Consider the following 51577-nt stretch of genomic DNA (forward strand, 5'->3'; position numbering starts at 1 on the left):
CTTCGATACCGAACAGCACATAGTCCGGGTTCAGCGCGCGCAGCTGCGCCGGCGTGGCCAGCACGTTCTTCAGCGTGGTCTTCGTGTACGCATAGGTGCCGGTCAACAGCAGCTGGCCATCGCCCAGCGACTGGCGCCAGTTGCTCACCAGTTCGGCGCCGCGGGTGCGGGTGTCGGCGGCGTTGACGAAGAAACTGGCGCTCTGCAGGCCGCTGACGCCGTAGTTGGCCGCCACGTAGTCGGTCAATGCATCACCGGTGATGCTCTCCGACAGCGCGATGCGGTCGTCGATGTCGATCTGGAAGAAGTCCAGCGACAGGTCGAAGTGCTCGCCGATGCGGCTGGTGAAGCCCAGCGAGGTATTGATCGACTTTTCCGGCTTCAGGTTCTGCGCACCCAGGCCACGGGCGATCAGATTGTTGACCGACAACAGGCGGCCCTGCACCAGCTGTCCGCCGGCGTTGTAGCCGGTGGAGGTGGATTCGTAGCCGATCTGCGCCAGCGACGGCGCACGGAAGTTGTTGGAGATGGCGCCGCGCAGCGCGAACGCCGGGGTGAACTCATAGCGCAGGCCGAGCTTGCCGGTCAGTTCACCGCCGAAGTCGTCGTTGTGCTCGTAGCGTGCGGCTAGATCGGTGGAGAACTTCTCGCCGAACTGGCTGGACAGGCTGGCGTAGGCGCTGGCCACGTCGCGCGACAGGCGCGCCGCATCCTGCGGGGTCAGGCCGCCACCGGCCTGCGAGCCGGTTGGGCGATCGGTGTAAGGGCCGGCGGCGTAGCTGGCCGGGTCGCCGGGACGGGTCTGGTAGCGCTCGTGCCGTGCTTCCACGCCCAGGCCCAGGGTGTGGCTGATGCTGTCGCTCTGGGTGAACACACGACTCAGGTCGAGGTTGCCCACGGTCTGTGCGTATTCGTAGTCGGCGGTCTTGAAGCGGGTCGGGCTGGTCGGGCCCAGCGACGCGTTGAGCGAATCACGCAGGCGGTAGGTGAAGTCGTTCTGGCCGTAATCCAGGCTGCCGTCGTAGCTCCATTCACCCCACTGGCCGCGCACGCCGGCCACGGCCTGCACGTCGCGGTTCTCGCCTTCGGAGATCGGCCGGTAACCGTTCGGATAGACCTGCTTCCAGTTGGCATCGCCATCGGGGTAGCGGAAGTAGTTCGCGCCTTCGGTATCACGCTGGTTGAAGGTGCCGAACGCGTAGAACGTCGACGTCTGGCCCACCGGGATCTCAGTGTTCAGCCACAGGTTGATGTCCTTGCTCTTGCCATCGCCCAGCACGTAGTTGCGCTTGCCCTGCAGCGCCAGGTTGTCCGGCGTCTGGTCCCACGGCGGAATCTGGTCGAAGCCGGCGCGGTTGGTGCCGTTGCGGTGCTTGTACTCCAGGCCGACACGCAGGAAGCCGCCGTCCTCACCCAGCGAGGTGCCGACCTTGGCGCTGATGTTGCCGGTCTGGCCGTCGGTGAGGGTGCGGCCGATCGGCTTGAGGTCGGTGTGGTTGGCACCGTAGCTGGCCTCGATCTCGCCACCGTCGCCGCCGTTGTCGAGGATCACGTTGATCACGCCGGCCACGGCGTCCGAACCGTACAGCGCACCGGCGCCGTCGCGCAGCACTTCGATGCGCTTGATCGCGCTGACCGGGATCGAATTGAAGTCGACCGGCGTGGTGCCCTTGCCGATCTTGCTGTCGGTGTTCACCAGCGCGGTGTGGTGGCGGCGCTTGCCATTGACCAGCACCAGCACCTGGTCCGGCGACAGGCCACGCAGCTGTGCGGCGCGCACGTGGTCGGCGCCGCCGGAGTTGGACTGGCGCGGGAAGTTGAACGACGGCAGCAGGGCCTGCAGCGCACTGCCCAGCTCACCGTTGACCACGCCCGCCTTGCGGATGTCCTCGGCGGTGAGCACATCCACCGGCGAGGTGGATTCGAGCACGGTGCGGTCGGCGGCACGGGTGCCGGTGACGATCACGGTGTCGAGGTTGGTAGCGTCCTGGGCCAGGGCCGGGACGGCGGTGGAGGAAAGCGCGAGGGCGATGGCGAGGCCGAGCGGCGACGCGGGCAGGCGGATGGACATGGGGGCTCCAGCAACAACGACGACGGGGAAGGGGGAGATGGTTTCACTTACATCCATCCGGATGAAGCGATATATTATCTTCGCGTGATGGCCGGTGCCGATGCAAGTCCCTGCCGTCCCGGCATGAGCTGATGCCCTGCTGGCATCAGCACGCCGGGCCAGTGGCGCTGTACGCTGCCGGCTCGCCTTGCCCCCCTTCCCCGGAGCTGTACCGATGAAACACCTTGGCCTCGTCTTCGCCGTGCTGCTGGCCACCAGTGGCTGCGCCAGCCTGTCCTCTCAGGCGCCCAGCGCCTATGCCACGGCCACCACCGCCGAACTGAAGGGTGATGCCGCACGCCCGTCCGCCGGCCACGGCTGGGTGCGCAGTGAGCTGTACTTCGGCGTGGGCGAGGAGCAGGGCGCCGGCAACCGTCCGCAGGCCGACACCATCAGCGAGACGCAGTGGCGCGCTTTCCTGGACAAGGAAGTGACCCCGCGCTTCCCGGATGGCCTGACCGTGTTCGATGCCTATGGCCAGTGGCTGTTCCGCAGCGATGCCTCGCCCAACCGCCTGCGCACCAAGGTGCTGGTGGTGCTGCACGAGGACACCCCGCAGCGCCGTACCGATATCGAAGCCATCCGCCTGGCGTGGAAGCAGCAGACCAAGCATCAATCGGTGCTGTGGTCGCGGCAAGCGGTCGAGGTATCGTTCTGAGTTGAAGGTGCCGCCGCGGTGCCGCAGGGAGCGATGATGAACTACAGGGAATGCCTGCTGGGCCTGGTATTGGCAGGTGTGCTGGCACCGACGGCGCAGGCGCGTGGGGACGATAGCGAAACGCTACGCTTCCAGGTGGCCGCGCATGTGCAGGCGCATGCCGATCCCCAGCAGGACGGCAGCATCGCAGTGCAGCTGTCACCATCAGGCAAGCGCCAGACGCTGGCGGGTGCGGCGGATGCCGATGGCAATTCGCGATGGTCGCTGGAAGACGTCGATTTCGATGGATATCCGGAACTGGTCGCGCGTGCATCGGTGGGCATGGTCAACGAGGCGGTGGCGGTGTACCGCTTCGACCCGGCCAGTGCCGGGTTCCGCGCGCTGCAGGCCGACACCCATGGCAAGGACAGCTGCGGTGACCTGATGGGGTTGAGCGTGGATGCTGCCACTCGAACCCTGACCAGCAGCTGCCGCAGTGGCCCGATGTGGTACGCCGACCAGTACCGGTTTGCAGGTGCGAAGCTCTATCTCTACCGCAGCGAAAGCGTTCTGATGCTGGGCGACACGGTGAACGCCGCGTTGCAATGGGAACAGAGCGACGAGCAGGGCCCGTTGGCGGTCTGGCGTACCTATGATCCCGCCGGTCGTGTGCTGGAGACCGCCATCGCTGATGGCCTGGGCGCACCGCCGAATGGGCCGCTGCGTGGCCAGCAGGCCACCGTGGTGCCAGCGCGCCTGTTCCTGTTCGACCGACCCGGTGCATCCAGCACCAAGCGTTATCTGGTGCAGGGCGACCACGTGGAGATGCTGGATGAACAGGATGGCTGGATGAAGCTGCGCTACCGCAACCCGAAGCAGGGCGCGGTGGTGGGCTGGATCAACGTCAACGATTGAAGAAAAAAGGGGACGGAGGGAATTAAGTCGTTAACGGCACAAACGACTTAATTCCCTCCGTCCCCTTTTTTTGCGGTGGCATCACTTCATCGGGTCTAGCCTCGGATGTTCCCCCGTTCGAGGATGTATCCGATGAGCAAGCGCGTGGCCGAAATCGTGGTGGACGCCCTGCGGCAGGCTGGTGTCCGCCGTTGCTACGGCATCGTGGGCGATACGCTCAATCATGTGACCGATGCGATGCATGGCAGTGACATCGCCTGGGTGCACGTACGGCATGAGGAAGTGGCCGCATTCGCCGCCGGTGCCGATTCGCTGGTAAGTGGCGAACTGACCGCCTGCGCCGGTTCCTGTGGGCCCGGTGGCCTGCACTTCATCAATGGCATCTTCGAGAGCAATCGCAACCGCGCGCCGATGGTGCTGATCGCCAGCCAGATCGTCACCAGCGAGCTGGGCATGGAGTTCCCGCAGGAAGTGGACTTCAAGGCGGTGTATGGCAGCTGCACGGTGTTCTGCGAGCAGGTGCACAGTGCCGAACAGGCGCGACGCGTGGTGGCGCTGGCCTGCCAGGCCGCGATCAGCCGTCGCGGCGTCGCCGTAGTGATCCTGCCGGCTGACATCAGCGAGGCCGAGGTGAAGCACGATGTGCCGTTCTCGGTGCACTACACCCAGCCGGTGCTGCGCCCCTCCGACGCGGAACTGCAGCGTATTGCCGAGTTGTTGGGGCAGGGCAAGCGCATCGGCATCTATGCCGGCGCCGGCTGCCAGGGTGCACACGTGCAGTTGTTGGAACTGGCGCGCAGGTTGCAGGCGCCGGTGGCGCACACCTCGCGCGCCAAGGATTTCGTCGAGCCGGACAACCCGTACAACATGGGCATGACCGGCATCTTCGGTATCGAATCCGGCTTCCACACGCTGATGGAGTGCGACACGCTGCTGCTGCTCGGCGCCGACTTCGCCTGGGGCCAGTTCTACCCGGACAAGGCCACGATCATCCAGGTCGACCGCGATGGCAGCCATCTCGGCCGCCGCCACCCGGTGAACCTGGGCGTGGTCGGTGACATCGCACCGACGCTGGATGCCTTGCTGCCGATGTTGCCGCCGCGCGAGGACAGCAGTTTCCTGGACGAATGTATCGAACGTCGCGACAAGGCGCTGAAGAAGCGCGAGCAGGAAGAACAGCCGGGCGAGGGCGAGCTGATCCACCCGCAGCATCTGACCGCGCTGCTGTCGAAGTACGCCAGCGACGATGCGCTGTTCACCGCTGACGGCGGCTCGCCGATGGTCTGGGTGCTGCGGCATATCCGCGTCAACGGTCGCCGCCGCACGCTGACCAGCCTGCTGCACGGCACGATGGCCAATGCAATGCCGCAGGCACTGGGCCTGCAGAAGGCGTTCCCCGGCCGGCAGGTGATTTCGCTGTCCGGCGATGGCGGCCTGGCGATGCTGCTGGGCGACCTGCTGACGGCCGTGCAGGAGAACCTGCCGATCAAGGTGGTGGTGTTCAACAATGGCTCGCTGAACTTCGTCGAGCTGGAGCAGAAGGTGGAAGGCCTGCTGGACAACTACACCGACCTGAAGAACCCGGACTTCGGCCGCTTGGCCGAGGTGATCGGCTTCCACGGCCGCACGGTGACCCGCAGCGAGGATCTGGAGGAGGCGGTGCAGGACTTCCTGGCGCAGCGCGGCCCGGCGCTGCTGGACGTGCATACCAGCCGCGCCGAGCTGGTGATGCCGCCGCAGATCGAGGCCAAGCAGGTGGCCGGTACCGCGCTGTATGCGGCCAAGGCGGTGTTGAACGGCCGCTTCGACGACGTGAAGCATCTGCTGGTGGACAACTTCCTGAAGAAGTAACGGGGTGGGTTTGATGCAGGGCTGCGCCCTGCACCCGCTACGAGCCGGAGCCAGAGCAGAAGCGGGTTTCCTGAGGGATGGCGGGGTGGGTCCGGTTGCGGGGGACGCTGCAAGTACATCCATGTAAGCTCGGTCGCGCCATCCATGGCGCTCACGCCCCCGCAACCGGACCCACCCCGCCCTCGACAGTCTCCTGCGATCTGTCGGAACGGCATATTGCGCTGGTGGGTGTCGACCTTGGTCGACACGGTAGATCCACGCCATGCGTGGATAGCGTGGAAATGATCGAATTGTTCTCGTAGAGCCGAGCCATGCTCGGCTGAGAGGCTTCGCGTACAGCAGCCGAGCATGGGCTTGGCGCTACAACGAGAGCCTGCCTTTGCTTTTGATCTTTTGATTCTCTTCCGTGGCTGGCACGCGCAGGAAACTGTCAGGGGCCGTTCGGGATGGGCGCGCAGGACCGTTGGCGCCATGGATGGCGCCATCGAGCCCCCAGGGACGGGTTTACGGCGTGTCCTGCGCAGCCCATCCCGACCGGCCCTACCCAGAAATCGCTGTCCGCGACCAACCCAGCCACGAGGGGCCCCGCCGTTGACTGGAACCCATCATTCCACGACGGAATTGGCGCCCGGGCCCCGCTGGGCCTACCATCGGCGGTCCCCACCCCCACCGCCCCTTCCATGTCCGCTCCCGCTTCCGCCGCACCGCGTCGCTGGTTCGTCGCCGGCGACTTCAACGGCTTCTTCGGCCTGGTCGTCGACAACCTCTCCATCCTCGGTTTCATCGCCATGGCCCTGGTCGGGATCTTCCAGTTCCCCGCCGACGTGGTGTTCGGCCGCATGTTCCCCGGCACCGCCTTCGGCGTGCTGGTCGGCAACCTGCTGTACACCCTGATGGCCCGCCGGCTGGCCGCGCGTACCGGCCGCGATGATGTCACCGCCATGCCGCTGGGCCTGGATGCACCGACCAGCATCGGCATGGCGTTGCTGGTGCTCGGCCCAGCCTTCATCGCCTTCAAGCAGCAGGGCATGGACCCGCATGCCGCGGGTATCGCGACCTGGCAGCTGGGCATGGCCGCGCTGGTCATCATGGGCGTGCTCAAGTTCGTGCTGTCGTTCTTCGGCGAAGCGGTCACCCGCGCGCTGCCGCGGGCCGCGCTGCTGGGTTCCATCGCCGGCATCGCGCTGGTGCTGATGGGCCTGCTGCCGCTGCTGGAAACGCTGCGCTCGCCGCTGGTCGGCTTCACCACCCTGGGCCTGCTGCTGTATGTGCTGATCGCCAAGGGCAAGCTGCCGGTGCGTGGCCCGGGCGTGCTGCTGGCCTTCGTGTTCGGCACCGTGCTGTATTACGGGCTGGGCCTGGCCGGTCTGGGCGCGCCGGGCTTCCACGTGCCGGCGTGGGTGCCGCCGCAGGTGGTGCTGCCGCTGCCGACGCTGGGCTTCCTCGACGGCCTGCCCACCGCGATGACCTACCTGCCGCTGCTGCTGCCGTTCGGCCTGCTGATGGTGGTCGGTGGCATCAACGTGTCCGAAAGCGCACGCGCCGCTGGTGATGACTACCGCACCCGCGACATCCTGCTGGTGGAAGCGGTGGCTACGCTGGTGGCCGGTGTCTGCGGCGGCGTGGCGCAGACCACACCGTACATCGGCCAGCCGGCCTACAAGCACATGGGCGCGCGCAGCGGCTACACGCTGCTGACCGGACTGTTCGTCGGCATCGGCGGCATGCTCGGCATCATCTCCGGGCTGGTGCAGTGGCTGCCGCTGGCGGTGCTGGCACCGATCATCGTGTACGTGGCCATCGACATCACCACCCAGGCCTTCCAGGCCACGCCGCGCCACCATACCGGCGCGATGGTGTTCGGTTTCCTGCCGTCGGTAGCGTACCTGCTGGCGATCAAGGCGCCAGGCTGGATCGCACCGGACCAGCTGCCGCAGCTGCTGACCAAGCTCGATGGCCACGGATTGCCTGAGCTGGCGGTGATCTTCACCCTCGGCAATGGCTTCATCATCACCTCGATGCTGTGGATCTCTGCGGTGGCGGCCATGGTTGATGGCCGCCTGCGCCGCGCCTGCGGCTTCCTGCTGGTGGCGGCGGTGCTGACCCTGTTCGGCCTGATCCACTCGGTGGACCCGCGCGGTGGCATCTACCTGCCGTGGGATCTGGACGGCCTGGCGCGCATCATCAGCTGGCAGTTCGCCGGCGCCTACGTGGCATTGGCGCTGCTGCTGGGCCTGCTGTCACTGCAGAAGCAGGCGGTGAAGCCGCTGGGTGAAAACAGCTGACCCCAGAGTAGTGCCGGCCGCTGGCCGGCATCCTCATGGACCTCGGACGTAGCGTGCAGCTGCCGGCCAGCGGCCGGCACTACCGCTCTCCATCGAGTTCCGGGTAGTGGCGGAAGATGCCGTTGGTGTTGAACGGCAATCGCCGTTCCGAGTCCAGATAGGAGGCAATGTTGGGTCGTTTCGCCACCCGCTCCTGCAGCGCGCGCAGCAGGGGCAGGGTCGGTTCCAGTGCCTGCATGCGGCGTGGGAACATGTAGTTCAGCCCGCTCAGCAGCTGGAACAGCGACAGATCCACATACGAGTGCTCGCGCAGTGCATGGCGGCCACCGTTGGCCGCCAGCACCTGCTCGAAGTAGCTGAGGAACTTCGGTAGCCGTTCGCTGCGCAGCGACGCGGCACGTGCCTTGGCCTCGGTCTTCTGCTCTTCGTAGTACTTCGATGCAGCGATCGGATGGTGGGTGTCATGCACCTCGGCCACCAGGTCGGCGATGGTCAGCTGCAACTGCAGCGCCTGCATCCGCCGCGAGGCTGCCTGTGGCACCAGGTCCAGCGTCGGGCCCAGGAAATCCAGGATTGCCGCGACCTGCGCGATGACCTGGCGACCGGCCTTCAGGAACGGCGGCGCGAAGGGCTGCGCACCTTCACTGCTGCCATCGAGAAACGGCTGCATCACTGCATCGCCGTGCACCCGCGCCATGTCGATGTAGTCGGCACCGGCATCTTCCAGCGCCAGCCGCACGAACTCGCCACGGCCCTGGATGCCGGTCCAGTAATACAGCGCGTACTGCATGGCAGTGTCTCCACACGACAAGAGCAACAGCCTCGCGCGCGTCGTGCAAAGCAGGCGTGAGCATGGCTGCAGGTCCTGCCCAACCCAAACCGCAGCCGAACGAAGGGGGAACCCTCGCCGACACGGGGGGTCACACCTTCTCCATGCGTGTGAAAACGAGGTGCTGCATCATGCAGAGTGGAAAGGCGGTATGGCCCTGGGTGCTGGGCGTGGTGGTGATCGGTGGCGCGGGCGGTTGGCTGTTCCGCGACCAGCTGAAGAGCCTGGCGGACGGAGTCTCGGTGCCGGTGCAATCCACTCCCGCCAGCAGCGCCGCACCTCCACAGCCAATGACGGCCGAGCAACCGGCCCCGGCACCTCCACCGATCAGGCACCCGCTGGAGACAGAGGCGGCCGCTGATCCAGCACTGCCGAACTTGGCCGACAGCGATGCGGCGGCCTGGGGCGCGCTGAGCCAGTTGTTCCAGGGCGAAGGGCCGCTGACCCTGCTGCTGCGCGACCACCTGATCCAGCGCCTGGTCACCCAGGTCGACAACCTGGACAAGCCCAGCGTACCACCCACCGCTCTGGCCGCGCGGCCGCTGCCAGGCAGCCTGCAGGTCGAGCCCGGTGAGGGCGGCGAGCGGATCGCCGCCAGCAACGCGGCGCGCTATACGCCCTACGTGCAGGCCTTCACCGCGCTGGATCCGGCGGCGACGGCCACCGCGTACAAGCGTTTCTATCCGTTGATCCAGCAGGCCTATGTCGATCTTGGCCGGCCCGAGGGCTATTTCAACGACCGTCTGGTCACGGTGATCGACCACCTGCTGGAGACCCCGGAACTGGCCCAGGCGCCGCTGGTGCAGCGCGACGAACGGGGCCGCTATCGCTTCGTCGATCCCACCCTGCAGTCACGCTCGATCGGGCAGAAGGCCCTGCTGCGTATAGATCCGGCGCAGGCGCGGGCGGTCAAGCAGCAGCTGCGGGCGATCCGCAGCGCGATCACCCGTTGAACCCTTCCACCGCGCGGAACTGATCGGGATCAACGCGCCGACCACACCCGTTCCGGCATGCTGGCCGCAGGCTGACTGGCCTCGGGGTGCAGTCGCAGTCACCCTTGAAACGGGGTGGGGCAACCGCATCTTTCCAGCATCGCCGGCGCGGGCCGGCCCTGATGACCGATGAGGATTCGCAATGCGGATGGACAAGCTCACCTCGCGTTTCCAGCAGGCGCTGGCAGACGCACAGTCGCTGGCCGTTGGCCGCGACAACAGCATCATCGAACCGGTTCACCTGTTCAGCGCACTGCTGGACCAGCAGGGCGGCAGCACGCGCCCGCTGCTGGCCCAGGCCGGGGTGAACGTGCCGGTGCTGCGCGAGCGCCTGACCGAGGCGCTGGATGCACTGCCGAAGGTGTCCGGCCAGGCTGGCAACGTTTCGATGGGCAACGACCTCGGACGCCTGCTCAATCACACTGACAAGCTGGCCCAGCAGAATGGCGATGCCTTCATTGCCAGCGAGTGGTTCGTGCTGGCGGCGCTGGAAGACAGTGGCACGCTGGGCATGGCGCTGCGCGCCGCCGGTGCCGACAAGACCCGCCTGCAGGCCGCGATCGACAAGCTGCGTGGCGGCGAGAACGTGCAGTCGGAGAATGCCGAGGAACAGCGGCAGGCGCTGGAAAAGTACACCATCGACCTGACCGCGCGCGCCGAGAGCGGCAAGCTCGATCCGGTGATCGGCCGTGACGAGGAAATCCGCCGCACCATCCAGGTGCTGCAGCGCCGGACCAAGAACAACCCGGTGCTGATCGGCGAACCCGGCGTGGGCAAGACCGCGATCGTGGAAGGCCTGGCCCAGCGCATCATCAACGACGAAGTGCCCGAGGGCCTGCGCGGCAAGCGTGTGCTGTCGCTGGACATGGGCGCGTTGATTGCCGGCGCCAAGTTCCGTGGCGAATTCGAGGAACGTCTCAAGGGCGTGCTCAACGACCTGGCCAAGAACGAAGGCCAGATCATCCTGTTCATCGACGAACTGCACACCATGGTCGGCGCCGGCAAGGCTGACGGCGCGATGGATGCCGGCAACATGCTGAAGCCGGCGCTGGCACGCGGTGAGCTGCATTGCATCGGCGCGACCACGCTGGACGAGTACCGCAAGTACATCGAGAAGGATGCCGCGCTGGAGCGGCGCTTCCAGAAGGTCTTCGTCGGTGAGCCGTCGGTGGAGGACACCATCGCGATCCTGCGCGGCCTGAAGGAAAAGTACGCGCTGCACCATGGCGTGGAGATCACCGACCCGGCCATCGTCGCCGCTGCGACGCTGTCCAACCGATACATCACCGACCGCCAGCTGCCGGACAAGGCCATCGATCTGATGGACGAGGCGGCCTCGCGCCTGCGCATGGAAATCGACTCCAAGCCGGAGGAGCTGGACCGCCTGGAACGCCGGGTGATCCAGCTGAAGATCCAGCGCGAGATGCTGAAGAAGGAAAAGGACGAAGCCTCGCGGCAGCGCCTGGCCGATCTGGAGAACGACATCGATGCGCTGGAGCGTGAGTTCTCCGACCTCAATGAAATCTGGAAGTCGGAGAAGGCAGCGCTGCAGGGTGCGACCAAGATCAAGGAGCAGGTCGAACAGGCCAAGCTGGAGCTGGAAGCCGCGCAGCGCCGCCAGGATTTCGCCAAGATGAGCGAGATCCAGTACGGCCTGCTGCCGCAGCTGGAAAAGCAGCTGGCCGCGGCCCAGGAGGCCGAGCACAAGGACTTCAAGCTGGTGCAGGACCGCGTGACCGACGAGGAGATCGCCGAGGTCGTATCGCGCTGGACCGGCATTCCGGTCAACAAGATGCTCGAAGGTGAGCGCGACAAGCTGCTGCGGATGGAAGAGGTGCTGCACAACCGCGTGGTCGGCCAGGAGGAAGCGATCAAGGTCGTCTCCGATGCCGTGCGCCGTTCGCGCGCGGGCCTGTCCGATCCGAATCGCCCGGCCGGTTCGTTCCTGTTCCTCGGCCCGACCGGTGTCGGCAAGACCGAGCTGTGCAAGTCGCTTGCCGAATTCCTGTTCGACAGTGCCGACGCGATGATCCGCATCGACATGAGCGAGTTCATGGAGAAGCACAGCGTCGCCCGCCTGATCGGTGCGCCCCCGGGCTACGTCGGTTACGAAGAGGGTGGCTACCTGACCGAGGCCGTGCGTCGCCGTCCGTATTCGTTGATCCTGCTGGACGAAGTGGAGAAGGCGCATCCGGATGTGTTCAACATCCTGCTGCAGGTGCTGGACGATGGCCGCCTGACCGATGGCCAGGGCCGCACCGTGGACTTCCGCAACACCGTCATCGTAATGACCTCGAACCTGGGCTCGCACCAGATCCAGGACATGAGCGCCGACGACAGTCCGGAGGCCTACACGCAGATGAAGGCGGCGGTGATGGGCGTGGTGCAGGCGCACTTCCGCCCGGAGTTCATCAACCGCCTGGACGACATCGTGGTGTTCCACCCGCTGGACAAGCAGCAGATCAAGCAGATCGCACGCATCCAGATGCGTGGCCTGGAAAAGCGCCTGGCCGAACGTGGTTTGAAGCTGCTGGTGTCCGATGCAGCGTTCGACCTGCTTGGCAACGTTGGTTTCGATCCGGTGTACGGCGCACGTCCGTTGAAGCGTGCGATCCAGGCGCAGCTGGAGAACCCGCTGGCGCAGAAGATCCTGTCCGGCGCCTTCGTCAACGGCGACACCATCGAAGTCGGCAACGACGGCGGCCACCTGGTGTTCGCCAAGGCGTGAGTCCATCGGGGCGCTGCCTGACCGCAGCGCCCCGTTTCCTGCGGAGTACGCCGGGCCATGCCCGGCGCTCACTCAGAAGCGGTGCGTATAGCCGCTCATCAAGCCGAACTGGTTCGCCTTCTGCACGATCGGGCTGTCGGCCGCATCGCCGAGCAGGCGCGTGCCTTCGGCCGAGATGTACCAGTTGCCATTGCGGCCCACGCGGTGGCTCCATTTCAGGCCAAGACCGGCGCTGACCAGCCCAGCCTTCGGCGTGTGCTGGGCAAAGCCGGTGCGCGCCGCCTGTTCCGGGCTGACGCCGTACCAGGTCTGCATGTAACCGCGATTGCCGTAGTCGGTGGAAACACTGCCGCTGACAACGCCACCGGCCAGGTCGAACAGCGGCATGCTCAGATTCAGATGGATCTGCTGGGTAGCCAGGCCGTTCTCGGCCTTGTCCTCGTCCTTGCGGGTGAACTGCCAGGAGCCGCTCAGCACGGCTTCGCCCAGCGTATAACCAGCCGAGACACCGACCAGGGGACGGGTATCGATATCACCCATGCCGCGCAGGAAGTCCGAACCGCCGAGCAGGGAGTCCTTGTCGCGGCGGATGCCGCTGGCGCCGACGTAGGCACGCACACGGGTGTGCTCGCCAATGGACGTGCCCCAACCGATGCCACTGGTGCCCAGAAACCAGCCCCCCGGCGAGGTGACATCGAACGACAGCGACGGCGTCGCGCGGTATTCCTCGCTGCCGCTGTAGCGCGGCGTCACGCCACCACCAGCGGCGAGCTCGAAGGTCCAGTGGTCATCCTTGGCGTGGGCGATCGGCGCGGCGAACAGCGGCAGCAGGGCCAGGCAGAGCAGGGTGGGGGAACGGCGAAGCTGGGACATGGAATCTCTCGACAATGGGAGGAAAGCAGCGCGCGCATCCGGCGAGTGCTGCAGGGTCGCCAGCGTGGCGATATGCCGGCGACCGATCCCTCCGCAGTTGTGCGGGAGTTGTAATCAACTGTAATGGCGCCCGTGGGCGTTCAGCTGGCAGCCAGCGGCCAGTGCATTTCCAGGCGCGCGCCACCCAGCGTGGCGCGGCTGATGCGCAGCTCGCCACCGTGGCGGGCTGCAATGCGGTTGACGATGGCCAGGCCCAGCCCGAAGCCGCCGGTATCGCGGCTGCGGCTGTCATCCAGGCGGGTGAACGGGCGCATCACTTTTTCGTGGTCGGCCTCGGCGATGCCCGGGCCGTCGTCATCCACGCGCAGGCACGCGCGGCCGCCGACACCGACCAGCGACACTTCCACCTGCGAACGCGCGTGGCGCAGCGCATTGCCCACCAGATTGCTCAGCGCCAGCTGCAGCAGCCGCGGTTCGGCATCCACCCGCGGCAACGCACTGGGCTGCACGCGCAGGACCACGCCGGCTCGTTCGGCATCACGGCGTGCATCGGCCAGGCAGGCCTGCAGCCAGTCGTTGGCTTCAATGCGCTGCATCGGCTCGCCTTCGCCAGGATGCTCCAGACGCTCATAGGCCAGCAGTTCGCTGACCAGCCGGTTGAGTTCGGCCAGGTCGCCGTGCAGCCCCTGTGCCAGCCGTGTACGGCGTTCGTGATCGTCGCTGTCCTGCATCAGGTCCAGGCCGAAGGCCACGCGCGCGATGGGCGTGCGCAGTTCGTGCGATATGGCATGGGTGAGGTCGCGCTGGCGCTGCACCAGTTCGGCCACGCGTGCGGCCATGCGGTTGGAATGGTCGACGATGACGCGTATCTGCGAGCGTGGCGAAACCTGCGCGCGCGCCTGCAGATCGCCGGCGCCGATGCGATCGGCATGCACGCGCAGCGCGTCCAGATCGCGCCAGAGCAGGCGCACCCAGGCGTACAGGCACAGCCCGAACAGGGCCAGCATCACCGAATAGGCGATCAGGGTGAGATAGAGGGTCATCGACGGCTCGCCTGGCAGATGCAGGCGCAGCCAGGGGCCATCGGGATGCAGTGGATCAAGCGGCGCCAGTACGATCTCGAACTTCTGCCGGGAAATGAGCCCGTTGCGCTGCAGCTGTTCCTGTTCGCCGGCCGCGAGGGCCGGTGCTGACGGCAGCAGAGCCAATGCGATGCCATAGTGGGGTTGCCATTGCGCCAGCTGATCCTGCTGGGCGGCGGAGTCCTTTCCGTCCAACCCCTGCCGCAATGCATACAACTGGCCGCGCACCTGCTCTGCGAACACACGCTGCTGGAACGGCAGGTAGATGCGATCGAAGATCACGTTGATCAGCAGCAGGGTGATCAGGAAGCTCGCGCCGACCACCAGCCACAGGCGCAGGAACAGCCGCTTCATGCCGACCAGGACGAGGGATTGAACTGGTAGCCGCGGCCCCACACCGTCTTGATCCGCCGCGGTTCGCGCGCGTCATCGCCCAGCTTGCGGCGCAGCTTGCCGATGCTGACATCGACACTGCGGTCCAGGCCGTCAAAGCCGATGCCGCGCACCGCCTGCAGGATCTGGTCACGCGAGAGAATCTGCCCCGGCTGGCTGGCCAGCAGCCACAGGATCTCGAATTCGGTGGTGCCCATGTCCACCGGCTGGCCGTGCAGATGCACCTCGCGCTGCATGCGGTCGATCAGCAGCTCGCCGTGCATGAGGCGGCAGGGGCTGCCGGTGTTGCTGCTGCCATGGCGGCGGCGCAGCAGGGCGCGCAGGCGGGCCAGCAGCAGGCGCGGCTCGATCGGCTTGTGCACATAGTCGTCGGCGCCCGATTCCAGGCCGAGCACCTGTTCGATGTCGTCCTCGCAGGCGGTCAGCATCAGGATCGGCACATCGGAGAAGCTGCGGATCTGCCGGCACACATCGATGCCGCCAAGGCCGGGCAGCATCAGGTCCAGCACCACCAGTTCCGGCGCGTGCTGGCGGCAGGCCGCACCGGCGAGGTCGCCACGGGCCACATGCTGCACGGCGAAGCCATGTTCGTGCAGGTAGTCGCTGACCAGTTCGGCCAGGCGGCGGTCGTCCTCCACCAGCAGCACCGGGGTCGGCGAGCCGCTGGCGGCGGGTGTCCAGGGGGATGACTGCATGCGCTTGGGCCTCCGTGCCCGGGCAGGAGCGCCCGGCGGCGAAGCCTATCAACGCCCCATGACGGCTGCCTGAATCGCGGCCAACCTGATAACCGGTGGTACTGGCGTCATCGCCAGCAGCTTTCAGCGCGTGGTTCTGGCTGGCCTATGGTGGCGGTTTCCCCGGATGGAGCCTGGCGCAATGAGCGACCCGCAGTGGCAACTGGAAACCCTGGCCGTGCATGGCGGCTACCGTCCCGATCCGACCACCCGCGCGGTGGCGGTGCCGATCTACCAGACGGTGGCGTATGCCTTCGATGACACCCAGCACGGCGCCGATCTGTTCGACCTGAAGGTGCCCGGCAACATCTACACCCGCATCATGAACCCCACTACCGACGTGCTGGAACAGCGCCTGGCCGCGCTGGAGGGGGGCATCGGCGCGCTGGCACTGGCCTCGGGGCAGGCGGCGATCACCTATGCCATCCAGACCATTGCCGAGGCCGGTGACAACATCGTGGCCTCCAGTGCGCTGTATGGCGGCAGCCTCAACCTGCTGGCGCATACGCTGCCGCAGTACGGCATCCAGGCGCGCTTCGCCGACCCGGCCGATCCGTCCGCCTTCGCCGCGCTGATCGACGAACGCACCAAGGCGGTGTTCGTCGAATCGATCGGCAACCCGCGTGGCAACGTCACCGACATCGCGGCGATTGCCGAGGTCGCGCATGCCGCCGGCGTGCCGCTGATTGTCGACAACACCGTGGCCACGCCGTTCCTGCTGCGCCCGTTCGAGCACGGCGCCGATATCGTGGTGCATTCGCTGACCAAGTACCTCGGCGGCCACGGCAACAGCCTCGGCGGCGCGATCGTCGATTCCGGCCGCTTCGACTGGGCTGCACAACCCCAGCGCTTCGCACGGCTCAACCAGCCCGACCCCAGCTATCACGGCGTGGTCTATACCGAAGCGCTGGGGCCGGCGGCCTACATCGGCCGCGCGCGGGTGGTGCCGCTGCGCAATACCGGCGCGGCGCTGTCGCCGTTCAATGCGTTCCTGATCCTGCAGGGCATTGAAACCCTGGCGCTGCGCATGGAGCGCATCAACGCCAACGCGCTGGCTGTCGCGCAGTTTCTGAAGTCACACGCAAAGGTGGCCTGGGTGCGCTACGCCGGGCTGGCCGACGACCCCGAGCACGCCGCCGCGCAGCGCTACCTGGGCGGGCACGGCTCGGGCGTACTGACCTTCGGCCTGCCGGGCGGCCGTGAAGCCGGCGCACGTTTCCTCGATGCGCTGAAGCTGTTCACCCGCCTGGTCAACCTGGGCGACGCGAAGTCACTGGCCACCCATCCCGCCTCGACTACCCATCGCCAGCTGGACGCCGCCGAACTGGCCAAGGCCGGTGTCAGCGAAGACACCGTGCGGCTGTCGATCGGCATCGAGCATATCGGCGACCTGCGTGCCGACCTGGAGCAGGCCCTGGCTGGCGCCTGATAGCCGCACGCTTGGTCGTCATCGCCACAGGCGATCACCACCGGCACCGCGATGCGCTACGGTGGAACTGCCTCTCCAAGGCATGGCAACGTGGCGATCCAGATCCCCGGTCGATGCGGGTCGACCGGGGATTTTTTTGTTTCCGGGGTCAGATGCACCGCCGCGTCGACCAAGGTCGACACCCACCAACAGCAGCGGGGAACTGTCGAAGGCGGGGGGGGGCCGGTTGCGGGGGCGTGAGCCGCATGGATGCGGCGACCGAGCTTACATGGACGTACTTGCAGCGCCCCCCGCAACCGGACCCACCCCGCCATTCCACGGAGAGTCAGCTTTTGCCGTTGCAGTTGAAGTTGATTCAGCAGGTGCAGGGCTGCAAGCCCTGCCGCGCCCACACTCCTCACACCACCGGAATGCTGTGCTGCCCGATATTCCGGTAGGGCGGCGTGGCCATCACCATCTCGGCCAGCGAATAGGCCAGCTCGCGCTCTGCCATCACCGTGCCATCGGCACCGTGTTCCAGCAGATGCTTCACCTCCGCATCGCTGTGCGCACGCGCCAGCAGGGTCAGATCCGGATTGATCGCACGCAGCTTGGCCAGCGCCTCACCGGCTTCCAGCGGCTGAGGAATCGCCAGCACCGCAATCTTCGCGCGTTCCGGATGCGCTTCGGCCAGCACGCGGTCGGCAGCAGCACTACCACGGATCGCCGCCAGGCCCTTGGCGTGCGCCTGTTCGACGTGCTCCTTGTTGTCATCGATCACCAGCACCGGCACGCCGCGATCGCGCAACACCTGCGCCAGCTCGCTGCCGACCCGGCCGTAACCAATGACGATGGCATGGTCATGCAGGTCACGCGAGGGACCGGTGGCCTCTTCCGGCTCGGCGGCCTGGGGCGACTGCTCCTGCTTGGCCTGCCAACGGTCAAGCAGCCCGAACACCAGCGGGTTGAGCATGATCGACACCAGCGCACCGGCCAGCACCAGCGACTGGCCTTCCTTCGGCAGGATCTGCAGCGCGACGCCGAGGCCGGCGATGATGAAGGCGAACTCGCCGATCTGCGCCAGGCTGGCCGAGATGGTCAGCGCGGTGCTGGTCGGGTGGCCGAACGCACGCACGATGAAGAACGCGGCGGCCGACTTGCCGAACATGATGATCAGCACCGTGGCCAGCACCTGCCACGGGTGCTGGATGAGGATGTTCGGGTCGAACAGCATGCCGACCGAGACGAAGAACAGCACTGCGAACGCATCGCGCAGCGGCAGCGAATCATGCGCGGCCTTGTGGCTCAGTTCCGATTCGTTGAGCAGCATGCCGGCGAAGAACGCGCCCAGTGCGAACGAGACGCCGAACAACATCGCCGAGCCGAACGCCACGCCCAGCGCGATCGCCAGCACCGAGAGGGTGAACAGTTCGCGCGAACCGGTACCGGCGATGCGTTCCAGGATCCACGGGATGACCCGGCGCCCGACCACCAGCATCACCGCCACGAACAGGCCCAGCTGCACGAAGGTCCAGCCGATGTCGGCCAGCACGCTGCCCAGCGAGTGCGATTCCTTGGCCGCATCGGGGCCGAACACACCGGCCATCACCGGCATCATCACCAGCGCCAGCACACAGGCCAGGTCTTCCACGATCAGCCAGCCGACCGCGATCTTGCCGCGCATGGTTTCCAGCAGGCGGCGTTCCTCCATCGCCCGCAGCAGTACCACGGTACTGGCGGTGGCCAGCGAGAAACCGAAGATGACGCCATGCAGGGCTGGCCAGCCCATCAGCGAGGCCACGCCCCAGCCGAGCAGGGTAGCGACCGCGATCTGGCCGATGGCACCGGGGATGGCGATGGCCTTGACCGCCATCAGGTCCTTCAGCGAGAAGTGCAGGCCGACGCCGAACATCAGCAGCATCACGCCCAGCTCGGCCAGCTGGTTGGCCAGCGCCTGGTCGGCGACGAAGCCGGGGGTGAACGGGCCTACGCAGATGCCAGCAACCAGGTAACCGACCAAGGGAGACAAGCGGAGCTTGTTGGCCAGCGCGCCGAAGATGAAGGCGAGCCCGAGGCCAACGGCAACGATGTTGATCAGGTCGGTGTCATGGTGCATCGGCACTCGCAGAAAAACGGGGGTATCCCGATTTTCACCGATGACGCCAGATACGGCAAACCTTAAATGCGAATGGGGTCAGATCCCTCTCCCGCAGGAAAAGGGATCTGACCCCACCGGGGAGTTGCCGGCCAGCGGCCGGCACTACCGCTTACCAGGTGTACTTGACCCGGCCGTACACGTAGGCGCCGTTGAAGCCGAACGGCGAGTAGTTGCTGTACGGCAGCATGCCGAAGGTGGAGTTCTGCAGGTCTTCGGTGCGGTCCGGGTACTTGTCCAGCAGGTTGTCGGCGCCCACGGTCAGGGTCCAGTTGCTGCTCGGCTTGTAGCTGGCCGAGGCATCCACCACCCAGGCGTCGCCGTAGGTCTGGTCGCGCAGTGCGGTGGCCGAGTTGCGCACGGTGAATTTGCCGTAGCGGGTCGCGGCCAGGCCCAGTTCCCAGTGGTCCGAACGCCAGGTGCCGCTCAGGATCGCCTTGTCGCGCGGATAGCTGTCCTCGATGCGGCCGATCTCATCGCGGCCGATCAGCGACTGGGTCAGGCCCAGCGTGCCGAACACCGCCGGGGTGCCGCCGACGCGGCGCACTTCGGTGTCGTTGTAGCTGTACGCGGCGGTCAGTTCCAGGCTGCTGGCGCTGAAGGGCACCGTGTAGCTGGACACGAAATCGACACCGCGGGTGCGCGTATCCAGGCCGTTGGTGAAGTACGAGAACGCGGTCACCTGCGGCAGGCCCAGCGTGCCCAGCAGCGCGCTGGTGGCGGTGTTGGTGGTGATGCTGGACGACAATGCGATGCGGTCATCGATGTCGATCTGGTAGGCGTCGACGGTGATGTACAGGCGGTCGACCGGCTGCAGCACCAGGCCCAGGCTGTAGGAGGTGGAGGTCTCGGCCTTCAGCGGCGAGGCGCCCAGCGCCTGCGCAGCCGGGCTGGTGGTGGGGAAGGTGCCGCGCTCGACGAACACGCCGTTGAGGAACTGGCTGGTGACCGCCTGGTAGCCCTGCTGCGCCAGCGAAGGTGCACGGAATCCGCTGGACGCGGTGGCCCGCAGCGCAACCTTGTCGGTGAACGCGTAGCGCGCCGACAGCTTGCCGGAGAAGCGGTCGCCGAAGTCCGAGTAATCCTCGTAGCGGCCGGTGATGCCGGCCGAGAACTTCTCGGTCAGGTCCGCTTCCAGGCCGGCATAGACCGCGTAGTTGTGGCGGTCGGCATGCACTTCATTGGTGGGGGTGAAGCCACCGAAGCCCTGCGCGCCACTGCCGGTGTACGAGTTCAGCTCGCCCGGCTTCTGGTCCCACTTTTCCTTGCGGTACTCACCGCCGAAGGACAGTGTGACCGGGTAGGCCAGGCCCCAGTCCAGCGACTTGGTCAGGTCGGCGTTGAAGATGTCCTGCTGGTACTTCAGCGTGCCGTCGTAGAACGAGCGCGGGCTGGTTGCGCCGAGACTGTAGTTGATGCTGTTGCGGGTGTGGAAGTCGAGGGTGTTCTCGCCGTGGTTCAGGCTCAGGTCCCAGGTCCAGCCGTTGTCGGTGTTGCCCTTGACCCCGGCCACCAGCGAGCGGTCCTTGGAGTACTGGTTGATCTCCGGCACGAAGCCGTCCGGGTAGGTCTGCGCCAGCAGCGCGCTCTGCCCACTGTGGTTGCGCGAGCGGTAGAACGCGAACGAGGTGATGTCGCGGTTGCTGAGCAGCGCGCTGGCGTAGCCGGTCACGCGGTCGCTGAAATCGAAACTGGCGTTGACCGAAGCCGCAGTCGCATCCACGCGCGGGTCGCCGACGATGAAGGTCTTCTGGCCGATGCTCGGGAAGTTGCCGGTGTTCGGGGTGGTGCCGCGGTACGGGCCGGCGCGGTTGCTTTCGTCCTGCTGGCTGATCTGGCCGGCCACGTGCACGCGGCCACGGCCGTTGCCGAACTCGACGCCGGTATCGCCGGAGAGCTGGTACTTGTTGCCGTCACCGGCCGAGTACTGGCCGTAGTCCACCGCCAGGCTGCCGCCACTGCCGCTGCCCTTGAGCACGATGTTGATGACGCCGGCGATGGCGTCCGAGCCGTACTGTGCCGACGCACCGTCGCGCAGCACTTCCACGCGCTCGATGGCGGCGATCGGGATCGCATTGATGTCCACTGCCGACGAGCCCCGGCCGATGCTGCCGTTGACGTTGATCATCGCCGAGGTGTGGCGGCGCTTGCCGTTGACCAGCACCAGCACCTGGTCCGGCGACAGGCCACGCAGCTGCGCCGGGCGCACGCCGCTGGTGCCGTCGGTCAGGGCCGGGCGCGGGAAGTTCAGCGAGGGCAGGGCGCGCGACAGGGCGGTGGCCAGCTCGCTGGTGCCGGTGGACTGCAGGGCTTCGGGGGTGATGATGTCGATCGGCGACTGCGATTCGGCCACCGTGCGGTCGGCCACGCGGGTGCCGGTGACGATCACCGTGTCCAGGGTGTTGGCGGCGGTGCCGGCCTGCTGGGCAGCGGCAACGAACGGAGAGCCACCGAGTGCGACAGCGACGGCGGCGGCGATCAGGCTGGTCTTGCGGGTCATCGGGACGGAGCTCCGGTTGGCGGGGGCGGCACCGGAATCGACATCACGGGGGTGAGGCGGACGGCGGTTGTTGCGGTGCGCAAAGCAGGAATTAACGGGATATTCAGTGCGTGTCAAATGCCGGTCATCGGAAAAAACGTTGCAGCAGCAACCATTTAGCCCGGATCGGCACTGGCGGGGGAGGGAGCCCGGGACGCGCGCGGCAAGGACGTGGGAGAGAGGAACGCCGGCCGCCGCGCATCCCGGGACGCGTCAAGTATTCGTTAACGCTAGAATTGCGTCGCAGGAACAGTGCTCACCAGCACATTCCATCTGGTTATATGGACGCCTCCCCCGATGATTTCCCTTCGTAATTTCGCCTTGCGCCGCGGCGAGCGGCTGCTGTTGTCCAATGTCGACCTGACCCTGCACGCCGGTTACCGGGTGGGTGTGGTTGGCCGCAACGGTGCTGGCAAGTCCAGCCTGTTCGCGGCGGTGAAGGGCGAGCTGGAGGCGGACAAGGGCGATGTCGATCTGCCCGGCAAGGTGCGCATCGCCAGCGTCGCCCAGGAAACCCCGTCGCTGCCCGACCCGGCGCTGAGCTTCGTGCTGGGCGGTGACATCGAGGTGGCCGCAGTGCTGGCCGCCGAGGCCGAGGCGACCGCCCGTGAAGACTGGGAAGCGGTGGCCGAGGCGCACACGAAGATGGCCGAGCTCAATGCCTACGACGCCGAAGCGCGCGCCGGCAAGCTGCTGCACGGCCTCGGTTTCCCGGCAGAGACCCACCACCGCGCGGTGTCCTCGTTCTCCGGCGGCTGGCGCGTGCGCCTGAACCTGGCCCGCGCGCTGATGATGCCCAGCGACCTGCTGCTGCTGGACGAACCGACCAACCACCTGGATCTGGATGCGGTGTACTGGCTGGAGCAGTGGCTGCTGAAATATCCGGGCACCCTGCTGCTGATCTCGCATGACCGCGAGTTCCTCGACAACGTGGCCACCCACACCCTGCACCTGCACGGTGGCGGCGCCAAGCTCTATCCGGGCGGCTACACCGACTTCGAGCGCCAGCGCGCCGAACAGCTGCGCCAGCAGCAGATCGCGCACGAGAAGGAACAGGCCGAGCGTGCCCACCTGCAGAGCTTCATCGACCGCTTCAAGGCGCAGGCCAGCAAGGCCGCGCAGGCGCAGAGCCGCATGAAGCGCCTGGCCAAGCTGGCCGGCACCGAAGCGGTGCGTGCCGAGCGCGAGTTCCGCATCGAGTTCGCGCCGCCGGCCAAGCTGCCGTTCTCGCTGATCCGCCTGAACCACGTCGAGGCCGGCTACGGCAAGGACGCGGTGATCCTGCACAACGTCGGCTTCGGCCTGGAAGCGGGCCAGCGCATCGGCCTGCTCGGCCCCAACGGTGCCGGTAAGACCACCCTGGTGAAGACCCTGGTGGGCGAGCTTGCGCCGATCGTCGGCGAGCGCATGGCGCACCCGGACCTGAAGATCGGCTACTTCGCCCAGCACACGGTGGAGTCGCTGCACGAAGGCCAGTCGCCGATGGAGCATTTCCGCGAGATCGCGCCGGACGCACCGAACCAGTCGTTCCGCGATTTCCTTGGCAAGTGGAACTTCCCGGGCGACCGCGCGTTCGAGCCGGTCGATGGTTTCTCCGGCGGCGAGCGCGCGCGCCTGGCGCTGGCGCTGATCGCCTGGCAGCAGCCGAATGTGCTGCTGCTGGACGAACCGACCAACCACCTTGACCTGGAAATGCGCGAAGCGCTGGCCGAAGCACTGGCCACCTTCGAAGGCGCGATCGTGATGGTCTCGCATGACCGCCATCTGATCGGCCTGGTCTGCGATACCTACTGGCGCGTGGCCGATGGCGTGGTCGAGCCGTTCGACGGCGACCTCGACGCCTACGCGGCCTGGCTGCGCACCCGTCCGCAGGCGCAGGGCACCAAGGCGCGCATGGAACAGGTGGAAGAGCCGGTGGTGGTCAAGACCGCGCCGGTGGCTCAGGTGGTGCAGAAGAAGCCGGTGAACCCGCACAAGCTGGCCGCCGCCGAAGCCAAGGTGGCCGAGCTGGAAAGCGCCCTGGCCGAGCTGGACCGCCAGCTGGCCGACCCGGCCAACTACGCCGATGCCACCCGCATGGCCGTGCTTGGCCGCGATCGCGAAACCGCCGCCGCGCAGCTGGAAAAAGCCGAAGCGACGTGGATGGAGCTGCTGGAGTCCTGATCACGCAAAAAAGGGGACGGAGGGGATTAAGTCGTTTGTGCCACAAACGACTTAATCCCCTCCGTCCCCTTTTTCATCTCTGTGCCTGCAGCCATTCGCGGAACCGCTTCGCCGGCTCACGCTCGGCACGCGAGCGCAGTCGCGTGAGCCAGTAGCGCCCCAGCTCCAGCGTGGTGCTGAATGGCTGCAGCAGGCGACCCTCGGCCAGTTCCTGCTCGAACATGCGCAGCGGCAGCAGCGCCACGCCGGCACCACCCACCGCGGCCATCGCCACCGTCAACGACGAATCAAACACCGGCCCGCGGGCTTCCACGCCACTCACTCCTGCCGCCTGCAGCCAGCGCGGCCATTCGTCGCTGCGGTAGGAGCGCAGCAGGGGCAGGGTGCCCAGGTCGCGTGGCTGTTTGAGCCGCCGCGCCAATGCTGGTGCGCACAGCGGTGCAAACGGCGCGTCGAGGATCGCTGTGCAGGCCTGGCCCTGCCAGTCGCCATCACCGAAGCGGATCGCCAGGTCCAGGCCCTCGCCGGCCAGATCGATGCGGTTGTTGTGGGTCTGCAGTCGCAGCTCGATGTCCGGGTGCGCGGCCTCGAACGCAGCCAGCCGTGGCAGCAGCCAACCGGTGGCGAAGGTGCCGACCACGCCCAGCGTCAGTACTTCACGGGCCGGGCCACCGGTGTAGCGCGCGATGCTGGCCGAGATGCGCTCGAACGATTCGTTGAGCACCGGATACAGCGCCGCGCCCTCCTCGGTGAGCGCCACGCCGCGCGGCAGGCGATGGAACAGACGGATGCCGAGCCGGTCCTCCAGCCCGCGGATCTGGTGGCTCAGCGCGGCCTGGCTGACGCACAGCTCCAGCGCGGCACGGGTGAAGTTCTGGTGGCGTGCGGCCGCCTCGAAGGCACGCAGGGCGTTCAGCGGCAGGGTAGGGTGCAGCATCGGAGTAGTCGTGAGCCAGGATGATGGCTGATCCTACCTGCCTCGCGCCCAGTTCAGGAGAATTAAAGGGTTGATTGCGACAGGCATTAATCCAGCTAATGCCTTCCGCTGATTTTTCGCGCTGGTCGCCTGCGTGCGAGGCTTCAATAATCGGGCGGTCCCCCAGGAGAACCCGCATGCTCGCCCGTCGCCGATTCCTGCAGTTCAGTGGTGCTGCCGTTGCTTCCTCGCTTGCCCTGCCGTTGCTGGCCCGTGCGGCGGGCAAGACCGCCGCCAGTGCACCGACCGATGCCGCCCTCACCGCCGCCACCGACTTCGCCGCACTGGAAAAGGCCTGTGCCGGCCGCCTCGGCGTGACCCTGCTTGATACCGCCAGCGGCCGACGCATCGGTCATCGCCAGGACGAGCGTTTCCCGATGTGCAGCACGTTCAAGAGCGTGCTGGCCGCCACCGTGCTCAGCCAGGCCGAGCGCAGGCCCGCGTTGCTGGACACGCGCGTGCCGGTGCGCGATGCCGATCTGCTCTCGCACGCGCCGGTCACCCGCCGCCACGCCGGCAAGGACATGACCGTGCGCGATCTGTGCCGTGCCACGATCATCACCAGCGACAACACTGCCGCCAACCTGCTGTTCGGCGTGGTCGGTGGCCCGCCCGCGGTGACTGCGTTCCTGCGCGCGAGCGGTGATGCGGTGAGCCGCAGTGATCGCCTGGAGCCGGAGCTGAACAGCTTTGCCAAGGGCGATCCGCGCGACACCACCACGCCGGCGGCGATGGCTGCGACCCTGCAGCGCGTGGTGCTGGGCGAGGTGCTGCAGCCGGCGTCGCGGCAGCAGCTGGCCGATTGGCTGATCGACAACGAAACCGGCGACGCCTGCCTGCGCGCGGGCCTGGGCAAGCGCTGGCGCGTCGGTGACAAGACCGGCAGCAACGGCGAGGACGCGCGCAACGACATCGCCGTGTTGTGGCCGCTGGCCGGCGGCACGCCCTGGGTGCTGACCGCCTACCTGCAGGCGGGTGCGATCAGCAACGAACAGCGTGCCACGGTGCTGGCGCAGGTAGGCCGCATCGCCGATCGCCTGATCGGTTGAGGTAACCGGGGTCATTCAGAAGTGGCTTGCCGGATCGGTTCGGCGCGCGCATCCTGCGCGCGTTCGAATCACACGGAAGTCCCCCATGAGCCATGAACTGATCTACCTGCTGCTGATCTTTGCGCTGCTGGTGATCCCACGCGCGCTGCAGCGTTTCAGCCTGCCCGCGCCGCTGACCTGCCTGCTGTTCGGCATCATCGGCATGCTCTGGCTGGGCGACCAGGCGCACGACGCGGTGATCGGTCTGTTGGCCACGCTGGGCATTTCCTCGCTGTTCCTGTTCGCCGGCCTGGAAGTGGATCTGCAGGCGCTGCGCCGTGGCATGTGGCCGCTGCTGGCGCATCTGGTGATCCGTACCGGCACGCTGTTCGGTGTGGGCTGGCTGGCCTGGCGCTACGCGGGGCTGCCGTGGCAGGCCGCGGGCCTGCTGGCGCTGGCGCTGCTGACGCCCTCCACCGGTTTCATCATGGATTCGCTGTCGCGGCTGGGCCTGAGCGAGGACGAGCGGTTCTGGGTGACCAGCAAGGCCATTGCCGGTGAACTGCTGGCGCTGGCGGCGTTGTTCATCGTGCTGCAGGCCGGTGATCCGGGGCACATGGCGCTGTCCAGCCTGGCCCTGCTGGCGATGATGGTCGGCCTGCCGCTGCTGTTCATCGCGCTGGGCCGCTGGGTGGCGCCGCACGCGCCGGGTTCGGAGTTCTCGCTGCTGGTCATGGTCGGCATGGTCGCGGCGTACATCACCTATCTGCTGGGTGTGTATTACCTGGTCGGTGCCTTCATCGCCGGCCTGGTCGCGCGCCTGCTGCACCAGCGCATGCCGCTGCTGGCCTCGCACGAGAACCTGCATGCGCTGCGCCTGTTCGCCTCGTTCTTCGTGCCGTTCTATTTCTTCAATGCCGGCACCAAGGTGCCCAGCGAAGCACTGAGCTTTGAGGCGCTGGGGCTGGGCATCGTGATCACCCTGGTGGTGCTGCCGCTGCGCATCGGCGTGGTCTGGCTGCAGCGTCGGGTGATGTTCGGCGAGAGCTTCCGCAGCAGCCTGCGGGTCTCGCTGGCGTTGGCCCCGACGCTGATTTTCACCCTGGTGCTGGCGGCGATCATGCGCGAGCGTTTCCAGATTCCGGCGGTGCTGTTCGGCGCGCTGCTGCTGTATGCCGCACTGACCACGCTGTTGCCGTCGCTGGTGTTCCGCACGCCGTTCGATGTCGATCCGGTTGAACAGGAACCTGCGGGTGAAGGCGAAGCCGCGCCGGTGGCGGCCACCGAAACGCTGCCAGCGGCATCTGCAGTCGATCGCTGAGCGGATGCTGCGCGTGCGGTTTGCGCACTTCGGCCATGGCCGTTAGGGTTGGGGCATGAAACTGCCTGCCGTTGTCACCGCTTCCGCCCTCCTGCTCAGCCTTGCTGCGTGTTCGCAGCGCTCCGATACGGTCGCCCATGATCTGGCGACCGCACCGGCCGATGCCTTCATGGCCGCCATCGCCGCGCATTGCGGCCAGGCTTACGCCGGCAAGGTGGTGGAGGACACGCCGGCACCAACCGGCAGGGATCCGTTCGCCGGGCAGCGCCTGGTCATGCATGTGCGCGGCTGTGCCGATCCGGCGCACGAGCTGCGCATCCCGTTCCATGTCGGCGATGACCACTCGCGGACCTGGGTGCTGACCCGTACGGAAACCGGCCTGCGCCTGAAGCACGACCATCGCCACGAAGACGGCAGCCCCGACGCGATCACCCTCTACGGTGGCGACAGCACGCCGCCGGGCACCGCCGAGCGCCAGCAGTTCCCCGCCGACGCCGATTCGGTGGCGATGTTCCGCCGCGCCGACATGCTGGCCTCCACGCACAACACCTGGGCGATGGAGATTGATCCCGACCAGACCTTTGTCTACGAGCTGACCCGCCCGGAGGGCCGCCGCTTCCGCGTGCAGTTCGACCTGAGCAAGCCGGTTGCCCTGCCGCCTGCACCGTGGGGCGACGATAAAGCGTCCGCCCCGTGATCCCAGGGTCGGATCCCTCCTGCGGAGGGCCTCGACCCCAGAAAGGCCCTCAGTAGATCCACGCCATGTGTGGATGCGGGATACCGGACCGGGGCCAGAGCCCTGGCCGTCGGCCAGGGATCCGGCCGTGTACTTACCGCGTACCGAAACGCGCGCGGCAGCCATTGCTCACCCACACCTGGCCACGTGAGTAGCCCCAGCTGCGGCCTTCCTGGCAGGCACTGCCGGACAGCTGCTGCTGCAGCACCGGGCGGCCCTGACGCTCATCCCAGTCGCAGGTCTGCGAGCGATTGTTGTTGCTGCTGCAGGTAACTGAGTAATTGCTGTTGCCGCCGCCCCAGCCACCGCCACCACCGCCCCAGCCGCGGGCTTCGGCGAATTCGGCACGGCAGCCGCCACTGACCCAGACCGCGCCGTTGCGCACGCCCCAGGTACGCCCTTCGTTGCAGGGGCTGCCGGACAGCTGGCGGACCAGGCGGGCATTGCGCCAACCGACCGGGCAGCTGCGCTCACGGTTGTTCTGGCTCTCGCAGCGGATGGTCTCGCCGGGCCGGCCGTTGTTGCCGCCCCAGCCACCGCCATTGCCGCCGCCCCAGCCACCGCGGGCCTCGACGAATTCGGCGCGGCAACCGTTGGTGACCCAGATGCTGCCGTTACGGCTGCCCCAGGTGCGTCCTTCATCGCAGTCCGAGCCGGACAGCTGGCGCACCAGCTGCGCATTGCGCCAGCCGGTGTTGCAGACCCGTTCGCGGTTGTTCTGGCTTTCGCAGCGGACCACGCCGCTCTGCGCATGCGCGGAAGGGGCGGGCAGGGCAAGGGTGCCCGCGGCACCCAGGCTGAGGGTTACGGCCAGGCTGGCCAGGGACAGCGGTTTCATGGCGGCATCCCATACGGTGGCAGGTGCCCGACTATAGGGAGGGGGGCGATCAAGCCGGTGTGACTGGCCGGATTTGCCCCGGCCGGGGCCTCGGCCGCAGAATACGAGGCTTTCCGGCCCCCATCCGGTGCCGGCGTTCTCCAGCGGAGCTTCCCCCATGCGTACCCACTTCTGCGGCCTGGTCGATGAGACCCTGATTGGCCAGACTGTCACCCTCGCCGGCTGGACCGACGTGGCCCGTAACCAGGGCGGCGTCTGCTTCATCGATCTTCGAGATCATGAAGGCATCGTGCAGGTGACCGTGGAAGTCGACAACGCCGACGTGTTCGCCGTGGCCGCGTCGCTGGGCTACGAGGATGTGCTGCAGGTGGAAGGCGTGGTGCGTGCCCGCCACGCGGTGAACGACAAGATGCACACCGGCAAGGTGGAAGTGATCGCCACCGCCATCACCGTGCTGAACAAGGCCGCGCCGCTGCCGTTCCACGCCCACGAGAATCCGGGCGAGGAAACCCGCCTGAAGTACCGCTACCTGGATCTGCGCCGCCCGGAAATGCAGCGCATGCAGCGCACCCGCATCAAGCTGGTGCAGGCCCTGCGCCGCCATCTGGACGAAAAGGGCTTCCAGGACATCGAGACCCCGATCCTGACCAAGGCCACCCCGGAAGGCGCGCGCGACTTCCTGGTGCCGGCGCGCATGCATCCGGGCGAGTTCTACGCCCTGCCGCAGAGCCCGCAGCTGTTCAAGCAGATCCTGATGGTGGCCGGCTTCGACCGCTACTACCAGATCGCGCGCTGCTTCCGCGACGAGGCCCTGCGTGCCGACCGCCAGCTGGAATTCACCCAGCTGGACATGGAATTCGCCTTCGTCCGCGAGCGCGACGTGCAGGATTTCGTCGAGGACATGATCCGCGCCATCTTCAAGGAAGTGGTCGACGTCCAGCTGGATGCCAGCTTCCCGCGCATGACCTGGGCCGAGGCAATGCGTCGTTACGGCTCGGACAAGCCGGACCTGCGCATCGCGCTGGAGCTGGTCGACGTGGCCGAGCTGGTCAAGGACAGCGAGTTCGCCGTGTTCACCGGCCCGGCCAATGACGCCGAAGGCCGCGTCGCCGCGCTGCGCATCCCGGGCGGTGCAGCGCTCAGCCGCAAGCAGATCGACGAATACGCAGCGCATGCCGCCAAGTACGGCGCCAAGGGCCTGGCCTACATCAAGATCGCCGACAACGGCGAAGTCAGCTCGCCGATCCAGAAGTTCTTCAGCGAGGAATCCTTCGCCGCGCTGGTCGCCCATGTCGGCGCCGGTAACGGTGACATCGTGTTCTTCGGCGCCGGTGGCTACAACAAGGTCTCCGACTTCATGGGCGCGCTGCGCCTGAAGGCCGGCAAGGACTTCGGCCTGGTCGCCGACGGCTGGGCACCGCTGTGGGTCACCGACTTCCCGATGTTCGAGTGGGACGAGGAAGAACAGCGCTACGTCGCCCTGCATCACCCCTTCACCGCACCGGCCGTGGACGACATCGCCGACCTGCGTGCCAATGCCCGTACCGCCGTTTCGCGCGGCTACGACATGGTGCTCAATGGCAATGAAATCGGCGGTGGTTCGATCCGTATCCATCGTCCGGACATGCAGAGCGCGGTGTTCGAACTGCTCGGCATCGGTGCCGAAGAGGCCCGCGCCAAGTTCGGCTTCCTGCTCGACGCGCTGAACTACGGCGCGCCGCCGCACGGTGGCATCGCCTTCGGCATCGACCGCATCGCCGCGCTGATGGCCGGCACCGAGTCGATCCGCGACGTCATCCCCTTCCCGAAGACCACCGGTGCACAGGATCTGATGACCGACGCGCCGTCGCCGATCGTCGACGCGCAGCTGGCCGAAGTGCACATCCAGGTTCGCCCCAAGACCAACTGATCAGGAGATCCAGGCAATGACCGAGTTTGCGTTTTCGCTGGAGTGGGAAAAGCTGGGCAATGAAGGCTCCGAGGCCACCCTGGTCACCGAGCGTGCGCGCGTGTTCGGTGGTTGGCTGGTTCGCGTCGGAACCAACCCGGCGGCGATGGCCCTGACCTTCGTCGCCGACGGCGAAGGCCGTTGGGACGGTGAAGACTTCGGCGTCGAGGATTACGAGGACGACGAAGAGGAAGAGTACGACGAGGACGAGGAAGGCGAAGAAGAGGACGAGGACGAAGAGGAGTACGAGGAAGAGGACGAGGAAGAAGAAGCGGAATCGCCTGAAAAGGCTTGACCCGCGCTTCGCCCTGACGTCAACTTCCTGCATGTATTCGATCCGCCGCGCCACCGTGGACGACGCGCCGACCCTGTCGGCGCTGGCTGCCCGCACGTTCACCGAAACCTTCGGCCATCTGTATCCGCCGCAGGACCTGCAGGCCTTCCTCGAGGAGGCCTACACGGTCGAGCGCCAGCGCGTGATCCTGGCCCACCCCGATTACGCGGTGTGGCTGCTGGAGCTGGACGGAGAGGCGGTCGGCCATGCCGCCGCCGGCCCCTGTGGCTTGCCGCACCCGGACGTGAAGCCCGGTGACGGCGAACTCAAGCGCCTGTACCTGATCAAGACGCAGCAGAGCTGCGGCTGGGGCAGCCGCCTGCTGGAAACCGCGCTGGCCTGGCTGGAACACGAAGGCCCGCGCACGCTGTGGCTGGGCGTGTGGTCGGAGAACTTCGGCGCACAGCGTTTCTACGCCCGCTATGGATTCGAGAAGGCCGGCGAGTACCTGTTCCCGGTCGGTGATACCCAGGACCTCGAGTTCATCCTGCGCCGCGCACCGCGCGCGACCTGACGTTCACCGCCGCTTGCTGCGCGCGCGTGTTCAATCACCGTACGTTTCCGCCCCGCTGACCGCCAGGCTGTTTGCATGACTCCCCCCGTATTGCTGCTGCATGGCATCTGGAATGCCCGTGCCTGGGTCGGGCCGCTGGCCTGGCGCCTGCGCGCGCGTGGTTTCCAGGTGCACGCGTTCGGTTACTCCTCGGTGTTCGGTGGCCCCGACGTGGCCGTGCCGCAGCTGCTGGAGCGGCTGGCCGATGCCGGCCCGTTGTCGCTGGTCGGCCACAGCCTGGGGGGATTGCTGGCGCTGGAGGCCTTGCGCCGCCAGCCGCAGCTTGACGTGCAGCGCGTGGTCTGCCTGGGCTCGCCGCTGCGCGGCAGTGGCACTGCGCGTTCGCTGTCCGAGCACGGCTGGGGCCTGGCGTTGGGGCGCAGCAGCGATCTGCTGCTCGATGGCCTGCCGGACTGGCAGGGCAGGGCCGAGGTTGGCCTGATCGCCGGTTCGGTGCCGCACGGGCTGGGCAGCCTGCTGGGCGCCATCGACGATGCCTCCGACGGTACCGTGGCCCTGGCCGAGACACGACTGCCGGGCCTGGCCGACCATTGCGTGGTGCGCACCAGCCACAGTGGCCTGGTGGTATCGCCCGATGCCGCGCGGCAGACCGCGCATTTCCTGCGCCACGGCCAGTTCGATCACAGCCGCGACGCCGCCGCTGCGTAAGGCGGTTCGCCGGGCAGGGCGGTGCACTCTCGGTAGCGCCGGGCCATGCCCGGCGGCAGTAGATCCACGCCATGCGTGGATGGCGCCTTCCCGATATCCCTTCGGCCCTAGACACGGTTGCCGCCCCCGATCAGGTAGAATCCGCGCCTTGATCCTGAAGCAGCCAGACGGTAGCACCCATGGGTAGAGGCCCCTCCATCGAAGCCCGCAAGAACGCGTCCGACGCGAAGCGCGGCAAGATTTTCACCAAGATCATCCGCGAGATCGGCGTTGCCGCGCGCGGCGGTGGAGGCGACCCCAACAACAATCCGCGCCTGCGCGTGGCCGTGGACAAGGGCCTGGCCGTGAACATGTCCAAGGACGTGATCGAGCGCGCCATCAAGAAGGCTACCGGTGAACTGGAAGGCGTCGATTACGAGGAAATCCGCTACGAGGGCTACGCCCCGGGTGGCGTGGCCGTGATCGTCGACTGCCTGACCGACAACCGCGTGCGCACGGTGGCCGATGTCCGCCATGCGTTCAGCAAGTGCGGCGGCAACATGGGCACCGAAGGCTCGGTCGCCTTCATGTTCAAGCGCCTGGGCGTGCTCAGCTTCGCCCCGGGTGCCGACGAGGAAGCCATCACCGAAGCGGCCATCGAGGCCGGCGCCGATGACATCGTGGTCTACCCGGACGACGGCTCGATCGACGTGGTCACCAGCCCTGACGCGTTCAACGCGGTCAAGGATGCGATGGCCGCCGCTGGCCATGTCGCCGACCACGCCGAAATCACCTTCCGCGCGGACAACGACATCAAGGTCGAGGGCGAGGTTGCCCTGCAGGTCAAGAAGCTGCTGGACATGCTTGAAGACCTGGACGACGTGCAGGACGTGTACTCCAACGCCGAACTCGGCGCCGACGCCTACGCCTGAGCCGTCCTTGACGGCCTGGGCGCGGGCCGTTGAACGGTCACCGCGGACAGTCATGAGCCCATACGCCTGCCAGCGCCTCCCGTTCCGCCCCGCCAGGAGTGCAGCATGACCCGCATCCTCGGCATCGACCCCGGTTCGCAGCGGACCGGGGTCGGCATCATCGATGTCGACGCCACCGGCCGCGTCAGCCACGTGCACCACCAGCCGCTGGTGCTGCTCGGCGCCGACGATTTCCCGCAGCGCATGAAGCTGCTGGTGCTGGGCCTGGCTGACCTGTGCCGCGAGTACCAGCCGCAGGAAGTGGCCATCGAACGCGTGTTCATGGCCCGCAACCCCGATTCGGCGCTGAAGCTGGGCCAGGCCCGTGGCGCGGCCATTTCCGCCGTGGTGCTGCGTGACCTGCCGGTGCACGAATACGCCGCCAGCGAGATCAAGCTGGCGGTGGTCGGGCGCGGTGGCGCCGAAAAGCAACAGGTTCAACACATGGTCGGGCTCATGCTCAACCTGAAAACCAAGCTGCAGGCCGACGCGGCCGACGCGTTGGCAGTGGCGATCACCCATGCCCACGTAAGGGCAACGGCCAACCGCCTGGGGCTCAGTGCCCGCCAGGCGTGGGGCCGCAAATGAGGAGCTGCACGCAATGATCGGTCGACTGCGCGGCATCGTCGCCTACAAGGCGCCGCCGTGGCTGGTGGTGGACGTGAACGGAGTGGGCTACGAACTGGAGGCGCCGATGAGCACCTTCTACGACCTGCCCGAGCTCGGCCGCGAGGTCACCCTGTACACCCATTACTCGCAGAAGGAAGACAGCGTCTCGCTGTACGGCTTCCTGCGCGAAGGTGAGCGGCGCCTGTTCCGCGACGTGCAGAAGGTCAGTGGCATCGGCGCGAAGATCGCGCTGGCCGTGCTGTCCGGCGTCACCGTCGAGGAATTCGCGCGCATGGTCCAGGCCGGTGACATCACCGCGCTGACCCGCATTCCGGGCATCGGCAAGAAGACCGCCGAGCGCATGGTGCTGGAGCTGCGTGACCGCGCGGCGCAGTTCGGTGCCGGCGGCGCGCTGCCCACCGGCAGCGGCCCGGCCCCGGCCGATCCGCTGTCCGATGCCACCGTGGCCCTGCAGCAGCTGGGCTACAAGCCGGCCGAAGCGGCGCGCATGGCCCGCGATGCCTTCAATGAAGGTGACGAAGTGGCCACCGTGATCCGCAAGGCGCTGCAGTCGGCACTGCGCTGACCCGCCTTCCTTTCCCCCAACCCACCGCCTGAGCCTCGCCAGGAGTCCCATGTCCAGCAGTCAAACCCCGCACGCGGCCGCCCCAGGCGGTCATGGTCACGCCCCTCCAGCCGGAGGCCTGGCGCTGATCATCGGTGCGATCGGCGTGGTCTTCGGCGATATCGGTACCAGCCCGCTGTACACCCTGAAGGAGGCGTTCTCGCCGCACTACGGGCTCAACAGTGACCACGACACCGTGCTGGGCGTGCTGTCGCTGGCGTTCTGGGCGCTGAACATCGTGGTCACGCTGAAGTACGTGACCATCATCATGCGCGCCGACAACGACGGCGAGGGCGGCATCATGGCGCTGATGGCGCTGACCCAGCGCACGCTGCGCAACGGGTCGCGCTCGGCCTATGTGGTCGGCATCCTCGGCATCTTCGGTGCCTCGCTGTTCTTCGGCGATGGCGTGATCACCCCCGCGATATCGGTGCTGGGTGCGGTGGAAGGCCTGGAAGTTGCCGCGCCAGGACTGCACGCCTTCATCGTACCGATCACCGTGGTGGTACTGCTGGCGGTGTTCGCGGTACAGCGCTTCGGCACCGCGAAGATCGGCAAGCTGTTCGGGCCGATCACCTCGATCTGGTTCATTTCGCTGGCGGCGATCGGCATCTACAACATCGTCGATGCACCGGAAGTGCTGAAGGCGTTCAACCCGTGGTGGGCAATCCGCTTCTTCATGGAGCATGGCTGGCACAGCATCTTCATCCTCGGTGCGGTGGTGCTGGCAGTGACCGGCGGTGAGGCGCTGTACGCCGACATGGGCCACTTCGGTGCCAAGCCGATCCGCCACGCCTGGTACTTCTTCGTGCTGCCGTGCCTGGTGCTGAACTACCTGGGGCAGGGTGCGCTGGTGCTCAACCACCCCGAGGCGGTGAAAAATCCGTTCTTCGAAGCGGTGCCGTCGTGGGCGCTGTATCCGATGATCATCCTGGCCACCATGGCCGCGGTGATTGCCTCGCAGTCGGTCATCACCGGCGCGTTCTCGGTATCGCGCCAGGCCATGCAGCTGGGCTACATCCCGCGCATGCGGATCAAGCACACCTCGCACGACACCATCGGCCAGATCTACATCCCGGGTATCAACTGGGGCATCGCGGTGATGGTGATCGGCCTGGTGCTGGCCTTCCGCAGCTCCTCCAACCTGGCGGTGGCCTACGGCATCTCGGTGTCGGCCACCATGCTGATCGACACCCTGCTGCTGGCCCTGGTGGCGCGCTCGCTGTGGCCGAAGGCGCGCAAGTGGATCCTGCCGCTGTGTGTGGTGTTCTTCGTCATCGACCTCGGCTTCGTCATCGCCAACGGCGCCAAGCTGCTGCAGGGCGCCTGGTTCCCGGTGGTGCTGGGCATCTTCCTGTTCACCATGATGCGCACCTGGCGCCGTGGCCGCGAGCTGCTGCGCGATGAGATCCGCAAGGACGGCATCCGCCTGGATACCTTCCTGCCAGGCCTGATGCTGGCGCCGCCGGTACGCGTGCCGGGCACCGCGGTATTCCTCACCGCCGACCCGACCGTGGCTCCGCATGCGCTGATGCACAATCTCAAGCACAACAAGGTGCTGCACGAGCGCAACGTGTTCCTGCACGTGGAAACCCTGCCCATTCCCTATGCGATGGAAGGGCAGCGGCTGAAGATCGAATCGGTGGGCGACGAGTTCTACCGCGTCTACGTGCGCTTCGGTTTCATGGAGACCCCGGACGTGCCGCTGGCGCTGATGCGCTCGTGCGACCACGGCGGCATCTACTTCGACCCGATGGACACCACCTTCTTCGCCAGCCGCGAAACCATCGTCGCCACCGCCAACCGCGGCATGCCGATCTGGCGCGACAAGCTGTTCGCCCTGATGCACAGGAACGCCGCTCCGGCCACGGGGTTCTTCCGGATTCCGGGCAACAGATTGGTGGAACTGGGCGCGCAGGTGGAGATTTAATCTCCACCTGCGCTACGTCCCACGATTTGCTGCGCAAACCGTGGGTCCCGCGCGCATTCCACCTTATCCCCGCGCCTGTCGGCGCGCCCCCTTGAAACGCAGGCGCCTTGGGCGCCGGCGTTCCGCGCATTCCACCTTATCCCCTGCGCCTGTCGGCGCGCCCCCTTGAACAACAAGGGGGCTCTACTTGCGGAGACGGCGCGCGCTGGAAGAAGAGTCCGCCCGGCTCCTCAGGTCCATCCGCGCATGGCGTGGATCTACCGTGGCGACCAAGGTCGACACCCATGAGATCCGAGCCCGTGCCGACCAACGGTCGGCACCCACCAAAGCAGAATGCCGTTCCGACAGGCCGCAGGAAACTGTCGAAGGCGGGGTGGGTCCGGTTGCGGGGGCGTGAGCCGCATGGATGCGGCGACCGAGCTTACATGGACGTACTTGCAGCGTCCCCCGCAAGCGGACCCACCCCGCAATTCCCCAGGAAGCCCGCTTCGGCTGTTGCTCTGGATGTTGCCGTTGCCGTTGCCTCTGCGGGTGCCGGGCGCAGCCCGGCCGAAACCCGCGCTTTTGCCGCATAATCAGCACATGACCGACGACCGCATCATCGGCGCCGGCGCCACCCGCGAGGATGACGCCGCCGACGCCAGCATCCGCCCCAAGCGCCTTGCCGACTACCTCGGCCAGGTGCCGGTGCGCGAGCAGATGGAGATCTACATCCAGGCGGCCAAGGGGCGCGGCGACGCGCTCGACCACGTGCTGATCTTCGGGCCGCCCGGCCTGGGCAAGACCACCCTCAGCCATGTCATCGCCAACGAACTGGGCGTGGCCCTGCGGGTCACCTCCGGCCCGGTGATCGAGAAGGCCGGCGACCTCGCCGCGCTGCTGACCAACCTGCAGCCGCACGATGTGCTGTTCATCGACGAGATCCATCGCCTGTCGCCGGTGGTGGAGGAAGTGCTGTACCCGGCGATGGAAGATTTCCAGATCGACATCATGATCGGCGAGGGCCCCGCCGCCCGCTCGATCAAGATCGACCTGCCGCCGTTCACCCTGATCGGTGCCACCACCCGTGCTGGCCTTCTGACCGCGCCGTTGCGCGACCGCTTCGGCATCGTCCAGCGCCTGGAGTTCTACAGTGTCGAGGAGCTGACCCGGATCGTGCGCCGCTCGGCAGCCATCCTGGCCATCGACTGCACCGCCGATGGGGCAGGGGAGATCGCGCGCCGCGCGCGTGGCACCCCGCGTATCGCCAACCGCCTGCTGCGCCGCGTGCGCGACTATGCGCAGGTGAAGGCCGGCGGCCACATCGACGAGGCCGTGGCCCAGGCCGCGATGAAGATGCTCAAGGTCGACCCGGAGGGCTTCGACGAGCTTGACCGGCGCCTGCTCAAGACCATGGTCGACTACTTCGACGGCGGCCCGGTCGGCATCGAATCGCTGGCGGCGGCGCTGTCTGAAGAGCGCGGCACGCTGGAAGACGTGGTCGAGCCGTACCTGATCCAGCAGGGCTTCCTGGTGCGCACCGCGCGTGGCCGCATGGCCACCCACAAGGCCTACCGGCACATGGGCCTGAAGCCGAAGAACCCGCCGCAGGACCTGTTCGCGGAGGTTCCCGATGTCGGTTGAGCCCCGATTCAGTTGGCCGACACGCATTTACTGGGAAGATACCGACGCAGGTGGCGTGGTCTACCACGCCCGCTACGTGGCCTTCATGGAACGGGCCCGGACCGAATGGATGCGTGCGCTGGGCTACGGCCAGGAGCGCATGCGCGCCGAGCACGGGATGGTCTTTGCGGTGCGCTCGATGCAGATGGATTTCATCAAGCCGGCACGGCTGGATGACACCCTGCAGGTGAGTGCCCGTCTGGTCCAGCTGAAGAAGGCCAGCATGGTCTTCGACCAGCAGATCCTGCGCGACGGCGAGCTGCTGCTGTCGGCGCAGGTCCGCATCGCCGCACTGGAAGCGGCCAGTTTCCGCCCGCGTGGCATGGACGAGGCCGTCCTTGCCGTGCTGCAACCCCACCTCCACCCCGAATCCGAACACTGAGGAACAACGGATGATCGCAACGCTCCTGGCCCTGCAGGCCACGGTCACCGAGGCACTGCCGGCCGACGTCAGCAATGCCGCGACACAGACCCTTGCCCAGGCCACCACTGGCGGCGGCATCAACTACCTCGAACTGATGGCCAAGGCCAGCCTGCCGGTGAAGATCATCGTGCTGCTGCTGCTGGTCGGCTCGTTCGTCAGCTGGGTGATCATTTTCCGCAAGGCCCGCGTGTTCAAGCAGGCCACCCGCGAAGCCGACGAGTTCGAGAACCGCTTCTGGTCCGGTGCGGACCTGGGCAAGCTGTACAGCTCGGCCACCGACCGCAGCCGCAATGTCGGCGGCCTGGAAGCCATCTTCGAAGCCGGCTTCCGCGAGTACACCCGCCTGCGCGACAAGCGCCGCCTGGACGGCCGTGCCCAGCTGGAAGGCGCACAGCGTGCCATGCGCACCACCTACACCCGCGAAGTGGACCAGCTTGAGCGCAACCTGGAACTGCTGGCCAACATCGGCTCGACCGCGCCTTACGTGGGCCTGGTCGGTACCGTGTTCGGCATCATGGTGACCATGCACGACATGATCAGCAGCGGTGCGCAGGCCGGCATCGCCGCCGTCGCGCCGGGCATCTCCGAGGCACTGTTCGCCACCGCCATCGGCCTGTTCGTGGCGATCCCGGCGGTGTGGGCCTACAACCGCTTCACCACGCGCGTGGAGCGCATGTCGGTGCGGTTCGAGACCTTCGCCGAAGAGTTCAGCTCCATCCTGCAGCGCCAGAGCGCTGGCGACGAGTAAGCGCCTGACCCGGGAGTCCAAGCCATGTCCGCTGCCATCGGTCGCCGCAAGCGCCGCAAGCTGAAATCGGAAATCAACGTCGTTCCCTACATCGACGTCATGCTGGTGCTGCTGATCATTTTCATGGTCACCGCACCGCTGCTCACCCTGAGCTTCGACGTCGACCTGCCGCAGTCCAACGCCAAGGCGCTGGAGAGCAAGCAGGATCCGGTGATCGTCTCGGTGCGCCAGGACGGCCAGCTCAGCCTGAAGCTGCCCGACGCCAAGGACCCGACCGCCGTGTCGGCCGAGGAACTGGAAGGCCGTCTGGCCGGCATCGCCGCCCAGGACAAGGGCGTGCGCGTGATCGTCGCCGCCGACCGCGCCGTGGCCTATGAAAAGGTCATTGCTGCAATGGATGTGATCAAGCGCGCCAAGGTAGACAAGGTAGGCCTGGCCACCGATGCACGCTGACGCCCTGCCACCCCCGCATCAGCGCGAACCCGGCTGGGGCTTGCCCCTGGCGCTGGCGTTGCTGGTGCACCTGCTGGTCGCGCTGGTGTTCATCGTGGCCTGGTTCTGGTCGCCCGAGCGCAACACCGATGCCGCCGCCGGCGATCCCTCGGTCGAGGCCAGCCTGGCGCTGTCCGCGTCCGAGGCCTCCGCTGCACGCCAGGCCCTGCGCCAGTCGGAAAAGCTGGAAGACCTGCCGCCGCCGGTGGCCGAGCCGATCCCGGTGCCGGAAGACACCATCCCGCCGCCGCAGCCGATTCCCGAGCCGCGCCCGCAGGACGCCCCCACGCCGCAGCAGCAACAGGCGCAGGAGCGTGTCGCGCAGCCGGACACCAAGGACCAGGAAGCGGTGAGCGCGCTGGCCATCTCGCAAGAGAAGGCCAAGCAGGAACAGGAAGCCAAGCGCCGCCAGGAGCAGATCGACCTGACCGAACGCAAGCGCCAGGAAGAAGCGGAGCAGAAGCTGCGCCTGGCCAAGCAGCAGGAAGCGGACGAAAAAAAGAAGCAGGCCGAGCAGGAGCGCGTGGCGGCTGACAAGGCCGAGGCCGAGAAGCAGAAGAAGATCGCCGAGATCCGTGCCCGCCGCGAGCAGGCCGAGAAGGAAGCCAAGCTGGCCGAGCAGAAGCTGCGTCAGGTGGCAGCCGCGCGTAATGCTGCCGGCAGTGCCGCTGCCGGTTCCAGCGGTGCCTCCCAGCCGGCCGCCGGTGGCGGTGGCAACAGCGATGATCTTTCGGCCAAGTACGCGGCCGCGATCCAGGCCAAGGTGCTGTCGCAGTGGGTGCGCCCGGATACGGTGCCGCTCGGCCAGCGTTGCCAGATCACCATCACCCAGATTCCGGGGGGCACGGTGATGCAGGCCAAGGTCAGCCCGAACTGCCCGTACGACGAGGCCGGCAAGCGTTCGATCGAGGCCGCCGTGCTCAACGCGCAGCCGCTGCCGTACCGCGGCTTCGAGTCTGTGTTCGCACGCACGCTCAACTTCACCTTTACTGCCCAGGATCGCTGAGGCGGGCAAGGCAAGGTGGCTCTCGGGTCACCTCCGCCCACGGATGTCGCGCTTGCCTCTGGCGGGCCCGGTTTCAGCCGGGCAGGCTGGGGGCTGCTGTGGAATACCACCCTGCGGGGCGGTGTGGCCGGGGCAGGCGGTGCGATGTTAGCCACGACGTTAACGGTGCGTGAGAGGACGGGCTGGAACTGACCCGGAATTCACGTACCCTTGGTTCATGATTGCGAAGCGGTTCACTCCCGCTTTGTTATCCCTCGTTCCGGTTTCCCCCTATTGAGCGCTCCATGAAAAAGATGCCTCGCTGGCTTGCCGTGTTTGCGGCCCTGTTGCTGCCCTTTGCTGCCGTCGCGCAGCAGAAGGGGCTGGATATCGACATCATCGGCGGCAATGCCTCCGCGCTGCCGATCACCATCGTGCCGATGCCCTACCAGGGTTCGGCGGCTGCACCGCAGACCGACGTCGCCGGCGTGGTCCGCGCCGACCTCGAGCGTTCGGGCCAGTTCCGCACGCTGCCGGAAGCGCAGATCGTCGAAAAGCCCGTGCGGGGCGGCGACATCCAGTTCGCCACCTGGCGCGCGCTGAAGCAGAACTACATCGTGGTCGGCCGCGTGCTCGACGCCGGTGCCGGCGCCTACCGTGTCGAGTACGAACTGTTCGACGTACCGAAGGGCGAGCGCCTGCTGGGCCTGGCGATGACCGCCCGTGGCAACGCCATGCGTGACGTCGCCCACCAGATGGCCGACGCCATCTACGAGAAGATCACCGGTGTCCGTGGCGCCTTCTGGACCCGCATCGCCTACGTGACCGCCAGCGGCAAGGGCGACGCCATGCGCTACGCGCTGATGGTGGCCGACTCCGATGGCTACAACCCGCAGACCATCGTGCGTTCGGCCGAGCCGCTGCTGTCGCCGTCGTGGAGCCCGGATGGCAGCAAGCTGGCCTACGTCAGCTTCGAGCGTGGCAATTCGGCCATCTACATCCAGAACATCGGCACCGGTGCGCGTGAGCTGGTCACCAGCTTCCGCGGCATCAACAGCGCCCCGGCGTTCTCGCCGGACGGCCGCAAACTGGCCCTGACCCTGTCGCGTTCGGGTAACCCGGAAATCTACGTGATGGACCTGGGCAGCAAGCAGCTGACCCAGCTGACCAACCACTTCGCCATCGATACCGAGCCGACCTGGGCACCGGACGGCAGCGCGGTGTACTTCACCTCCGACCGCGGCGGCCGTCCGCAGGTCTACAAGGTCGGTGCGGGCGGCGGCAGCGCCGAGCGCGTGACCTTCCAGGGCAACTACAATGCCAAGCCCTCGGTGTCCTACGATGGCAAGAAGATCGCCGTCGCCCAGGGCTCGGGCAACAGCTACAAGATCGCGATGATGGACAGCTCGCTGGGTTCGCCCCGCTGGAGCACGCTGTCCCCGGGTTCGCTGGATGAATCTCCGAGCTTTGCGCCCAACGCAAGCATGGTGTTGTACGCCGCCCGCGAGGGTGGCCGTGGTGTGCTGTACGCCGTTTCTGCCGATGCGCGCGTGCGCCAGCGGTTGGTTCTGGCTGACGGAGATGTGCGCGAACCGGCATGGTCCCCATACCGTACCCAGCGCTAAAAGAGTGTTAATATTTTCGCTGTCTTGAACCCCTCATCGGCCTAGGAGCCACAAAGGTATCGCCATGAACAAGTCCACCCGCGTTCTGCTTGTTTCCCTGCTGTCTGTGGCCGTCCTGGCCGGTTGCTCGAAGAAGGTGAAGGAAGAGCCGGCAGCCCCGGTTGACACCGGCACCTCGACCACCACCCCGACCGCTCCGTCGACCTCCGGCCTGTATGGCCCGGGCGACCTGGACACCGACGCTTGCCTGCGCCAGCGCGTTGTCTACTTCGACCTGGACAAGGAAGACGTGAAGCCGGAATTCCAGGCCATCATGGCGTGCCACGCCAAGTACCTGCGTGACCGTCCGTCCTCGCGCATCACCCTGCAGGGCCACACCGACGAGCGCGGTTCGCGCGCGTACAACCAGGCCCTGGGCGAGCGTCGTGGCAACGGCGTCAACTCGGCCCTGCAGGCCAACGGTGGCTCGGCTTCGCAGCTGACCGTCGTGTCCTACGGTGAAGAGCGTCCGGTCTGCACCGAGTCGAACGAGTCCTGCTGGTCGCAGAACCGTCGCGTCGAAATCGTCTACACCGCGCAGTAATCCATGCGTATTGGCATCAAACTGATGCTGGTCGTTGCGGCAGCCCACGTGGCTGCCCCACCGGCGCATGCACAGCGACAGAGCCTGGCCGACCGCGTTGGCGCGATCGAGCAGCAGATGTACAACAACAGTGCCAACCAGGACCTGTTGAGCCAGATCAATCAGCTGCGGCAGCAGGTCACCAGCCTGCAGGCCTCGATCGAGCAGTTGCAGCACGACAACGCCCAGCTCAAGCAGTCCGCCCAGGACCAGTACCTGGATCTGGACAGCCGCCTGAACCGGTTGGAAGGGGGCAATGCCGCCCCGGCCCTGCCGCCCGTTCCGGCGAGCGCGCCGAAGGCCGCCCCGGCCCCGGCAAAACCCGCAGCGGCGGCCACTTCCGAGCGGCCGCCTTCCGTCCATGGTGATGCCGGCAGCCTTGCCGCCACCGGCGACGAGCGCACCTCCTACAACGTCGCCTTCGATTCGCTGAAGGCCGGCAAGTACGATGATTCGGCGCAGCTGTTCCTGAGCTTCCTGCAGCTGTACCCGAACGGCGTCTACGCGCCGAACGCGCTGTACTGGCTGGGCGAGAGCTACTACGCCACCCGCAATTTCCCGATGGCGGAGACCCAGTTCCGTGAACTGCTCTCGCGCTATCCGACCCACGACAAGGCCGCTGGCGGCCTGCTCAAGGTCGGCCTCTCGCAGTATGGCGAGGGCAAGGTCGACCAGGCCCAGCAGACGCTGGAGACCGTCGTGGCGCAGTACCCTGGCTCGGACGCCGCGCGCACCGCGCAGGACCGCCTGCAGTCGATCCGCCTCGGCAAGCAGATCCGCTGATCCGCTGACCGGGCGTACAATGGGTGCCCTGTAGAGCCGAGCCCACGCTCGGCTGCTTTCGTTTCCGGACCGGCAAACCCGCCCGGATCCGGTAGCGCCGGGCCATGCCCGGCGGCTTGCATCACCGGCTGGGCCACACCCGACCGGCTGCAGTTGTAGAGCCGAGCCATGCTCGGCTGCTTTCGTTACCGGCCACGGTAGCCCACCCGCCACGTGTCCCACCAAGAAGTCCCCGCCATGACCGCCGTTACCTCGTCCAGCGCCGCAGCCACGCCCAGTGAGATCGTGCAGTCGCCCCTGCCACGCCTGAAGATCACCGAGATCTTCACCTCGCTGCAGGGCGAAGCCGATACCGCTGGCTGGCCGACCGTGTTCGTGCGCCTGACCGGCTGCCCGCTGCGTTGCCAGTACTGCGACACCGCCTATGCCTTCCATGGCGGCACCTGGTGGGACATCGACGACATCGTGGCCGAGGTGCTGGCCCAGGGCGTGCGCCACGTCTGCGTGACTGGTGGCGAGCCGCTGGCGCAGAAGCGCTGCCTGGTGCTGCTGCAGAAGCTGTGCGATGCCGGCATGGACGTCTCGCTGGAAACCTCCGGTGCGCTGGACGTCAGCGCTGTGGACCCCCGGGTATCGCGCGTGGTCGACATCAAGACCCCGGGTTCGGCCGAAGTGGCGCGCAACCGCTGGGACAACCTGCCGTTGCTGACCGCCCGCGACCAGATCAAGTTCGTCATCTGCAGCCGCGAGGATTACGACTGGGCCAAGTCCCAGTTGGCCGAGCACGATCTGGTGAAGCGTTGCACCGTGTTCTTCTCGCCGAGCAAGGGTGAGATCACCGCGCGCCAGCTGGCCGACTGGATCGTCGAGGACCGGCTGCCGGTGCGCTTCCAGATGCAGTTGCATAAAATCCTGTGGAACGATGAGCCGGGCCGATGAGCCCAGGCAGCGTTCCCTGATGTAGCTCCGGCGCGGGACAGCGTGCTGGCTTTCCCCTCCCAACCGGATGTTTTACCCATGAAGAAGGCAGTCGTGCTTCTCTCCGGCGGCATGGATTCAGCCGCCGTCATCGCCATGGCCCAGGAACAGGGCTTCGCCGTGCATGCCCTGAGCGTGCGCTACGGCCAGCGCCATACTTCCGAACTGGATGCCGCCGCCCGCGTGGCCAAGGCCCAGGGCGTTATCGCGCACAAGACCGTGGACGTGGACCTGCGCAGCATCGGCGGCTCGGCGTTGACCGACGACATCGACGTGCCCGAGGCCGGCGGTGCCGGCATTCCGGTCACCTACGTGCCGGCGCGCAACACCATCATGCTGTCGCTGGCGTTGGGCTGGGCCGAAGTGCTCGGCGCCAACGACATCTTCTGCGGCGTCAACGCCGTGGACTACTCCGGCTACCCGGACTGCCGTCCCGAGTTCGTGGCCGCGTTCCAGGCGCTGGCCAACCTGGCCACCAAGTCGGGCGTGGAAGGCGCGGGCATCAAGGTGCACGCACCGCTGCAGTTCCTCAGCAAGGGCCAGATCGTCAGCGAAGGCGTGCGCCTGGGCGTGGACTTCGGCCTGACCGTGTCCTGCTACAACGCCGACGCCAACGGCGCCGCCTGCGGCCACTGCGATGCCTGCCGCCTGCGCGCGCAGGGCTTCACCGAGGCCGGCGTAGCCGACCCGACGCTGTACGCCTGAAATACGGGTGCCGGGCATGGCCCGGCGCCGCCGGGGTCTGGAATCTGGTAGTGCCGGCCGCTGGCCGGCATTCCCGTGGGTGCCAACCTTGGTTGGCACTGTCCGCTGGGCATGGCCCGGCGCTACCGCTGCCGCAACCACCCAGATGCTTCAATAAACGCCCGCACCGCCTTCGGATCGGCATAGTCCAGTTCGATCATCCGCGCGATCCCCGCCTTCTCATCAGCCTGTTGTCGCATGTACCCCTGCGCGATGCGATACCCGGCGTAATAGCCCACATCACTCACCCCGAACGGATTGCGGGCGCTGTTGTAGAGCCAGTTGTCGAGATTTTCCCCGTTCATCTCAGCAATGAAGCGCGTGCGGATTTCCGCTTCGTGTGTTGCGCCGTAGTTGTAGAAGGGTAATGCTGGCCGGCGCCCGCTCAGCCGCTCCGCCACATACTCGGCAACACCCTCGCGCACTGCATACTGGGCCAGGCTGCCGGTGGTCTCGCGCTGCTGGGTATGCACGTACTCGTGCAGGTTGTTCTGCGCGTTGTTCGCCCCCGGACGGCTGTCGTAGAAGATCCGCAGGCGGCTGCGCATCGGCTCCGGCAGCTCGCTCACGTCCACGCGCTCATCGCCCAGCGCCATCTCCGCTCCGATCAGCACCTTGTCACCCAGCGTCGTGCCGCCGGTACGCAGAACACCGACCGCATAGGTGATGTTGGCGGGGCGCAGGGCGGGGTAAAGCTCCCGGAACGCAGCCAGGTCCCGTTCCAGGGTGGTGCTGGCCTGCTGCGCGTTGGCGGTCAATGGCCGTACCGACGTCCAGAAGCGCGGCCACGTACGCATGGCCGTGGCGTATTCGCGAGCGGTGTAGTTGCGCACCTGCATCAGCGCATGCAGGCCGGGGCTGCCTGGATCGATGTAGCGCTCCTGCACCAGTGCGACCTGGCGTTCAACGTCGGGCTCGGTGCGCACGGCGTCATAGGTAGCCCAGAAGCGGCCGATATCATCAGTGACGACCTGGGGCGGGGCGGCCAGTGTTGCGCAGGGCAGCAGCAGGGCGGCAATGAGGCAGAAGGGCAGGCGCATCCGTGGCTCCGGGGAAGGATCACAGATGGGATGCGACGGAGGCCCGGAAGGTTTAAGCGGGCTCACCGGATCGGGTAGTGCCGGCCGCTGGCCGGCAACCTCATGCACCAGGGTTTCACCCGGCCCGGCAAAGTAGGGTAGAATGCCCACCCCGCCGAAAGGCTGGGGCAGTGCAATGGGCCGTTAGCTCAGTCGGTAGAGCAGAAGACTTTTAATCTTTTGGTCGAAGGTTCGAATCCTTCACGGCCCACCATTGCATCCAATGACCCAGGTCATTCAGAAAGGCACCGCAATGCGGTGCCTTTTTTGTGGCGCTCGTCCAGGGCAACTACTTCGTCCGCGCATTCTTCGCTTTAGCCGCCGCCGCGTCGGCAGCCTCCTGTGCGGCCGTTGCTGCCGCATTCGCAGAACGTGCCGCCTCCGCTTTTGCGGCCTCGAAATAGGTGAGCCGCTGCAGGTTGGTTCTGCGTTCCAGTTCCATTGCTGCGGCGAAGCTCTCCGGATGCTTTGCAGCACAGGCCTCCTGCACCAGTTGCACGGCACGATCAGACAGCCCGGGCTGGATGTTGCCGAGCAGGCAATCGGCATACGGCACGGGCGCGGCCGGGCTGGCGGCCAGCGCGGCGATGAGTACGGCACTCAACATGCAAACCTCCTTGTAGGTTTCGAAGGGACTGGTGACCAGTCCGTCCCAAGTATGGACCGGTTCTGGGTACAACGGCGGGTACGCCGGCCGGATATCCCGGCACACCCGTTCCGCCGGCCCGCGGCAGGCGAAGAACAACCCATCGCCCTCCCTTCATCCAGATGGCGGTCGGGCGTGGCCACCGACCGGCAGCGCTCAGCGGCGTGCAGCATTTCCGCCACGGTCAGCATGCCAACGGCGGCACGCTTCGCGCGTGCCATCGCGTGTTCCCGCCCGGGCGGCAGATCGGTTTCCGGCCAGGGCAGGCCGTCGGCGCCGTCGCCATCGCGGATGCGCTTGAGGCATCCCCAGAATGCGCATCCACGCATGGCGTGGATCTACTTTCGCCTGAGAACAATCGCTGCGATGACGGCTGCGATGCCGAGCGGGATCAGGACGACCGCCAGAAGAATGATCCAGTGCCAAATGCTGAAGCCCCCCATGTCCCAACTCCTTGTAGGAAACGACGAATGCTAGCAAACGCGATCGCAGTCATTTCCCGATACAGTTCAAGCATCGCGCAGCGCCGTAGCATACGTACAGGCTTGCCGAATCGGCCGACGCCTTGGCCTTGGCGTTATGCTCGGCACTTTCCCAGGATGGGCCGCTCCATGCGCTTGATCGTGCTGTCGCTGTTGTTGTCCGCTGTCTCCGCCGCGCCGTTGATGGCCGCCGAGCCGGCGCCGTCCGCACAGGCCGCTGCCGCGACCCCGCTGGTCATCGGCGAGACCTTTACCATCGAGTCGAAGGCGCTGGGCGAAACCCGCCGCATCAATGTCTACCGCCCGCAGCCGTGGGGGCTGGACCCGAAGGCACCATTGCCGGTGCTGTACATGGCCGATGGCGGCATCGGCGAGGACTTCCTGCATGTGGCCGGGCTGGTGCAGGTGCTGAGCGGCAACGGCAGCATGCGTCCGTTCCTGCTGGTAGGCATCGAGAACACCGAACGCCGCCGCGACATGACGGGCCCCAGCAGCGACCCGCAGGACCAGAAGATCGCGCCCCGCATCGGCGGTTCAGCGGCCTACCGCAGCTTCCTGCGCGATGAACTGATGCCGCAGGTGCGCCAGCGTTACCCGACTACCGACGAGCGTGCGCTGATCGGCGAGTCGTTGGCCGGCTTGTTCGTGGTCGAGACGCTGCTGCAGGAGCCGACACTGTTCAACAGCTACATCGCGCTGGACCCCAGCCTGTGGTGGAACCGGGGCACGATGTTGGCCGCTGCGGCCAAGCAGTTGCCGGCGGTGACGCGTGCGCAGCCGCGCGTGTTCCTGGCCAGCAGTGGGCAGCCGGAGCTGGCTGCGTCCGCCGCGCAGTTGGCCACGCTGCTGCAGCAGGCGTCGCCGTCGCCGCTGGTGAAGTACCTGCCACTGCCGGAGGAAACCCACGCGACGATCTATCATCCGGCCGCCTTGCAGGCACTGCGCACGCTGTTCCCGGCGCCGCCGCAGGCCTCGCCCTGATCCGGCGTGGCACTGCACCGCATGACGTGTGAGGATGCGGTAGCGGCGCCACCCGGGTGCGTCGCCCGCAACGGGAGAGCGTGGATGCAGCGTGTGCGTGGATGGAGTGTGGCGGCCTGCCTGTCCGTGAGTGGCTGTGCGATGTCGGTGGCGCCGCCGGCAGCGCAGAGTGAAGTGAAGGAGAGCGCGGCAGCCGCTGCGCCAAGCGTGGTGCTGCCGGATACGGAAGCGTTGCGCATACATGACCCCGTGGGGCGCGACTACCCGATCTGGGTGGCGCTGCCGGCCGACTATGCGGCGCATCCGGAAAAGCACTATCCGGTGCTGTACGTGACCGATGCGCTGTACAGCTTCCCGCTGGTGCGCAGCGTGCGCAATCTGGTGGGGCAGCAGGGCGTCAACATCGAGAATTTCATCCTGGTCGGTTTGCCGCCGCAGGAAGGCCTGACTTCAAAGCAGAGCCGCTCGCGCGACTACACGCCCAGCAATCCGGCGCGCACGGTCGATGGCTATTACAGTGATGACGTCACCTACGGCGGTGCCGCGCACTACCGTGATTTCTTGGCGACACAGGTGCTGCCGATGGTCGATGCGCGTTATCGCACCGATCCCGCCCGGCGCGTGTTCGCCGGTCATTCCTATGGCGCGCTGTTCGGTACCTACGTGCTGACCACCCAGCCGGACCTGTTCAGTACCTACATCCTGTCCAGTCCTTCGTTGTGGTTCGACCAGCTTCTGCTGCCGCGCATGCAGGATGCCGCAGTCATCCCGACGCAGCCTACGCGCGTGCTGCTGTCGGTGGGCAGTTACGAGACGGACAAGCCAGGGCCGCGTTATTCCACCGGCAACGACATGCTGAAGCAGACCGCGGACTTCACTGCCCAGCTGAAGCGCACGGGTCGCAAGTTGAAGGTGGACAACGTGGTGATTGAAGGCGAGGACCATCTCACGGTCTACCCGCGGGTGATCACTCGTGCACTGCTGGAGGTGATGCCGGGTGAAGGGCCGTACACCGGCGGTTGATGGAGGGCTGCATCCACGCATTGCGTGGATCTACCGGTGGTGTTGACGTGGATCCATGCCGAAGAGAAACGGAATCAGTAGATCCACGCCAGGCGTGGATGATTGCCTCAGGCCGCGCTGGCCTGCGGCGGCGGTATCAACGTGGCATCCGCTGCGTGCCGGAAGCACAGCCGGATGGCATCGAGCAGCTCGCTCATGCTGTAAGGCTTGGGCAGGAAGTGGATGCCGGCGCGCAGCTGCGGCAGCACGCGGTGCTGGTCCATGCCGGAGGTGACCAGGATCGGCAGCTGCGGCAGGTGCTCGCGCACGCGGTTGGCGGTTTCGATGCCGCTGATGCCGCCCAGGCAGACGTCGGTGAACAGCAGGTCGAACGGTTCACCGGCGTTGAGCAGGCCCAGCGCGGCCTCGGCGCTGCTGACAGCGGTGACCTGGCAGGCCTGGCTTTCCAGGGCGAGGCGACTGAGTTCCTGGGTTTCCTCGGCGTCCTCGATCAGCAGGACGCGCGGTTCCACAAAGCGCTTGGACAGCAACATGACGCGGCAACTCCGGACAACAGGGGGAGCGAAAGGCGCGCAAGTATGCGCAAGCCGGTAGTGAGCCCGGCGTGCACGGCAAGCTAAGTGGGCGTTACAGCTGTCCGCGCCGTTGGCGGCGCACGTGCCAGGCCAGCATCGCCACCGCCAGCAGCGCGGTGCCGATGCGCAGGCTGGTGGCCTGCCAGCCGAGCGCGACGGCGTCGTCAAGGCTGAACACATTCCAGGCCAGGTTCATCGAAACATGCAGGACCAGGCCGCACCACAGGGTGTCGCCGTCGAGGTGGTCAAGCCAGGCGAAGATGAAGCCGCCCACGGCGATCACTGCGCCGACGAACAGCGCGATGCCGCCACCGTCGAACCCACCGAAGCCCAGCCAGTGCACCATGCCGAACAGCAGCGCCTGCGGCAGCGCGAGCAGCGGCCACGGACCACGCACGATCTTCACCAGCAGCACGAAGCCCAGGCCGCGGAACAGCACTTCCTCGGCCAGTGGGAACAGCACGGCCAGCATCGTGGCGTCCAGCGCGGTCAGCGCGGTGTTCGGGGTGCCGAGCATCGCCAGGCCCAGCCAGCACGGCAGGCTGGCCAGCAACACCCACATCGGGCCGCCCCAACCATTCCCGCGCAGCCCGAGGCTGCCCAGCAGGCCCATGCCACGGGGCCGCAGCAGCGTGGCCAGCAGTAGTGCCACCAGCACCGCCAGCGCGTTGTCCAGCAGGCTGCCGCCGTAGGGTATGGGCAGGGCGGGAATCGGAGTCCCTGCGGCCGCAGCGATATCGCGCAGATTCAGGCCCAGGCCAACGCCCAGCAGGACCAGCAGCAGGCGCGCGGCGGTGGGCAGGCGGGACAACGCGGTCATGTACGCACTCCCTGCGGAACAGGGGCCCAGTGTGTGCGACTGCCGCCGCATCGGCACGCGTCGGAAGTCCCTGTGCCATCGGTCATGCGTTGCCGCACAGTCATCACCGCACAGGTACAGTCGATGCAGGACCGCCAGGAGCAATGCCGATGCTGTGCCCCGTGTGCAAGACCCAGACCCTGCAGATGGCCGAACGCCATGGCATCGAGATCGACTATTGCCCCGGCTGCCGGGGCGTGTGGCTGGATCGTGGTGAACTGGACAAGATCATCGAGCGTGCCGGTGCCGGTGCCGGTGCCGGTGCCGGTGCCGGTGCCGGTGCCGGTGCGGCCGTGCCGCCGCCCGCGCCTGTACAGCAGCATCCGGCATCCTCTCCGCCGCCGGTGATGCACCGTGATACCCGCCACTTGGGCCAGCGCTACGAGGACAATCGGGGCCACGGATACAAGAAAAAGAGGAAGGACAGCTTCCTGTCGGAACTGTTCGACTTCTAGGCGCTTCGCGCTTTGTAGAGTCGAGCCATGCTCGACTGGCTGTTGCCGCCAAGAGTCGAACATGGCTTGTATGTTCCTCCCGGCTCCTACGAGGTATGTAGGAGCCAGGGTGGAGGGACCGTCAAGCATGCATCTGCGGATACTAGCCGACAGACGAGTCGAGCGATCCCCATCCCGCACACGAACGTCGATAAAGGATCGTA

45 protein-coding genes and 1 tRNA gene (1 of these 46 cut by a window edge) are annotated in these 51577 nt (G+C 66.8%); 33 read left to right on the forward strand and 13 right to left on the reverse strand.

What is annotated here, in order from left to right:
- Positions 1–2071, reverse strand: partial view of a TonB-dependent receptor gene (locus tag ABE423_RS03140; RefSeq protein WP_346484954.1) — the 5' portion only. It extends 365 nt beyond the left edge of the window; 2071 of the gene's 2436 nt are visible here — the first part of the coding sequence; it begins with the start codon at positions 2069–2071; its stop codon lies off the left edge, out of view.
- 214 nt (positions 2072–2285) lie between these two features.
- Between ABE423_RS03140 and ABE423_RS03145 the strand changes: the two genes are divergently transcribed.
- From ABE423_RS03145 to ABE423_RS03160, 4 genes are all read left to right on the forward strand, one after another.
- Positions 2286–2768 (forward strand): DUF3574 domain-containing protein, encoded by a 483-nt coding sequence (locus tag ABE423_RS03145; protein WP_346484956.1) that lies wholly within the window; start codon positions 2286–2288, stop codon positions 2766–2768.
- A gap of 36 nt (positions 2769–2804) precedes the next feature.
- Entirely contained in the window at positions 2805–3662 is an 858-nt protein-coding gene (locus tag ABE423_RS03150; protein WP_125892751.1) for an SH3 domain-containing protein, read from the forward strand.
- A 132-nt stretch (positions 3663–3794) separates the two neighbouring features.
- Positions 3795–5513, forward strand: a complete 1719-nt coding sequence (locus tag ABE423_RS03155) for a thiamine pyrophosphate-dependent enzyme (RefSeq protein ID WP_346484957.1) — start codon at positions 3795–3797, stop codon at positions 5511–5513.
- Between the two features lie 680 nt (positions 5514–6193).
- Positions 6194–7798 carry a membrane protein gene (locus ABE423_RS03160; protein WP_032128551.1) on the forward strand — a complete coding sequence of 535 codons (1605 nt, stop codon included), beginning with the start codon at positions 6194–6196 and terminating at the stop codon, positions 7796–7798.
- A 79-nt stretch (positions 7799–7877) separates the two neighbouring features.
- Here ABE423_RS03160 and ABE423_RS03165 read toward each other — a convergent pair whose 3' ends face one another.
- The gene (locus ABE423_RS03165; RefSeq protein WP_032128550.1) at positions 7878–8588 is read right to left on the reverse strand and encodes a glutathione S-transferase; all 711 of its coding nucleotides are present in this window, start codon (positions 8586–8588) and stop codon (positions 7878–7880) included.
- A gap of 170 nt (positions 8589–8758) precedes the next feature.
- Here ABE423_RS03165 and ABE423_RS03170 point away from each other — a divergent pair, with 170 nt between their 5' ends.
- Both ABE423_RS03170 and clpB read left to right on the forward strand, forming a co-directional pair.
- Positions 8759–9580 (forward strand): DUF3014 domain-containing protein, encoded by an 822-nt coding sequence (locus tag ABE423_RS03170; RefSeq protein WP_180837824.1) that lies wholly within the window; start codon positions 8759–8761, stop codon positions 9578–9580.
- Between the two features lie 181 nt (positions 9581–9761).
- Positions 9762–12347: an ATP-dependent chaperone ClpB gene (clpB, locus tag ABE423_RS03175; RefSeq protein WP_346484961.1), complete on the forward strand. Its 2586-nt coding sequence runs from the start codon at positions 9762–9764 to the stop codon at positions 12345–12347.
- A 72-nt stretch (positions 12348–12419) separates the two neighbouring features.
- On the opposite strand, the gene ABE423_RS03180 is transcribed toward clpB, so the two are convergent.
- The 3 genes from ABE423_RS03180 to ABE423_RS03190 form a co-directional block, all read right to left on the reverse strand.
- Entirely contained in the window at positions 12420–13220 is an 801-nt protein-coding gene (locus ABE423_RS03180) for a MipA/OmpV family protein (RefSeq protein ID WP_346484963.1), read from the reverse strand.
- Between the two features lie 140 nt (positions 13221–13360).
- Positions 13361–14656 (reverse strand): ATP-binding protein, encoded by a 1296-nt coding sequence (locus ABE423_RS03185; RefSeq protein ID WP_049461521.1) that lies wholly within the window; start codon positions 14654–14656, stop codon positions 13361–13363.
- Positions 14653–15390, reverse strand: coding sequence for a response regulator transcription factor (locus ABE423_RS03190; protein ID WP_032128544.1), 738 nt, complete (start codon positions 15388–15390; stop codon positions 14653–14655). Before ABE423_RS03190 ends, ABE423_RS03185 begins: the two co-directional genes overlap by 4 nt.
- 181 nt (positions 15391–15571) lie before the next feature.
- Between ABE423_RS03190 and ABE423_RS03195 the strand changes: the two genes are divergently transcribed.
- The gene (locus tag ABE423_RS03195) at positions 15572–16858 is read left to right on the forward strand and encodes an aminotransferase class V-fold PLP-dependent enzyme (RefSeq protein ID WP_032128543.1); all 1287 of its coding nucleotides are present in this window, start codon (positions 15572–15574) and stop codon (positions 16856–16858) included.
- Between the two features lie 397 nt (positions 16859–17255).
- Here the strand turns inward: ABE423_RS03195 and ybaL are convergent, their stop codons facing one another.
- Complete coding sequence (gene ybaL / locus ABE423_RS03200) at positions 17256–18953, reverse strand: YbaL family putative K(+) efflux transporter (RefSeq protein ID WP_180837828.1); 1698 nt, start codon at positions 18951–18953, stop codon at positions 17256–17258.
- A gap of 151 nt (positions 18954–19104) precedes the next feature.
- Entirely contained in the window at positions 19105–21492 is a 2388-nt protein-coding gene (locus ABE423_RS03205; protein WP_293798383.1) for a TonB-dependent receptor, read from the reverse strand.
- Between the two features lie 336 nt (positions 21493–21828).
- Here ABE423_RS03205 and ABE423_RS03210 point away from each other — a divergent pair, with 336 nt between their 5' ends.
- On the forward strand, positions 21829–23694 hold the full coding sequence (locus ABE423_RS03210; protein ID WP_346484967.1) for an ABC-F family ATP-binding cassette domain-containing protein: 1866 nt from the start codon (positions 21829–21831) through the stop codon (positions 23692–23694).
- 73 nt (positions 23695–23767) lie between these two features.
- Here the strand turns inward: ABE423_RS03210 and ampR are convergent, their stop codons facing one another.
- Positions 23768–24631, reverse strand: a complete 864-nt coding sequence (gene ampR / locus ABE423_RS03215; RefSeq protein ID WP_180837831.1) for a LysR family transcriptional regulator AmpR — start codon at positions 24629–24631, stop codon at positions 23768–23770.
- 176 nt (positions 24632–24807) lie between these two features.
- Here ampR and blaL2 point away from each other — a divergent pair, with 176 nt between their 5' ends.
- From blaL2 to ABE423_RS03230, 3 genes are all read left to right on the forward strand, one after another.
- Positions 24808–25719 (forward strand): L2 family extended-spectrum class A beta-lactamase, encoded by a 912-nt coding sequence (gene blaL2 / locus ABE423_RS03220; RefSeq protein ID WP_049400784.1) that lies wholly within the window; start codon positions 24808–24810, stop codon positions 25717–25719.
- Positions 25720–25804: 85 nt separating this feature from the next.
- A complete protein-coding gene (locus ABE423_RS03225; RefSeq protein ID WP_032128538.1) occupies positions 25805–27019 on the forward strand; it encodes a cation:proton antiporter in 1215 nt (404 codons plus the stop codon).
- 55 nt (positions 27020–27074) lie between these two features.
- Positions 27075–27716 carry a hypothetical protein gene (locus ABE423_RS03230; protein ID WP_346484970.1) on the forward strand — a complete coding sequence of 214 codons (642 nt, stop codon included), beginning with the start codon at positions 27075–27077 and terminating at the stop codon, positions 27714–27716.
- A gap of 133 nt (positions 27717–27849) precedes the next feature.
- Here ABE423_RS03230 and ABE423_RS03235 read toward each other — a convergent pair whose 3' ends face one another.
- The gene (locus ABE423_RS03235; RefSeq protein ID WP_032128536.1) at positions 27850–28593 is read right to left on the reverse strand and encodes a DUF3011 domain-containing protein; all 744 of its coding nucleotides are present in this window, start codon (positions 28591–28593) and stop codon (positions 27850–27852) included.
- Positions 28594–28750: 157 nt separating this feature from the next.
- Here ABE423_RS03235 and aspS point away from each other — a divergent pair, with 157 nt between their 5' ends.
- From aspS to queC, 18 genes are all read left to right on the forward strand, one after another.
- Positions 28751–30502 carry an aspartate--tRNA ligase gene (aspS, locus tag ABE423_RS03240; RefSeq protein WP_253145646.1) on the forward strand — a complete coding sequence of 584 codons (1752 nt, stop codon included), beginning with the start codon at positions 28751–28753 and terminating at the stop codon, positions 30500–30502.
- 16 nt (positions 30503–30518) lie between these two features.
- Positions 30519–30836 (forward strand): hypothetical protein, encoded by a 318-nt coding sequence (locus ABE423_RS03245; RefSeq protein ID WP_032128534.1) that lies wholly within the window; start codon positions 30519–30521, stop codon positions 30834–30836.
- Positions 30837–30867: 31 nt separating this feature from the next.
- Positions 30868–31389 (forward strand): GNAT family N-acetyltransferase, encoded by a 522-nt coding sequence (locus tag ABE423_RS03250; protein ID WP_032128533.1) that lies wholly within the window; start codon positions 30868–30870, stop codon positions 31387–31389.
- Positions 31390–31464: 75 nt separating this feature from the next.
- Positions 31465–32097, forward strand: coding sequence for an alpha/beta fold hydrolase (locus ABE423_RS03255; RefSeq protein WP_032128532.1), 633 nt, complete (start codon positions 31465–31467; stop codon positions 32095–32097).
- Positions 32098–32276: 179 nt separating this feature from the next.
- Positions 32277–33008 (forward strand): YebC/PmpR family DNA-binding transcriptional regulator, encoded by a 732-nt coding sequence (locus ABE423_RS03260; protein WP_032128531.1) that lies wholly within the window; start codon positions 32277–32279, stop codon positions 33006–33008.
- A gap of 105 nt (positions 33009–33113) precedes the next feature.
- Positions 33114–33635, forward strand: a complete 522-nt coding sequence (gene ruvC / locus ABE423_RS03265; RefSeq protein ID WP_032128530.1) for a crossover junction endodeoxyribonuclease RuvC — start codon at positions 33114–33116, stop codon at positions 33633–33635.
- Positions 33636–33648: 13 nt separating this feature from the next.
- Positions 33649–34242, forward strand: coding sequence for a Holliday junction branch migration protein RuvA (ruvA, locus tag ABE423_RS03270; protein WP_005410756.1), 594 nt, complete (start codon positions 33649–33651; stop codon positions 34240–34242).
- A 49-nt stretch (positions 34243–34291) separates the two neighbouring features.
- Positions 34292–36211, forward strand: coding sequence for a potassium transporter Kup (locus ABE423_RS03275; protein ID WP_032128529.1), 1920 nt, complete (start codon positions 34292–34294; stop codon positions 36209–36211).
- 582 nt (positions 36212–36793) lie between these two features.
- Positions 36794–37834: a Holliday junction branch migration DNA helicase RuvB gene (gene ruvB / locus ABE423_RS03280; RefSeq protein WP_010481595.1), complete on the forward strand. Its 1041-nt coding sequence runs from the start codon at positions 36794–36796 to the stop codon at positions 37832–37834.
- On the forward strand, positions 37824–38255 hold the full coding sequence (ybgC, locus tag ABE423_RS03285) for a tol-pal system-associated acyl-CoA thioesterase (RefSeq protein ID WP_071229045.1): 432 nt from the start codon (positions 37824–37826) through the stop codon (positions 38253–38255). The genes ruvB and ybgC overlap by 11 nt, the downstream gene beginning before the upstream one ends.
- Before the next feature lie 10 nt (positions 38256–38265).
- The gene (tolQ, locus tag ABE423_RS03290) at positions 38266–39045 is read left to right on the forward strand and encodes a protein TolQ (RefSeq protein WP_006438802.1); all 780 of its coding nucleotides are present in this window, start codon (positions 38266–38268) and stop codon (positions 39043–39045) included.
- A gap of 24 nt (positions 39046–39069) precedes the next feature.
- Entirely contained in the window at positions 39070–39498 is a 429-nt protein-coding gene (gene tolR / locus ABE423_RS03295) for a protein TolR (RefSeq protein ID WP_049400778.1), read from the forward strand.
- Positions 39488–40543 carry a cell envelope integrity protein TolA gene (gene tolA / locus ABE423_RS03300; protein WP_005410750.1) on the forward strand — a complete coding sequence of 352 codons (1056 nt, stop codon included), beginning with the start codon at positions 39488–39490 and terminating at the stop codon, positions 40541–40543. Before tolR ends, tolA begins: the two co-directional genes overlap by 11 nt.
- Before the next feature lie 284 nt (positions 40544–40827).
- Complete coding sequence (tolB, locus tag ABE423_RS03305; RefSeq protein WP_032128528.1) at positions 40828–42147, forward strand: Tol-Pal system beta propeller repeat protein TolB; 1320 nt, start codon at positions 40828–40830, stop codon at positions 42145–42147.
- A gap of 64 nt (positions 42148–42211) precedes the next feature.
- Positions 42212–42730: a peptidoglycan-associated lipoprotein Pal gene (gene pal / locus ABE423_RS03310; protein WP_032128527.1), complete on the forward strand. Its 519-nt coding sequence runs from the start codon at positions 42212–42214 to the stop codon at positions 42728–42730.
- Positions 42731–42733: 3 nt separating this feature from the next.
- Entirely contained in the window at positions 42734–43552 is an 819-nt protein-coding gene (gene ybgF, locus ABE423_RS03315) for a tol-pal system protein YbgF (protein WP_346484978.1), read from the forward strand.
- Between the two features lie 237 nt (positions 43553–43789).
- Positions 43790–44491 carry a 7-carboxy-7-deazaguanine synthase QueE gene (queE, locus tag ABE423_RS03320; protein WP_197615797.1) on the forward strand — a complete coding sequence of 234 codons (702 nt, stop codon included), beginning with the start codon at positions 43790–43792 and terminating at the stop codon, positions 44489–44491.
- Positions 44492–44569: 78 nt separating this feature from the next.
- A complete protein-coding gene (queC, locus tag ABE423_RS03325; RefSeq protein ID WP_049422913.1) occupies positions 44570–45235 on the forward strand; it encodes a 7-cyano-7-deazaguanine synthase QueC in 666 nt (221 codons plus the stop codon).
- Between the two features lie 122 nt (positions 45236–45357).
- Here the strand turns inward: queC and ABE423_RS03330 are convergent, their stop codons facing one another.
- The gene (locus tag ABE423_RS03330) at positions 45358–46314 is read right to left on the reverse strand and encodes a DUF2268 domain-containing putative Zn-dependent protease (RefSeq protein ID WP_346484981.1); all 957 of its coding nucleotides are present in this window, start codon (positions 46312–46314) and stop codon (positions 45358–45360) included.
- Positions 46315–46491: 177 nt separating this feature from the next.
- On the opposite strand from ABE423_RS03330, the gene ABE423_RS03335 reads away from it, so the two are divergent.
- Positions 46492–46567 (forward strand) — tRNA-Lys (locus ABE423_RS03335).
- A 75-nt stretch (positions 46568–46642) separates the two neighbouring features.
- Here ABE423_RS03335 and ABE423_RS03340 read toward each other — a convergent pair.
- Positions 46643–46960 carry a hypothetical protein gene (locus tag ABE423_RS03340; RefSeq protein ID WP_032128523.1) on the reverse strand — a complete coding sequence of 106 codons (318 nt, stop codon included), beginning with the start codon at positions 46958–46960 and terminating at the stop codon, positions 46643–46645.
- Between the two features lie 650 nt (positions 46961–47610).
- Between ABE423_RS03340 and ABE423_RS03345 the strand changes: the two genes are divergently transcribed.
- Both ABE423_RS03345 and ABE423_RS03350 read left to right on the forward strand, forming a co-directional pair.
- Complete coding sequence (locus ABE423_RS03345; protein ID WP_293797874.1) at positions 47611–48462, forward strand: alpha/beta hydrolase-fold protein; 852 nt, start codon at positions 47611–47613, stop codon at positions 48460–48462.
- An 84-nt stretch (positions 48463–48546) separates the two neighbouring features.
- Positions 48547–49485: an alpha/beta hydrolase-fold protein gene (locus ABE423_RS03350; protein ID WP_253145803.1), complete on the forward strand. Its 939-nt coding sequence runs from the start codon at positions 48547–48549 to the stop codon at positions 49483–49485.
- Between the two features lie 107 nt (positions 49486–49592).
- On the opposite strand, the gene ABE423_RS03355 is transcribed toward ABE423_RS03350, so the two are convergent.
- Together ABE423_RS03355 and ABE423_RS03360 are read right to left on the reverse strand one after the other, a co-directional pair.
- Complete coding sequence (locus ABE423_RS03355) at positions 49593–50018, reverse strand: response regulator (protein WP_049400506.1); 426 nt, start codon at positions 50016–50018, stop codon at positions 49593–49595.
- 94 nt (positions 50019–50112) lie between these two features.
- Positions 50113–50880, reverse strand: a complete 768-nt coding sequence (locus tag ABE423_RS03360) for a CPBP family glutamic-type intramembrane protease (RefSeq protein WP_180837839.1) — start codon at positions 50878–50880, stop codon at positions 50113–50115.
- 149 nt (positions 50881–51029) lie between these two features.
- On the opposite strand from ABE423_RS03360, the gene ABE423_RS03365 reads away from it, so the two are divergent.
- Positions 51030–51374 (forward strand): zf-TFIIB domain-containing protein, encoded by a 345-nt coding sequence (locus ABE423_RS03365; RefSeq protein ID WP_346484984.1) that lies wholly within the window; start codon positions 51030–51032, stop codon positions 51372–51374.
- Positions 51375–51577: the final 203 nt, after the last annotated feature.

This window comes from Stenotrophomonas sp. TWI1409, from assembly GCF_039673015.1.
Lineage (GTDB): Bacteria > Pseudomonadota > Gammaproteobacteria > Xanthomonadales > Xanthomonadaceae > Stenotrophomonas > Stenotrophomonas maltophilia_A.

Excerpts from the sequence above, each read along its gene's own strand:
- ABE423_RS03145 (WP_346484956.1), top strand. The coding sequence starts at position 2,286 with ATGAAACACCTTGGCCTCGTCTTCGCCGTGCTGCTGGCCACCAGTGGC.
- ABE423_RS03150 (WP_125892751.1), top strand. The coding sequence starts at position 2,805 with ATGAACTACAGGGAATGCCTGCTGGGCCTGGTATTGGCAGGTGTGCTG.
- ABE423_RS03155 (WP_346484957.1), top strand. The coding sequence starts at position 3,795 with ATGAGCAAGCGCGTGGCCGAAATCGTGGTGGACGCCCTGCGGCAGGCT.
- ABE423_RS03160 (WP_032128551.1), top strand. The coding sequence starts at position 6,194 with ATGTCCGCTCCCGCTTCCGCCGCACCGCGTCGCTGGTTCGTCGCCGGC.
- ABE423_RS03165 (WP_032128550.1), bottom strand. The coding sequence starts at position 8,588 with ATGCAGTACGCGCTGTATTACTGGACCGGCATCCAGGGCCGTGGCGAG.
- ABE423_RS03170 (WP_180837824.1), top strand. The coding sequence starts at position 8,759 with ATGCAGAGTGGAAAGGCGGTATGGCCCTGGGTGCTGGGCGTGGTGGTG.
- clpB (WP_346484961.1), top strand. The coding sequence starts at position 9,762 with ATGCGGATGGACAAGCTCACCTCGCGTTTCCAGCAGGCGCTGGCAGAC.
- ABE423_RS03180 (WP_346484963.1), bottom strand. The coding sequence starts at position 13,220 with ATGTCCCAGCTTCGCCGTTCCCCCACCCTGCTCTGCCTGGCCCTGCTG.
- ABE423_RS03185 (WP_049461521.1), bottom strand. The coding sequence starts at position 14,656 with ATGAAGCGGCTGTTCCTGCGCCTGTGGCTGGTGGTCGGCGCGAGCTTC.
- ABE423_RS03190 (WP_032128544.1), bottom strand. The coding sequence starts at position 15,390 with ATGCAGTCATCCCCCTGGACACCCGCCGCCAGCGGCTCGCCGACCCCG.
- ABE423_RS03195 (WP_032128543.1), top strand. The coding sequence starts at position 15,572 with ATGAGCGACCCGCAGTGGCAACTGGAAACCCTGGCCGTGCATGGCGGC.
- ybaL (WP_180837828.1), bottom strand. The coding sequence starts at position 18,953 with ATGCACCATGACACCGACCTGATCAACATCGTTGCCGTTGGCCTCGGG.
- ABE423_RS03205 (WP_293798383.1), bottom strand. The coding sequence starts at position 21,492 with ATGACCCGCAAGACCAGCCTGATCGCCGCCGCCGTCGCTGTCGCACTC.
- ABE423_RS03210 (WP_346484967.1), top strand. The coding sequence starts at position 21,829 with ATGATTTCCCTTCGTAATTTCGCCTTGCGCCGCGGCGAGCGGCTGCTG.
- ampR (WP_180837831.1), bottom strand. The coding sequence starts at position 24,631 with ATGCTGCACCCTACCCTGCCGCTGAACGCCCTGCGTGCCTTCGAGGCG.
- blaL2 (WP_049400784.1), top strand. The coding sequence starts at position 24,808 with ATGCTCGCCCGTCGCCGATTCCTGCAGTTCAGTGGTGCTGCCGTTGCT.
- ABE423_RS03225 (WP_032128538.1), top strand. The coding sequence starts at position 25,805 with ATGAGCCATGAACTGATCTACCTGCTGCTGATCTTTGCGCTGCTGGTG.
- ABE423_RS03230 (WP_346484970.1), top strand. The coding sequence starts at position 27,075 with ATGAAACTGCCTGCCGTTGTCACCGCTTCCGCCCTCCTGCTCAGCCTT.
- ABE423_RS03235 (WP_032128536.1), bottom strand. The coding sequence starts at position 28,593 with ATGAAACCGCTGTCCCTGGCCAGCCTGGCCGTAACCCTCAGCCTGGGT.
- aspS (WP_253145646.1), top strand. The coding sequence starts at position 28,751 with ATGCGTACCCACTTCTGCGGCCTGGTCGATGAGACCCTGATTGGCCAG.
- ABE423_RS03245 (WP_032128534.1), top strand. The coding sequence starts at position 30,519 with ATGACCGAGTTTGCGTTTTCGCTGGAGTGGGAAAAGCTGGGCAATGAA.
- ABE423_RS03250 (WP_032128533.1), top strand. The coding sequence starts at position 30,868 with ATGTATTCGATCCGCCGCGCCACCGTGGACGACGCGCCGACCCTGTCG.
- ABE423_RS03255 (WP_032128532.1), top strand. The coding sequence starts at position 31,465 with ATGACTCCCCCCGTATTGCTGCTGCATGGCATCTGGAATGCCCGTGCC.
- ABE423_RS03260 (WP_032128531.1), top strand. The coding sequence starts at position 32,277 with ATGGGTAGAGGCCCCTCCATCGAAGCCCGCAAGAACGCGTCCGACGCG.
- ruvC (WP_032128530.1), top strand. The coding sequence starts at position 33,114 with ATGACCCGCATCCTCGGCATCGACCCCGGTTCGCAGCGGACCGGGGTC.
- ruvA (WP_005410756.1), top strand. The coding sequence starts at position 33,649 with ATGATCGGTCGACTGCGCGGCATCGTCGCCTACAAGGCGCCGCCGTGG.
- ABE423_RS03275 (WP_032128529.1), top strand. The coding sequence starts at position 34,292 with ATGTCCAGCAGTCAAACCCCGCACGCGGCCGCCCCAGGCGGTCATGGT.
- ruvB (WP_010481595.1), top strand. The coding sequence starts at position 36,794 with ATGACCGACGACCGCATCATCGGCGCCGGCGCCACCCGCGAGGATGAC.
- ybgC (WP_071229045.1), top strand. The coding sequence starts at position 37,824 with ATGTCGGTTGAGCCCCGATTCAGTTGGCCGACACGCATTTACTGGGAA.
- tolQ (WP_006438802.1), top strand. The coding sequence starts at position 38,266 with ATGATCGCAACGCTCCTGGCCCTGCAGGCCACGGTCACCGAGGCACTG.
- tolR (WP_049400778.1), top strand. The coding sequence starts at position 39,070 with ATGTCCGCTGCCATCGGTCGCCGCAAGCGCCGCAAGCTGAAATCGGAA.
- tolA (WP_005410750.1), top strand. The coding sequence starts at position 39,488 with ATGCACGCTGACGCCCTGCCACCCCCGCATCAGCGCGAACCCGGCTGG.
- tolB (WP_032128528.1), top strand. The coding sequence starts at position 40,828 with ATGAAAAAGATGCCTCGCTGGCTTGCCGTGTTTGCGGCCCTGTTGCTG.
- pal (WP_032128527.1), top strand. The coding sequence starts at position 42,212 with ATGAACAAGTCCACCCGCGTTCTGCTTGTTTCCCTGCTGTCTGTGGCC.
- ybgF (WP_346484978.1), top strand. The coding sequence starts at position 42,734 with ATGCGTATTGGCATCAAACTGATGCTGGTCGTTGCGGCAGCCCACGTG.
- queE (WP_197615797.1), top strand. The coding sequence starts at position 43,790 with ATGACCGCCGTTACCTCGTCCAGCGCCGCAGCCACGCCCAGTGAGATC.
- queC (WP_049422913.1), top strand. The coding sequence starts at position 44,570 with ATGAAGAAGGCAGTCGTGCTTCTCTCCGGCGGCATGGATTCAGCCGCC.
- ABE423_RS03330 (WP_346484981.1), bottom strand. The coding sequence starts at position 46,314 with ATGCGCCTGCCCTTCTGCCTCATTGCCGCCCTGCTGCTGCCCTGCGCA.
- ABE423_RS03340 (WP_032128523.1), bottom strand. The coding sequence starts at position 46,960 with ATGTTGAGTGCCGTACTCATCGCCGCGCTGGCCGCCAGCCCGGCCGCG.
- ABE423_RS03345 (WP_293797874.1), top strand. The coding sequence starts at position 47,611 with ATGCGCTTGATCGTGCTGTCGCTGTTGTTGTCCGCTGTCTCCGCCGCG.
- ABE423_RS03350 (WP_253145803.1), top strand. The coding sequence starts at position 48,547 with ATGCAGCGTGTGCGTGGATGGAGTGTGGCGGCCTGCCTGTCCGTGAGT.
- ABE423_RS03355 (WP_049400506.1), bottom strand. The coding sequence starts at position 50,018 with ATGTTGCTGTCCAAGCGCTTTGTGGAACCGCGCGTCCTGCTGATCGAG.
- ABE423_RS03360 (WP_180837839.1), bottom strand. The coding sequence starts at position 50,880 with ATGACCGCGTTGTCCCGCCTGCCCACCGCCGCGCGCCTGCTGCTGGTC.
- ABE423_RS03365 (WP_346484984.1), top strand. The coding sequence starts at position 51,030 with ATGCTGTGCCCCGTGTGCAAGACCCAGACCCTGCAGATGGCCGAACGC.